At 68.0% G+C, this 57,671-nt stretch carries 47 protein-coding genes (1 of these 47 running past the window's edge); 34 read left to right on the forward strand and 13 right to left on the reverse strand.

Features of this window, described 5'->3' with window-relative positions; translation table 11 throughout:
- The coding region (locus G1H10_RS29365) for an HNH endonuclease signature motif containing protein (protein ID WP_163744694.1) at positions 1-1,301 on the forward strand (1,301 nt) is incomplete at its 5' end.
- Positions 1,302-1,473: 172 nt separating this feature from the next.
- Here G1H10_RS29365 and G1H10_RS29370 read toward each other — a convergent pair.
- A complete protein-coding gene (locus G1H10_RS29370) occupies positions 1,474-2,565 on the reverse strand; it encodes a LacI family DNA-binding transcriptional regulator (RefSeq protein WP_216853788.1) in 1,092 nt (363 codons plus the stop codon).
- Between the two features lie 224 nt (positions 2,566-2,789).
- On the opposite strand from G1H10_RS29370, the gene G1H10_RS29375 reads away from it, so the two are divergent.
- The 9 genes from G1H10_RS29375 (at position 2,790) to G1H10_RS29415 (ending at position 12,712) form a co-directional block, all read left to right on the forward strand.
- Positions 2,790-3,719, forward strand: a complete 930-nt coding sequence (locus G1H10_RS29375) for a carbohydrate ABC transporter permease (protein WP_163744696.1) — start codon at positions 2,790-2,792, stop codon at positions 3,717-3,719.
- A 4-nt stretch (positions 3,720-3,723) separates the two neighbouring features.
- Entirely contained in the window at positions 3,724-4,668 is a 945-nt protein-coding gene (locus tag G1H10_RS29380; protein WP_163744698.1) for a carbohydrate ABC transporter permease, read from the forward strand.
- A 52-nt stretch (positions 4,669-4,720) separates the two neighbouring features.
- Positions 4,721-6,100: an ABC transporter substrate-binding protein gene (locus G1H10_RS29385; protein ID WP_163744700.1), complete on the forward strand. Its 1,380-nt coding sequence runs from the start codon at positions 4,721-4,723 to the stop codon at positions 6,098-6,100.
- Between the two features lie 116 nt (positions 6,101-6,216).
- A complete protein-coding gene (locus G1H10_RS29390; protein WP_163744702.1) occupies positions 6,217-8,298 on the forward strand; it encodes a beta-galactosidase in 2,082 nt (693 codons plus the stop codon).
- A 105-nt stretch (positions 8,299-8,403) separates the two neighbouring features.
- Positions 8,404-9,162 carry a histidine phosphatase family protein gene (locus G1H10_RS29395; RefSeq protein ID WP_163744704.1) on the forward strand — a complete coding sequence of 253 codons (759 nt, stop codon included), beginning with the start codon at positions 8,404-8,406 and terminating at the stop codon, positions 9,160-9,162.
- Entirely contained in the window at positions 9,159-9,941 is a 783-nt protein-coding gene (locus tag G1H10_RS29400; protein ID WP_163744706.1) for an endonuclease/exonuclease/phosphatase family protein, read from the forward strand. Before G1H10_RS29395 ends, G1H10_RS29400 begins: the two co-directional genes overlap by 4 nt.
- A gap of 186 nt (positions 9,942-10,127) precedes the next feature.
- Positions 10,128-11,645, forward strand: a complete 1,518-nt coding sequence (locus G1H10_RS29405; RefSeq protein WP_163744708.1) for an ABC transporter substrate-binding protein — start codon at positions 10,128-10,130, stop codon at positions 11,643-11,645.
- A 414-nt stretch (positions 11,646-12,059) separates the two neighbouring features.
- Positions 12,060-12,449 carry a hypothetical protein gene (locus tag G1H10_RS29410; protein WP_163744710.1) on the forward strand — a complete coding sequence of 130 codons (390 nt, stop codon included), beginning with the start codon at positions 12,060-12,062 and terminating at the stop codon, positions 12,447-12,449.
- Positions 12,446-12,712, forward strand: a complete 267-nt coding sequence (locus tag G1H10_RS29415; RefSeq protein WP_163744712.1) for a hypothetical protein — start codon at positions 12,446-12,448, stop codon at positions 12,710-12,712. Before G1H10_RS29410 ends, G1H10_RS29415 begins: the two co-directional genes overlap by 4 nt.
- 9 nt (positions 12,713-12,721) lie before the next feature.
- On the opposite strand, the gene G1H10_RS29420 is transcribed toward G1H10_RS29415, so the two are convergent.
- The 3 genes from G1H10_RS29420 to G1H10_RS29430 all read right to left on the reverse strand — a co-directional run bounded on the left by G1H10_RS29420 (position 12,722) and on the right by G1H10_RS29430 (position 15,160).
- A complete protein-coding gene (locus G1H10_RS29420; protein ID WP_163744713.1) occupies positions 12,722-13,819 on the reverse strand; it encodes a LacI family DNA-binding transcriptional regulator in 1,098 nt (365 codons plus the stop codon).
- 88 nt (positions 13,820-13,907) lie between these two features.
- Entirely contained in the window at positions 13,908-14,240 is a 333-nt protein-coding gene (locus G1H10_RS29425; RefSeq protein WP_163744715.1) for a hypothetical protein, read from the reverse strand.
- 5 nt (positions 14,241-14,245) lie between these two features.
- Positions 14,246-15,160: a DUF6772 family protein gene (locus G1H10_RS29430; protein WP_163744717.1), complete on the reverse strand. Its 915-nt coding sequence runs from the start codon at positions 15,158-15,160 to the stop codon at positions 14,246-14,248.
- A 323-nt stretch (positions 15,161-15,483) separates the two neighbouring features.
- On the opposite strand from G1H10_RS29430, the gene G1H10_RS29435 reads away from it, so the two are divergent.
- The 7 genes from G1H10_RS29435 to G1H10_RS29465 all read left to right on the forward strand — a co-directional run bounded on the left by G1H10_RS29435 (position 15,484) and on the right by G1H10_RS29465 (position 21,530).
- Complete coding sequence (locus G1H10_RS29435; protein WP_163744719.1) at positions 15,484-15,648, forward strand: hypothetical protein; 165 nt, start codon at positions 15,484-15,486, stop codon at positions 15,646-15,648.
- Positions 15,649-15,694: 46 nt separating this feature from the next.
- Positions 15,695-16,519, forward strand: a complete 825-nt coding sequence (locus G1H10_RS29440; RefSeq protein WP_163744720.1) for an IclR family transcriptional regulator — start codon at positions 15,695-15,697, stop codon at positions 16,517-16,519.
- Positions 16,519-17,442 (forward strand): nickel ABC transporter permease, encoded by a 924-nt coding sequence (nikB, locus tag G1H10_RS29445; protein ID WP_163744722.1) that lies wholly within the window; start codon positions 16,519-16,521, stop codon positions 17,440-17,442. The genes G1H10_RS29440 and nikB overlap by 1 nt, the downstream gene beginning before the upstream one ends.
- Positions 17,443-17,445: 3 nt before the next feature.
- A complete protein-coding gene (locus G1H10_RS29450; RefSeq protein WP_163744724.1) occupies positions 17,446-18,396 on the forward strand; it encodes an ABC transporter permease in 951 nt (316 codons plus the stop codon).
- A 27-nt stretch (positions 18,397-18,423) separates the two neighbouring features.
- Complete coding sequence (locus tag G1H10_RS29455) at positions 18,424-19,494, forward strand: ABC transporter ATP-binding protein (RefSeq protein ID WP_163744726.1); 1,071 nt, start codon at positions 18,424-18,426, stop codon at positions 19,492-19,494.
- Positions 19,475-20,518, forward strand: coding sequence for an ABC transporter ATP-binding protein (locus G1H10_RS29460; protein WP_163744728.1), 1,044 nt, complete (start codon positions 19,475-19,477; stop codon positions 20,516-20,518). The genes G1H10_RS29455 and G1H10_RS29460 overlap by 20 nt, the downstream gene beginning before the upstream one ends.
- Before the next feature lie 295 nt (positions 20,519-20,813).
- On the forward strand, positions 20,814-21,530 hold the full coding sequence (locus G1H10_RS29465; protein ID WP_163744730.1) for a hypothetical protein: 717 nt from the start codon (positions 20,814-20,816) through the stop codon (positions 21,528-21,530).
- Here G1H10_RS29465 and G1H10_RS29470 read toward each other — a convergent pair.
- Entirely contained in the window at positions 21,437-23,107 is a 1,671-nt protein-coding gene (locus tag G1H10_RS29470; protein ID WP_163744732.1) for an MFS transporter, read from the reverse strand. The two genes, G1H10_RS29465 and G1H10_RS29470, sit on opposite strands and share 94 nt — an antisense overlap.
- An 89-nt stretch (positions 23,108-23,196) precedes the next feature.
- Here G1H10_RS29470 and G1H10_RS29475 point away from each other — a divergent pair, with 89 nt between their 5' ends.
- A complete protein-coding gene (locus G1H10_RS29475; protein WP_163744733.1) occupies positions 23,197-23,604 on the forward strand; it encodes a winged helix-turn-helix transcriptional regulator in 408 nt (135 codons plus the stop codon).
- Positions 23,605-23,723: 119 nt separating this feature from the next.
- On the opposite strand, the gene G1H10_RS29480 is transcribed toward G1H10_RS29475, so the two are convergent.
- On the reverse strand, positions 23,724-24,341 hold the full coding sequence (locus G1H10_RS29480) for a TetR/AcrR family transcriptional regulator (RefSeq protein ID WP_163744735.1): 618 nt from the start codon (positions 24,339-24,341) through the stop codon (positions 23,724-23,726).
- 300 nt (positions 24,342-24,641) lie between these two features.
- The gene (locus G1H10_RS29485; RefSeq protein ID WP_163744737.1) at positions 24,642-25,196 is read right to left on the reverse strand and encodes a TetR/AcrR family transcriptional regulator; all 555 of its coding nucleotides are present in this window, start codon (positions 25,194-25,196) and stop codon (positions 24,642-24,644) included.
- Positions 25,197-25,307: 111 nt separating this feature from the next.
- On the opposite strand from G1H10_RS29485, the gene G1H10_RS29490 reads away from it, so the two are divergent.
- Together G1H10_RS29490 and G1H10_RS29495 are read left to right on the forward strand one after the other, a co-directional pair.
- On the forward strand, positions 25,308-25,682 hold the full coding sequence (locus G1H10_RS29490) for an FAD-dependent oxidoreductase (protein WP_163744739.1): 375 nt from the start codon (positions 25,308-25,310) through the stop codon (positions 25,680-25,682).
- Positions 25,683-25,715: 33 nt separating this feature from the next.
- The gene (locus G1H10_RS29495) at positions 25,716-26,468 is read left to right on the forward strand and encodes a hypothetical protein (RefSeq protein ID WP_163744741.1); all 753 of its coding nucleotides are present in this window, start codon (positions 25,716-25,718) and stop codon (positions 26,466-26,468) included.
- A gap of 130 nt (positions 26,469-26,598) precedes the next feature.
- Here the strand turns inward: G1H10_RS29495 and G1H10_RS29500 are convergent, their stop codons facing one another.
- Both G1H10_RS29500 and G1H10_RS29505 read right to left on the reverse strand, forming a co-directional pair.
- A complete protein-coding gene (locus tag G1H10_RS29500) occupies positions 26,599-27,933 on the reverse strand; it encodes a 6-phospho-beta-glucosidase (RefSeq protein ID WP_174264777.1) in 1,335 nt (444 codons plus the stop codon).
- The gene (locus G1H10_RS29505; RefSeq protein WP_163744743.1) at positions 27,930-28,682 is read right to left on the reverse strand and encodes a DeoR/GlpR family DNA-binding transcription regulator; all 753 of its coding nucleotides are present in this window, start codon (positions 28,680-28,682) and stop codon (positions 27,930-27,932) included. The genes G1H10_RS29500 and G1H10_RS29505 overlap by 4 nt, the downstream gene beginning before the upstream one ends.
- 306 nt (positions 28,683-28,988) lie before the next feature.
- On the opposite strand from G1H10_RS29505, the gene G1H10_RS29510 reads away from it, so the two are divergent.
- The 5 genes from G1H10_RS29510 to G1H10_RS29530 all read left to right on the forward strand — a co-directional run bounded on the left by G1H10_RS29510 (position 28,989) and on the right by G1H10_RS29530 (position 36,537).
- Positions 28,989-30,113: a PfkB family carbohydrate kinase gene (locus G1H10_RS29510; protein WP_216853789.1), complete on the forward strand. Its 1,125-nt coding sequence runs from the start codon at positions 28,989-28,991 to the stop codon at positions 30,111-30,113.
- Positions 30,114-30,164: 51 nt separating this feature from the next.
- Positions 30,165-31,613, forward strand: a complete 1,449-nt coding sequence (locus G1H10_RS29515; protein ID WP_163744745.1) for an extracellular solute-binding protein — start codon at positions 30,165-30,167, stop codon at positions 31,611-31,613.
- Positions 31,614-31,691: 78 nt separating this feature from the next.
- Positions 31,692-32,711 (forward strand): carbohydrate ABC transporter permease, encoded by a 1,020-nt coding sequence (locus tag G1H10_RS29520; protein WP_246220113.1) that lies wholly within the window; start codon positions 31,692-31,694, stop codon positions 32,709-32,711.
- Positions 32,708-33,511: a carbohydrate ABC transporter permease gene (locus tag G1H10_RS29525; RefSeq protein ID WP_163744749.1), complete on the forward strand. Its 804-nt coding sequence runs from the start codon at positions 32,708-32,710 to the stop codon at positions 33,509-33,511. Before G1H10_RS29520 ends, G1H10_RS29525 begins: the two co-directional genes overlap by 4 nt.
- Positions 33,512-33,711: 200 nt before the next feature.
- On the forward strand, positions 33,712-36,537 hold the full coding sequence (locus G1H10_RS29530) for a sugar-binding protein (RefSeq protein ID WP_163744751.1): 2,826 nt from the start codon (positions 33,712-33,714) through the stop codon (positions 36,535-36,537).
- A gap of 135 nt (positions 36,538-36,672) precedes the next feature.
- Here G1H10_RS29530 and G1H10_RS29535 read toward each other — a convergent pair whose 3' ends face one another.
- Complete coding sequence (locus G1H10_RS29535; protein ID WP_163744753.1) at positions 36,673-39,024, reverse strand: PQQ-binding-like beta-propeller repeat protein; 2,352 nt, start codon at positions 39,022-39,024, stop codon at positions 36,673-36,675.
- Positions 39,025-39,483: 459 nt separating this feature from the next.
- On the opposite strand from G1H10_RS29535, the gene G1H10_RS29540 reads away from it, so the two are divergent.
- Positions 39,484-40,749, forward strand: coding sequence for a DegT/DnrJ/EryC1/StrS family aminotransferase (locus tag G1H10_RS29540; protein WP_163744754.1), 1,266 nt, complete (start codon positions 39,484-39,486; stop codon positions 40,747-40,749).
- Positions 40,750-40,779: 30 nt separating this feature from the next.
- Here G1H10_RS29540 and G1H10_RS29545 read toward each other — a convergent pair whose 3' ends face one another.
- Positions 40,780-42,477, reverse strand: coding sequence for a hypothetical protein (locus G1H10_RS29545; protein ID WP_163744756.1), 1,698 nt, complete (start codon positions 42,475-42,477; stop codon positions 40,780-40,782).
- A gap of 260 nt (positions 42,478-42,737) precedes the next feature.
- On the opposite strand from G1H10_RS29545, the gene G1H10_RS29550 reads away from it, so the two are divergent.
- Both G1H10_RS29550 and G1H10_RS34830 read left to right on the forward strand, forming a co-directional pair.
- A complete protein-coding gene (locus G1H10_RS29550; RefSeq protein ID WP_163744758.1) occupies positions 42,738-44,003 on the forward strand; it encodes an AGE family epimerase/isomerase in 1,266 nt (421 codons plus the stop codon).
- A gap of 212 nt (positions 44,004-44,215) precedes the next feature.
- Positions 44,216-45,634, forward strand: coding sequence for an ATP-binding protein (locus G1H10_RS34830; RefSeq protein WP_163744760.1), 1,419 nt, complete (start codon positions 44,216-44,218; stop codon positions 45,632-45,634).
- Between the two features lie 17 nt (positions 45,635-45,651).
- On the opposite strand, the gene G1H10_RS29560 is transcribed toward G1H10_RS34830, so the two are convergent.
- Positions 45,652-49,320 (reverse strand): heparinase II/III domain-containing protein, encoded by a 3,669-nt coding sequence (locus G1H10_RS29560; protein ID WP_216853791.1) that lies wholly within the window; start codon positions 49,318-49,320, stop codon positions 45,652-45,654.
- Positions 49,321-49,886: 566 nt separating this feature from the next.
- Between G1H10_RS29560 and G1H10_RS29565 the strand changes: the two genes are divergently transcribed.
- From G1H10_RS29565 to G1H10_RS29590, 6 genes are all read left to right on the forward strand, one after another.
- A complete protein-coding gene (locus G1H10_RS29565; RefSeq protein ID WP_163744762.1) occupies positions 49,887-51,719 on the forward strand; it encodes a peptide ABC transporter substrate-binding protein in 1,833 nt (610 codons plus the stop codon).
- An 18-nt stretch (positions 51,720-51,737) separates the two neighbouring features.
- Complete coding sequence (locus tag G1H10_RS29570; RefSeq protein ID WP_163744764.1) at positions 51,738-52,739, forward strand: ABC transporter permease; 1,002 nt, start codon at positions 51,738-51,740, stop codon at positions 52,737-52,739.
- Positions 52,694-53,644: an ABC transporter permease gene (locus G1H10_RS29575; RefSeq protein ID WP_216853792.1), complete on the forward strand. Its 951-nt coding sequence runs from the start codon at positions 52,694-52,696 to the stop codon at positions 53,642-53,644. The genes G1H10_RS29570 and G1H10_RS29575 overlap by 46 nt, the downstream gene beginning before the upstream one ends.
- Complete coding sequence (locus G1H10_RS29580) at positions 53,641-54,660, forward strand: ABC transporter ATP-binding protein (RefSeq protein WP_216853793.1); 1,020 nt, start codon at positions 53,641-53,643, stop codon at positions 54,658-54,660. Before G1H10_RS29575 ends, G1H10_RS29580 begins: the two co-directional genes overlap by 4 nt.
- Entirely contained in the window at positions 54,653-55,465 is an 813-nt protein-coding gene (locus G1H10_RS29585; RefSeq protein ID WP_163744767.1) for an ATP-binding cassette domain-containing protein, read from the forward strand. Before G1H10_RS29580 ends, G1H10_RS29585 begins: the two co-directional genes overlap by 8 nt.
- A 117-nt stretch (positions 55,466-55,582) precedes the next feature.
- Complete coding sequence (locus tag G1H10_RS29590) at positions 55,583-56,911, forward strand: transcriptional regulator (protein ID WP_163744769.1); 1,329 nt, start codon at positions 55,583-55,585, stop codon at positions 56,909-56,911.
- Between the two features lie 126 nt (positions 56,912-57,037).
- Here the strand turns inward: G1H10_RS29590 and G1H10_RS29595 are convergent, their stop codons facing one another.
- Positions 57,038-57,671, reverse strand: partial view of an SMP-30/gluconolactonase/LRE family protein gene (locus G1H10_RS29595; RefSeq protein ID WP_163744771.1) — the 3' end only. It continues 1,892 nt past the right edge of the window; the window shows 634 of its 2,526 coding nt (coding positions 1,893-2,526); the start codon falls outside the window, past its right edge; it ends in the stop codon at positions 57,038-57,040.

Below are 57,671 nucleotides of genomic sequence, written 5' to 3' on the forward strand. Positions count from 1 at the left end.
AAAACGGGCGGACGATGCCGGCCACCCTGGCCGGCATGGTCGAGGGGGCGATCTCGTATGAGCATGCCGTGGTGATCGCCAAGACCATGGCGAAGATCCCCACCGACATCCCCGCCGACGACGCCGCGCGGGCGGAGGACGACCTGGCCGCGTTCGCCCGCGAGTACGACCCGGCCACGCTGCAGCGCCTGGCCGATCACCTGCTGCACGTGCTCACCAGTGACAGTCTGGAAGACCGCGACGAACGCGCCCAGCGCAAACGATCGCTACGCATCTGTGATCGGGGGGACGGCACCGTACGCATCACCGGCCTGCTCGGCACCGAGGCCGCGGCGATCGTGCGCAGCGCACTGGACCCGCTCGCCGCGCCCGAACCGGGCGAAGACGGCGAGAAAGACCAGCGCACCGCGGACCAGCGCCTGGCCGATGCGCTGACCGAACTCGCCCGCCGCGCCCTGGCCACCGACACCCTGCCCACCCGCCACGGCCACCCCACCCAACTCCTCCTGCTCGCCAACCTGAACACCCTGCTCGACCACACCACCAGCCAGAACAACCACGGCAGCGACGGCGACGGCTGCGGCGACAGCGCCCACGCCGATCCCGACTCCACCGCTGGCGCTGGCGCTCACACCGACGCCGCCGGTGACGACGCCCACGGTGACGGTAACGGCGTCCACGTCGACAACGCTGACACGGACGCCGCCGCCGCCGGCGACGGCGCTGGCGGCGCTGTCGGCGCTGTCGGCGCTGGCGTTGGTAGGGAGGGTGGGGTGTTCACCGCGGGTGGCTGCCCGCACCCCGACACACCCCCGCGATGGCTCCAGGACACCTGGGCCCGACGCTTCGGCGTCGCCCCGGCCGAACTCACCCACGGCGGACCCATCTCCTCGGAATCACTACGCCGCCTGGCCTGCGACGCCGACATCACCACCGTCCTGGTCGACCAGCACGGCGTCCCCCTGCGCGTCGGACGCACCGAACGTCTGGTCACCCCCGGCATCTACACCGCCCTCATCGCCCGCGACCGCGGCTGCGCCTTCCCCGGCTGCACCCGACCCCCGGCCTGGACCCAAGCGCATCACATCGTCCATTGGGCCGACGGTGGCCCCACCGACCTGGAGAACCTCGTCCTGGTCTGCACGCACCACCACCGCGTCATCCACCACGGCGGCTGGCAAGTCCGCCTGGGCACCGACGGCCACCCCGAATTCCTCCCACCCCCGTGGGTGGACCCGGACCGCACACCCAGACGCAACACCCGACCCCGACACGACCACCAACCCCCACCCGACACATAGCACCCACGCCACCCACCGACACCCAAACCTGACATCTGACACCTGACACGCACAACTGTCGGCGCCAGGTATCGGTGAGCAGCCAAAACCGGGCACCTCGCCAGCCCACACCACCACGATCCCCCGGTGCATCTCACGCCTGCGCCGGGGCCTCGTGCTGCCCTGCCGCTGCTCAGCTGCCTCGCAGCGGATCATCCGAGGGCGGTGCTGTGCTGTTACGAACGACGAGCCACGTCGGCACAAGCGTCGTTCCGCGCTCGTGCGAATCGGTCTGCACCTGACGGAGTGCACTCGCCACGCAACGTCGCCCGACCTCATCGAAATCCTGGTGCACCGTGGTGAGCGGCGGCATGTATGAGCCCGCCTCCGGGATATCGTCGAAACCGACGATGCTGACGTCGCGCGGCACGGCCCTGCCCTGCTCGTGCAAGGCGCGCTGCACCCCTAGCGCCATCTGGTCGTTCGCGACGAAGACAGCAGTACAGTCGCGTTCGGCCGCGACCCTGAGCCCCATCTCGTAGCCAGACTCCGCGGACCAGTCACCGTGCAGAACAGGCGGAACCTCCCGCCCGCTGCCCTTGAGCGTCGTCCGCCAACCATCCGCGCGCCCCTGTGCGGCGAACGAATCCTCGGGGCCGGCCACATGCCAGACTGTTCGATGCCCCAGATCAAGGAGGTGCTGCACCGCTTGCCGCGCGCCCTCGGCTTGATCGGTGTCGACCACGCTGTACCGGTCACCGGCTTTGGAGTCGACCACCACAACCGGCGCGCCCGGCGGTAACGAGACGGTGGCCGCGTCCAGCAGGTGCACCTCCATGATGGCCACCACGGCGTCCACCGCCAGTTCGCCGAGCCTGGTGAACGCGCCACGCACACTGTCCTGGGTGGGGACCGCGACAGGAATCAGGGTAATCGCGTAGCCCTCCCGGGCCGCCGACGTGGCGATCGCATCAAGTGTCCGCATGTTGCCCGTCGTCGAGAGAGTGAACAGGATGACGCCGATCATGCGGAATCGGCCGCTCTTCAACGCCCGCGCCGCGCTGTTCGGCCGGTATCCCAGCTCGCGCATCGCCGTCAGCACCCGATCGCGGGTCGATTCGACGACGCCCGGGTAGCCGTTGGAGACCCGCGAAACCGTCTGCGGTGACACCCCGGCCACACGAGCGACGTCGGCCATCGACACCCGCCGCGGGCGCCCGCCGCTGCCGACCGCCCTGGTGTCCGGCGCGCCGTCAGCGTGCGTGTCCTCGGCCTCTGCACCCATCCACTTCATCTCCTCGTCGGTGCGCTGTCCCGCCTGGGAATGTAACGATTGTCGTCTTCCGGAAACCGACGGGTTGACGGGAAACACAGCTGGTGACAGCATCATCGTAATCCATGGTTACGTAAACATCCGGCGTTTGGCCACCTCGATGTTTACGTAACCATCGCTCGTCGCCCAGCCGCACGCACTGCCGTCGGCCGCACCGCAAGGAGCAGAGAAGCTCAATGACGACGCTGTCCTATACCTCTGGCACGCGGGACACTCCTGCAGTCCCGGCGGGTCGGAGAGCGCGCCGGCGCCAATGGACCGGCTGGGGCTTCATGGGGCCGTTCATGGCGGTCTTCACCCTCGTCTTCCTGGCGCCGATCGCCTACTCCATCTACCTGAGCCTGTTCCGTGACCAGATGGTCGGCGGAACCACGTTCGTCGGCCTGGAGAACTACGAGCGAGCCTTCAGCGACTCCCAGTTCTGGTCCGCCCTCGGCCGGGTCTCGCTCTTTCTCGCCGTCCAGGTTCCGATCATGCTGTTCATCGCGTTGCTGGTCGCGCTGGCGATCGACAGCGGCCGGCTGTACGGAAAGAGCTTCTTCCGGATCACGATCTTCCTGCCCTATGCCGTGCCGGCCGTGGTCGCGACGCTCATGTGGGGCTTCATGTACGGGACCCGTTTCGGACTCGTCGGCAATATCAACGACGCCCTCGGCGTCGCGCTGCCCAACCCACTCTCCCCCGACCTCATCCTCGCGTCGATCGGCAACATCGTCACCTGGGAGTTCGTCGGCTACAACATGCTGATCTTCTACGCCGCCCTGCGGGTGATCCCGCATGAGCTCTACGAGGCGGCCGAGATCGACGGCGCCAGCCAGTTCCGCGTCATCACCGCGATCAAACTGCCCGCCATCCGCGGAGCGCTCGTCATCGCCACGATCTTCTCGATCATCGGCAGCTTCCAGTTGTTCAACGAGCCCAGCATTCTTCAGAGCCTCGCACCCAACGCGATCACCACCTACTTCACGCCGAATTTGTACGCCTTCTCGTTGTCCTTCTCCGGTCAGCAGCACAACTACGCCGCCACCGTGGCGATCATCATGGGGCTGATCACGATGGTGATCGCCTACCTCGTCCAGATCCGCGGCATGCGGAAGGCGGTGTGAGACCGTGACGACTCCAGCACCGAACCCCGCACCGGCGACGTCGCGACGCCCACAGGTCACCCTCTCGTCTGCTCGGCGACGCCCGCGCAAGCTCCACACCGTCGAACGTCCGCGCCGCAGCCCGCTGCTGACCGGCCTCACCGGCCTGGTCCTCGTCTACAGCTTGGTGCCGCTGCTCTGGCTGTTCATCAACGCCACCAAAACCCAGGAAGGGCTCTTCGACTCGTTCGGCCTGTGGTTCCACGGCGACGTCGCGATCTGGGACAACATCGTCGACACGCTCACCTACGACGACGGCATCTTCACGCGCTGGCTGGTCAACACGCTGATCTACGTGCTGCTCGGCGCCGGCGGAGCCACATTCCTCGCCGTGCTCGGAGGATACGCGCTGGCCACGTTCGATTTCCCCGGCAAGCGCGCCGTCTTCGCGATCGTCATCGGAGCGGTCGCGGTGCCCGGTACGGCGTTGGCCGTACCCACGTTCCTGATGTTCAGCGAGGTCGGACTCACCAACACCCCGTGGGCAGTGATCATCCCGTCGTTGATCTCACCGTTCGGTCTCTACCTGATGTGGGTGTTCTCGTCGGAGGCCATCCCGTCCGAGCTGCTGGAAGCGGCCCGGGTGGACGGGTCCGGGGAGTTCAGCACGTTCTTCCGGGTCAGCCTGCCGTTGCTGGCACCCGGCATCGTCACAGTACTGCTGTTCACCATGGTCGCCACCTGGAACAACTACTTCCTGCCGCTGATCATGCTGCGGAACCCGGACTGGTACCCGCTGACGCTGGGCCTGAACGCGTGGAACTCGCAGGCCTCGACCGCCGGCGGTGAAGCGATCTTCAACCTCGTCATCACCGGCTCGCTGCTGACGATCGTGCCGTTGATCGTGGCGTTCCTGCTGCTCCAGCGGTACTGGCAATCGGGTCTGGCCGCCGGCAGCGTCAAACAATGACCCACACGTCCCACACTCCCCGCACGTCGACAACGATGTAGGAGGAATACCCATGTCCATATCGCTCGATCACACCCGCACATCCAGGGATGCGCGGCCGTCCCGCCGCAACAAGCTGGGCGGTGCACTTGCGCTCACCGGCGCGCTGACGCTCGTCCTCGCCGCGTGTGGCTCGGACGACGATTCCGATTCCGGCGAAGGCTCGGACGCCGTGGACCTGGAGTCCGTGCTGGAGGAGGGCGGCAGCCTAACGGTCTGGGCCTGGGAGCCCACCCTTGAACAGGTCGTCGAGGATTTCGAAGCCGAGTATCCCGAGGTCGACGTCGACCTGGCCAACGTCGGAACGGGCGACGAGCACTACACCGCGCTGAACAACGCCATCTCGGCAGGCTCCGGGGTCCCGGACGTCGCACAGATCGAGTACTTCGCCCTGCCCGAGTACGCGCTGCAAGAGTCCGTCACGGACCTCCGTGAGTTCGGCGCCGAAGAGCTCGACGGCACCTACACGCCCGGTCCCTGGGGCTCGGTCCACCAGGGCGAGGCGATCTACGGTCTGCCGATGGACTCCGGTCCGATGGCGCTGTTCTACAACCAAGAAGTGTTCGACACCCACGGCGTCGACGTGCCCACCACCTGGGATGAGTTCGTCGACGCGGCGCGCGCCCTGCAGGCCGCCGACCCCGACGTCTACATCGCCAGCGACACCGGCGACGCCGGGTTCACCACCAGCATTCTCTGGCAGGCCGGTGCCCAGCCCTACCAGGTCGACGGCACCGATCTCACCATCGACTTCGGTAGCGCGGAGGTCACCCGGTATGCCGAGACATGGCAGCAGCTGATCGACGAGGGCCTGGTCGCCGAGATCAGCGGCTGGACCGATGAGTGGTACCAGGGTCTGGCCGACGGCACCATCGCGACCCTGGCCACCGGCGCCTGGATGCCGGCGAACTTCGAATCCGGCGTCTCGGCCGCGTCCGGTGACTGGCGAGTCGCCCCGTTGCCACAGTGGGACGAAGGAGCATCGGCGAGCGCCGAGAACGGCGGCAGCTCGCTCGCCGTCCCCGAGGCGAGCGGAAACAAGGAGCTGGCCTACGCGTTCATCGAGTACGCCAACGCGGGCGACGGCGTGCAGACCCGGATCGACCAAGGCGCGTTCCCAGCCACGTCGGAGCACCTGGAGTCCGAGGAGTTCCTGAACACCGAGTTCGAGTACTTCGGCGGTCAGCAGGCCAATCAGATCTTCGCCGAGTCGGCGGCGAACGTGGTCGAGGGCTGGTCTTATCTGCCGTTCCAGGTCTACGCGAACTCGATCTTCAACGACACGGTCGGGCAGGCCTATGTCTCCGGCACATCCCTGCTCGAAGGACTGCAGGCTTGGCAGGACGCCACCGTCACCTACGGCACGGACCAGGGATTCACGGTCAACCAATAGCCGACGACGGTAAGGGCCAGGCCCCGAGCCGAGGGCAGCACCAGCCGACGGGCAGCACCAGCCGACGGGCAATACGAGCCGACGGCCGGCACGAGAGCACAGAGGAGCACACATCGATGACCGAGACGAGCACGCCACGCTGGCTGAGGTGGCCGGACGGGCCGTCCCATCCACGGATCGGCTTCGGCGCGGACTACAACCCCGATCAGTGGTCACGCGAGGTCTGGGACGAGGACGTCCGGCTGATGCGGCAGGCAGGGGTCAACATCGTCTCGCTTGCGATCTTCTCCTGGGCGCGGATTCAGCCCACCGAAGACAGTTGGGACTTCGCCTGGCTGGATGAGGTGATCGATCTGTTGCACGCGAACGGCATCGCGGTGGACCTGGCCACCGCCACCGCGTCGCCGCCGCCGTGGCTGTCCCGGCGGCATCCCGAGATCCTGCCGGTCACGCACCGCGGCGAGACGCTGTGGCCGGGCGGCCGGCAGCACTGGCGCCCGACGTCGCCGGTCTTCCGGGAGTATGCCCTGCGCCTGGTGACCGCGCTCGCCGAGCGGTATGCCGAGCACCCGGCGATCGCCGCCTGGCACGTCAACAACGAACTGGGCTGCCACAACGTCTACGACTACTCCGACGACGCAGCGCGCGCCTTCCGCGGCTGGCTGCGCGACCGCTACCGGAGCCTGGACGCGCTGAACCACGCGTGGGGTACGGCGTTCTGGTCGCAGCGGTACTCCGACTGGGAGGAGATCCTACCGCCTCGCCAGGGCGCCGCCCAGTCGAACCCCACGCAGCAGCTGGACTTCACCCGGTTCTCCTCCGATGCGCTCAAAGACTACCTGCGCGCCGAGCGGGAGATCCTGCGACGCATCACGCCGGGCATCCCGGTGACCACCAATTTCATGGTGATGTCCGGCACCAAGCCGATGGACTACGCGAGCTGGGCGGACGAGGTGGACTTCGTCTCCAACGACCACTACATCGTTCCGCGCGAGCAGAGCTTCGACGAGCTATCCTTCTCCGCCAACCTGACCAGCAACATCGCGGGTGGCCGGCCATGGTTCCTGATGGAGCACTCCACCAGCGCCGTGAACTGGCAACCGGTGAACCTGCCGAAGAAGCCAGGCCAGATGATCCGGGACTCGCTCACCCACGTCGCGCACGGCGCCGACGCCGTCTGCTTCTTCCAGTGGCGACAGTCCGCGGCCGGCGCGGAGAAGTACCACTCGGCGATGGTCCCGCACGCCGGCGAGGACTCCGCCGTCTACCGCTCGGTCACCGAGCTCGGACGCACGTTGGAGGCTCTCGCGCCCGTCGTCGGCTCCGAACGCAAGGCGTCCCCGGTGGCCATCCTGTTCGACTGGGACTCCTGGTGGGCCAGCGAACAAGACTCACACCCCACCGAGCAGCTGCGTTATCACCAGGAAGCGCTGGACTGGTACTCCGCGCTGCTCGCCCTCGGTGTGCGGGCCGACGTCGTGCCCACCGGCCGGGACCTCTCCGGCTACGACCTGGTCGTCGCCCCGATCCTGCACGTCATGCCGGAGTCGCTGGCGCAGCGGCTGATCCGCTACGTCGACGGCGGCGGGCATCTGGTCACCACCTACTTCTCCGGCATCGTGGACGAGAACGACCACGCCTGGCTGGGCGGCTATCCCGGCCCGCTCCGCGATCTGCTGGGGGTACGGATCGAGGAGTTCGCGCCACTGCTGCCGGACGAGACCGTGGCCCTAGGCACCGGCGCGAGCGGGTCGACGTGGACGGAGCGGGTGGAGGTGCGCGATCCGGCGACGAAGGTCCTCGCGTCGTATGCGTCGGGCGACCACGCCGGGTGGCCCGCGCTCACCCGACGCGCCGTCGGACCCGGTTCCGCGACCTACGTCTCGACCAGGCTCGGCGCCGCCGGCATCCGGCCCCTCCTCTCCGAGCTGCTTGCTTCCGCGGGCGTCAGCAGCGAACTCACCCGCGACGTGGCCGGGCGAGTCGAGTTGGTCATCCGCACGGACGGCGCCGAGGAGTTCTGGTTCCTGATCAACCGCACCACCGAGACAGTGCGCGTCACCGGCGTGGCCGGCGGCGTCGTCGCCAGCCCGAACGCGGCCGCGGACGACGGCTCGGACACGGTCACACTCGAACCGCACGGCGTCGTCGTCATCAGGCGCCCGGTGTCCGATACGCGCGGGGAGAGTACCGGCTGAACGCATCAGTGCCTTGCGCAAGACGAAACGGCGTTGCCAGACCGTCACCGGAGCATGCGAGGCTGACAGCACAACCACGCAAACGGATGGCGGTGCGAAGAAGACGTGAACGAACAGGCGAGTGGACGCTGGTCGGCTGACGAGTCCGGCGGTGACGACTGCCGGGTGGCCCGGCTGATCCTGGTCAGGCATGGCGAATCCGAATGGAACGCCGAAGGGCGCATCCAGGGTCAGGGTGGCACCGGGTTATCCGCGCGCGGCGAGGCGCAAGCCGTCGAGGTCGCGGAGCACTTGGCCGTGACCTACCCGGACCCGCATCTGGTCGTCAGCAGTGACCAGGAGCGCGTCGTCCAGACGTCCCAGCCGTATCTGTCCAGGACGGGTCGGACTGCCGAGTTCGACAAGCGGCTGCGCGAGATCGACAGCGGCGTCTGGACCGGACTGCTGACCACAGAGGTCGCCGAGCGCTACCCGGATCAGATCGCCGCTGTCCGCCGGGGCGAGGACATCGCCCGCGGTGGAGGAGAGAATTTCGCCGCGATGCGCAGCCGTGTGGCGGAGGCCCTGCACGATCTGGCGCGGCTCGCCCGCACGCACGTCGGCCCCGGCGAGACGATGACGGCGATCGTGTTCACCCATGGCGGGCCGATCCGCGTCGCCGTCGCCGACGCGCTCGGGCTCCCGCCGAACGGCCACCGCCTGCTCGACCCGCCGCGGAATTGCTCGGTCACGATCCTCAACGCCGATGTCGGGAACCTCGACGACGAGACCGGCCGGTTCCGGCTGGAGGGCTACAACAGCACCGGGTTCATCGTGACCCCCTCGGGCAAGACCAGTTACGACGCCGTCGGGGAACGGCGATGAGCCCGTTCACCTTCGTCGCCATGACGTACAACCTCTGGGGCGGCCACCGGCTCGCCGAACGTACACCGGCGCTGCGCTCGCTGTTCGAGGTGCGCTCCCCCGACGTCGTCGGCGTTCAGGAGCTGCACCCGGAGTCACGGGCACTGATCGATGCGGCACTGCCGGATCACGATCGGGTCCATGACGACTTTCCGGGCTGGGCGACCCAGGGCAACATCTGGTGGCGCCGGGGTCTGTTCGAGCTCGACGAGTACGGCGCCGACGACGTCGGCATCCGCTCGGAGAACGCCCGGCTGTTCTGGGCCCGGCTCCGCCCTATCGGGCGCGACGGCTTGCCCGCTCTCGTCTTCAGCACGGCGCACCTGACCTGGCCGGGTCATCCGCAAGAACGCGCCGACGACGTCAACCCGCGGGTCAAGCAGGCCCGTAACGTGGTCGCCGCCCTCGACCGGATCGCATCCGACGGGCCGTGTGTCTTCGGCGTGGACATCAACGACTACGCCCGTCCGGTGTGGGCCATGCGCGAGGGTGGATTCCGGGACTCGTTCGCCGCGCTGGGCGCCAGTTCGCCGGTGACGCATCCGGTTCTCCCACTGATCGAGCCCGGCGACGGATGGACGGCACCGCCGGCCACCCAGAAGGCGATCGACTGGTTGTACCACCGTGGCCCGATACGGGCCCGTTGCAGCGAAGTGATCGACTTCTTCTACGAGGGGCGAGCACCCTCCGATCACAAGCCGGTCACCGCGGCGTACACGCTGGAGGTCACGGCGCCGTAGGCGCTGCACTCACCGCGGCGCATTGCACAGCGCGCAACCTCATTGTCTCCCTTCCGGCCCCGCCTCTAGCGTGATGATCCGGGCGCTCCGCGCACGTCAGCGGGCACGCGGACCGGTGGTACCCGGGGCCGCTCGCCGTCGCGAGCCCACCGGCCCACGTCGGGCTTACGAAGAGTGGAGGGTGTTGTGTTCCGTTTGCCGAACCACCGAACTGGCGTCTATCTGACGGTCTCACTGGTCACCGTGTTCGCCGCCTCATGCGGCGGCTCCGACACCTCCGGCGAGAGCGCAGAGCAGGTCTTCCGGTACTCGCCGGGCTTGTTCCCGGTCTCCCTCGATACGCACCAGTATCCCGCCGAGGAAGGTGTTCAGACCGCGGTGCAGCAGGTTCTCGAGCCACTGGTGGCGCTGGACGACGGCGAGCCGGTTCCGGTGCTGGCCGAGTCCTGGGACAACCCGGACGAATCCACATGGGTCTTCACTCTCCGGGACGGTGTCGAGTTCTCCGACGGCACCCCGTTGACCGCCGAGGACGTCAAGGCGTCGGCGGAACGGTTGATCGAGATGGAAGGTCCGTTGGCTCCGTTGTGGGAGCCGGTCGAGGCGATCGAGGCGACCGACGATGCCACGGTGATCTTCCATACCTCGGAGCCGCTCGGCACTCTGCCGAGCACGCTGTCGCTGCTGTTCGTCGGTCAGGCGGAGGCGATGGAGGACGACGCGTACTGGCAACGCCCGGTGGGCACAGGGCCGTTCGTCGTCGACGAGTTCGTCCCAGACGAGCGCGTCGCGCTCTCTAGGAACGACGCCTACTGGGGCGAGAAGGCGCTGCTCGACCGCGTCGAGATCGTCTCCATCCCGGAGGAGTCCAGCCGCATCACCGCTCTGCACAACGGCGAGATCGACGCGATGTCGACCATCCCGCCGGACCAGGTCGGCGAGGTGGACGGTGCGGACGGAATCGTCTACGAGACCGGCCCGAGCTTCACGTACTACTTCATCTGGTTCAACGAGTACGCCGAGCCTTTCGACGACGTGCGCGTCCGGCAGGCGATGTGGCATGCGGTCAACGTGGAGGGCACCATCGGCGACCTGTTCGGCGAGATGGCGACGCCGGCGCGGGCGCCGGTGACGCAGGCGGTGTTCGGCGCGCCGGAGCTGGAGCCGTACTCCTACGACCCAGAGCTGGCGAAGCGGTTGCTGGCGGAGGCCGGTTACCCGGACGGATTCCAGACCACCATTCACTGGCCGCGCGAGGGCGGGCCGAACATCCTGGCGCTCGCGCAGTCGTTCATCTCGGACTGGGCGGACGTAGGCATCCAGGTGGAGCCGCTGGAAAAGGAACGGGCGCAGTGGCTTGAGGACTTCGGGAACATGAACTGGGATATGAACCTGCAGACCAACGCCACCGGAACCGGGGACGCCGACTTCACGCTCGGCCGGCTGTACGTGTGCGCCGCCGACCGGATGGGATACTGCAACGAGGAGCTGGACAGCCTGCTCGCGCAGGCACGCGCCAGCCTGGATCCGGCCGAGCGGGAACGACTGTACCGGGAGGCGTCCGAGATCATGTGGGAAGACGCCGTCGGCATCTTCCCTGCTGATCTGGCGAACAACACCGCGTACCGGGAGAACGTGCAGGGTTACGAGTTCCCGCCGAACGGCCGGCCGTCGTTCGCCACCGTCTCCATCACTTCCGGCTGACGACGCCGCACACCGAGCCACCTCGGGGTGGACGCCCTGCGGCACACGGACGCGGAAAATGCGCTTGCTCCGCTGCGATCCGCTGGCCACACTCGGTGAGGTGAGCCGAAGCCAGCCCACGACGGCGGTACGCCAAGCCGAACCGAGTTCTCCGCCGGAGCGTGCGCTGAACCGGATCGTGTCCAAGAGCGGCGTGCCAGACCTGGTGGATGTACTCGCACATCGGCTCAGCGGGAGTGATCTCACCACGCTGTTGCTGGAGGTGATGCGTCGGCGGGCCGGCGCGGTGACCCCTGCGCACCTGCTGCGACAGTATGAGCGCGACCGCTTCGTGCAGCCCGGCGACGCGGCACCCGCGGACATCCGTCGCTGCTTCGATCTTCTCGCCGACGCGTTGGCCCCAGCGTCGAGCTCATGGAACTCGCGCCGGTTGCTCCGCTGGGTACGCACTCCGCGGTCGGGACCGTGGACCAGCACAAGGTGGTCTCGACCGTGCGCGGCACCGAGGTGGCGGCCGACCCCACGAACGCGCTCGCGCTTGAGGCTGCCGTGTGCCGCCGATCCGTCCTCGCGGCGGATTCGCGGTCCACGGAGCTGGTGCGGCTCGGCGGCCTGCAGCGGGTGGTCCGTGCGCAAGGGTTCTCAGGGCCCCGACAGTTCGCCCATTTCGCCTTGTTCGGTCTGGTGACAGCCGGCCGGGACGCCGGCGGCCGACGGTTCGAGGCGGCGTCGCTGACCGAGCACTGTCAGTTCCACATCGACTGCATCCGTGCGCCGGCGCCGACGATGTCGAGGTCCGCTTGACGGACTTCACCGGCCGGTTCACCCGTGTGCTCGATGAGCTGCGGCGCACTCTCGAGGGGGCGTGCGTCGTCGAAGACCCGGAACGACGCGGCGGGCGGGGCTACTATGCAGGGCTCTGCTTCAAGGTGTACGGCAGCAGGGACGGCCGACGGTACGAACTCTCCGACGGCGGCGTCGTCGATTGGACCCAGCAACTGCTGCAGAATCGCAAGGAGCGGCTGACCATCAGCGGCATCGGGGTCGAACGCCTGCTGGCCCTCTGATGACGCCGCTCAGCCGGCGCGTACCGCGCGCGTCGTCGATTCGCGGACGATCAGCTCGGGCGCAAGCATGAGCTTCTCCGGCCGATCACCCTCGTCCCTGCCGGTGGTGTCGCCTGCGCCCCGTGCGTTCCGCCGTTGTCGCATCCGCGAGAGCAGCAGGTCCACGGACGCCGCACCGACCTGCTGAGCGGGTAGATGGACCGAGGTCAACGGCGGGCTGAGGAATCCCGAGTAGGGGTGGTCACCGTAGCCGACGATCAGCATGTCGTCAGGTACGCGCAGCCCTTGTTCCGCCAGCGCCCGGTACAAACCCAGGGCGAAGAAGTCGTTTCCGGCGATGATCGCGTCCGGCCGGTCTGGTCGCCGCACCAGGTCCTGGGCCACGCGGTACGCCTCCTCCGGCTGCCACGGCAGCACCGCAGACTCGTATCTCCGGGTCGGCACCGAGATCACGCTGTCCGCGCTGAGAGGCAATCCGGCGTCCTGCATGGCTCGGCGGAAGCCGGTGATCCGTTCGGAGATGGTGGTGATCGGGAGATCCTCCTCAAGCGCCCACACCTGACGTGCGCCCCGCTCGATGACGTGCTTCGTCGCCTGGTACGCCCCGTGCCCGTGGTCGATACCGACGAAGTCATGCTGCCGCCCGGGGACCTCCCGGTTGACGAAGACGAGCGGAATGCCGGAACCCTCCAGACGCTTCCAGTGGTCCGACTCGGACTGAACCGGGACCGCGATCGCGCCGTCCACCGCGGATTGCAGCAACGACTCTGTGGCCTGCCGCTCGTTGTCCGCGCTCTCGTCGGTGACCAGCAGAAGCAGCGTGTACCCCTGGGCGCGACCGCGCAGTTCGATGCCGCTGATCAGTTGTGCGTAGAACGGGTTGGACGGGTTGGTGATGACCAGGCCCAAGGTCATCGCGGACCCCAGCACCAATGAACGCGCCAGCGTGTTCGGAACGTAGCCGAGCCGCTCGGCCTCGGCCTTGACCTGCGCACGTGTGTGTTCGCTGACACTGTCTTTGTCTGCCAGAGCGCGAGACACGGTGTTCACCGAGACGCCCAACGACGCGGCGATGTCACGCAACGTGGCCCTGCGTGTCCCGCTCACAACTCTCCTTCGTGCCCGTCACCATGACCGTCAACCGCCATTTGCGGCGACGATGCCGCTCACGGTCGATGCTCATGGGTGGTTCGCTTCAGCTCTTCACCGCCAGGTAGATCCGCGCCGTCACGGTACCCTCTCCGGGATCGACCGAGCCACGGACTCGCAGCCAATGCCCGAATTCGCGGACCGGCCAGCTCGTCACGCCGACGCCGGCGGCCACGTGCTCGGCGTCGTCGTAATCGCACCACGTGATGCCGTCGGGCGATATCTGTGTTCGAAGCCGGAGACCCACCGCATGGTCGAGCGCCAGGATCTGCACGAACCAGCGCGCCTCCGTCGCCCATGCCACCTCGTAGGGCTCCGTGGCGAACTCCCCGTCGAACGTGGTGTCCCGCTCCAGCACCGCCGTCATCGATTGCCGCATCAGCCCTACCAATCCACCGAGATCAATACTGAATCCAGAAACAGGAAATTCCGCACCGGCGCATGCGTACGCACACTGAAATAGAAGTTCAAGAGATTCTCCAGTGACCCGTAGCTCTCCGCGTACGGCGGCACCGGAACCTCTGACATGTCCATTACCCGGTCATTGACCTGCAATTCGACATTCCGGCGCTTCGCGGTGTCGATCCGCCAGCGCAGATAGTGCCAGTTCACTTTGGTGGGCACCTCGTTGTAGCACAATTCCTGGGGAGCGCCGAAAACGTGCCAGTCGTCCGGATCCGGCGCGGTGAAATCAGCACCATACTCCAGCTTCACCTTGCCCTGAACATGCTCGCGCGGCGTCGGTTCGGGGACCGCCGGATACATCCAGCGTCGGCTCAGCCGGTTGTCGAGGTCCGTGTTCTGGTAGCGGGCCACGGTGTGGTATCGCAAGCCTTGGTCGCCGCAGATATCGGTGGCGACGGTGAACGCACCGAACTGCGCCTCAGACGGGTGCAGGTTGCCGTCCCATTCCACCCCGCCGAACGAGTCGACGCCGTGGTCGCCCGTCGTGGCCTCGGCTTTGAAGGTGAAGTAGGCCTCGATCTGGACCAGGCCGCGGCCGCTCATGGTCAGCCGCCGAATTCCGACGGCCGTGTGCCCGGCGATCGGGCGCGTCGCCAGCTTCAGCGCGTATGTGCCAGACATCGCACCATGGGTGCCGATGTCGAAGAAGTTGCAGCCGGACAATTGAGGCGGCCGGAAATCACGCATGTGATCGTCGACGGTGGCGAGGTCGCCCTTGCCGTTGTAGTTCCCGATCAACTCGCACCATCCGTGCGTTCCGCTGTCGAATTGATCGTGCGCGAGGATGCGTTTCAGCGGTCGGAATCTCGACAAACGCGGATCGGCCGCGACCATCGCCTCTCGCAGATCATCTTGGATGGAATTGCGTGTACCAGCGGCCAATCTGTCCTCCTTGTTGCAGCACCGGCGAATTGATGTTCACGTGGGTTCACGTGAAATCGGCTTCAGACGCGCCAGCGAATGCCGCCGGATGAGCGTGCCGTGAACATTAACGTTCACTCCAGCTGACGTCAAGGAGTTGTTGCAGCATAGGAAACGAGCACTATGGCGCATCCCTCGCGCCTCGTCCACGACAACGGGGGCCCATTCAATCGCCAGCCTTGACATGGATTGTCCCGTTACTCTAGCGTCATCGATGAACGATCACGTTAACGTTAATGCCCACACGCGCCGCCAGCATCGACCCGGGCTCGGAGCGGAAGTGCGCCCGGGTCGGACCACCACCAGCACGGATCGCCGACATGCCGCAGGGATCGGCCACCCTGGCCGATGCCCGGTCGCCAGGTCTCGACGACGAGTCGCCAGACCCGGGCGAAGAGTGACCCGACCAGACGCAACCGGCCACAGCACCGTCGAAGTGAGGATCCGATGAAGTCGTTGAGCCGAGCCCTGATGGTGCTGAACGAACTCAGCCGATGCGGACGGCCGCTGACGTTGTCCGACATCGCCGGGGCGGTCGATCTGCACAAGAGCACGGTCCACCGCATGCTGGCGACGTTCGTCGAACATGGGCTGGTCCGCCGGGACGAGGCGAATCGATACGTCGTCGGGCTGGGTGCGCTCGAGCTTGCCCGGGCCGCGCAGGGCCAGGCCGGCCCGGGCCCACTGGTCGAGGCCACCCTGTCCAAGCTGCGCGACAGCACCGGGCTCGCCGCGGTGTACGCCCAGCCTCGCGGCGGCCAGCTGATCTGCACCGCGCTGGCGGAGCGACGCCGCGGCATCGACCCGTCCGTGGTGCGGCCGGGCGCGATGCCGGCCAGGCCTCCCGCGCCCACGACCCTCTCGATGCACATCGCCTTCCCCATGCACGCAACCGCTGTGGGCAAGGCGTACCTGGCGCATCGTCCCCGGGCGGAGGTCGACCGCTTCACCTCCCGCGCGCCGTTCCCCGGATACACGCCACGCACCATCACCGACGCCTATGCCCTGCTGCGCAGTCTCGCCCGCACCCGCGATCGCGGTTTCGCCGTCGACGACCGCGAATACGCCGTCGATCTGCGCTCGATCTCAGCGCCCGTACTCGACCATGACGGGCTCGCGATCGCCGCCGTCGGGGTCGCCGCACCGGCACGGCTCAGCCGCCCCGATGACCTCCGCCGATTCGCGGCCGCGGTCACCGCCGGCGCGGACGAGCTGGGCGAGGGATTGTTGCACGGCGCCCGCACCGATGCCCTCGCGGGCAGGAGCGCCTGATGGGTGCGTACGTCGCACGGCGGCTGTTCTTCGCACTCTTTGTGCTGTGGGGCGCCGTCTCAGTCATCTTCCTGGTACTTCGGCTGGTTCCGGGCGACCCTGCCGTGGTCCTGCTGGGCCCGGATGCGAACCCGGACCAGATCGCCGCGCTGCGTGCGCGGATGGGGCTGGACCAGCCGATCATCGTCCAGTACGGCATCTACATGCGCGATGTCGTGCAACTCGACTTCGGCGACTCCTTCCGGTTCCACACAGACGCGATGGATCACGTCCTCGCCCACCTGCCCAATTCGGCACAGCTCGCCGTGACCTCGGTGTGTCTGGCGTTGCTGGTCGGCTTCCCTCTCGGGATCATCGCCGCACTCAAGGCGAACACGGTCGTCGACCGCGTCATCTCCGTGTTCTCGCTGGCGACCCAGTCGTTGCCGAACTTCTGGGTCGGTATCGTGCTGATCCTGGTGTTCGCCCGCGGATTGCAGGTCCTGCCTAGCTACGGCCAGGGCAGCTGGCAGCATCTGGTCCTTCCCTCGGTGACGCTGGCGCTCCCCTTCTTGGCGATTCTGGTCCGGTTGACCCGAAGTGGTCTGCTCGAAGTCATCCACGAGGGCTACGTGCAAACGGCCCGCGCCAAGGGGTTGCGGGAGCGGGCGGTGATCTTCCCGCACGCACTGCGCAACGCCCTGATCCCGGTGATCACCGTGGTCGGTCTGCAGTTCGGCGCGCTGCTGGGCGGCACCGTCATCGTCGAGACCGTCTTCGCCTGGCCGGGAGTCGGCCGGGTTCTGATCGAGTCGATCTCGCACCGCGACTACGGCGTCGTGCAGGCAGCGATCCTACTGATCGCCGCTGCCTTCGTCGTCACCAACCTCGTCGTCGATCTCCTCTACGGCTATCTCGATCCACGCGTACGGCTGGCAGGGTGACTCATGACCGATCTCGTCAGCGATCCGACCACGTCGGCCGATGCCGGCCGATCGAACCGTCCGCCACGGTGGCCACTGCCGAACCGGTTCCGGCCCGGCCGAGCGTCCACTCCGCCGCGATCGCGTCCCGGTGCCGGGCGAATCCGGTTCGCCTCAGCCGTCGTCGCCGTATACGTCCTCGCCGCCGTCTTCGGGCCGCGGCTGGTGCAATACGACCCAGTCGCCACCAGCACGACGGATCGTCTGCTCCCGCCGGGATCGCGGCTCAGCGACGGCTCATTGGCCGTCTTCGGGACCGACGACGTCGGGCGTGACCTGCTGGCGCAGATCATGCAAGGCGCACGCATCTCGATCGCCGTCGGGGTGGCGACGTTGGTGTTGGCCGGGCTCATCGGGATCACCATCGGGGTGCTCCCTGGATACTTCGGCGGGTGGCTCGACGGTGCGCTGATGCGGCTGGCCGATATCCAGCTCACCTTCCCGTCGATCTTGCTCGCGATCTTCATCGCCGCGCTCCTCGGGCCGAGCGTCGTCAACGTCGTCATCGTGCTGGCGATCTCGAACTGGGTGACCTTCGCCCGGGTGACCCGCGCCCAAGTCCTGACCACCAAGGGCCGCGACTTCGTCGACGCGACGCGCACGCTGGGCGCACGGACGTGGCACCTGCTCCGTCGCTGTATCCTGCCCGCGTGCACGGCGCCGATCCTGGTGGTCGCCACGGTGGAGATCGGGAGCGTGATCCTGGCCGAGGCGTCGCTGAGCTTCCTCGGACTGGGCACCCCGACCAGCACGCCGAGCTGGGGCATCACCATCTCCAACGGCCGGAACTACCTCTCCGACGCGTGGTGGATCTCCACCATCCCCGGCATAGCGCTGGCCGTGCTCGTGGTCTCGTTCGGGATCCTCGGCGACGCACTGCGCGACCGGTTCGATCCGAAGCTGAAGAACCTCTGACACGTCAGGCCGAGGAGGCTGCCACAGATGACCGGGCCAACGCCGCACACTCAGGCACACGAGCGGTCTGCCGGCGCACCGCTACGGGCTGCCGGCGCACCGCTCTTGAGCGTGCACGACCTGCGGGTCGAGTTCGGCACCCGGGCCGGCATCATCCGCGCCGTCGACGGCGTCTCATTCGACGTCCGCCCGGGCGAGACACTTGCGATCCTCGGCGAGTCCGGCAGCGGGAAGAGCGTCACGTCGCAGGCGATCATGGGGATCGTGCCGAAACCCGCCGGCCGGGTGACCGGTGGCCAGATCCGCTACCGCGGCGCCGACCTGCTCTCGCGCCCGCCGGGCGAGGTCCGCAAGCTCCGCGGCACCGAGATCAGCATGGTCTTCCAGGATCCGCTGAGCTCGCTGAATCCGGTCTTCCGGATCGGCTACCAGATCGGTGAGATGTTCCGGCGGCACCGCGGCTACTCCCGCAGGGACGCGCGCGACGCCGCGGTCGAGCTGATGGAGCGGGTCGGCATCCCGGCGGCGCGCGAGCGGGTGGACGACTTCCCGCACCAATTCTCCGGCGGGATGCGGCAGCGGATCATGATCGCGATCGCGCTGGCGCTCGATCCGGCGCTCCTGATCGCCGACGAGCCGACGACGGCACTGGACGTGACCGTGCAGGCGCAGATCATGCGGCTGCTCGCCCGGCTGCAGCGCGAGGAGGGCATGTCGATGATCCTCATCACTCATGACCTCGGCGTAGTCGCCGACGTCGCCGACCGGGTGCTGATGATGTACGCGGGGCGAGTCGTCGAGACCGGCGACATCCGCGAGGTCTACGACCACTCGGCCCATCCGTACACAAACGGCCTGATGGCGTCGATCCCGGACCTGGACCATCCGTCCGACCGGCTGACACCCATCAGCGGCTCCCCACCGAACCTGTTGGACCTGCCGAGCGGTTGCTCGTTCCGGCCGCGGTGCCCGCACGCGCGACAGTTGTGCGCCGACGACGATCCCGGCCTGTACCACGTCGGACAGCGACCGGTATCGCACCTCGCCGCCTGCCACTTTGCCGAGGAGGTGACCGCAGATGTCCGCGAGCGCATCTGAGCGGGACCGCGCGGTCACGGCGAGTCCGCTGCTGTCGGTTCGTGATCTGCACACGACGTTCCCGGTGCGGTCCCGCTTGCTGCGGCGGACCGTCGCACACGTACAGGCGGTGTCCGGCGTCTCGTTCGACCTGTATCCCGGCGAGACACTCGGCCTGGTCGGCGAGTCCGGATCGGGCAAGTCGACCGTGGCGCGGACCATCCTGGGTCTGGAGAAGGCGACGGCCGGAACCGTCACGTTCGACGGGCGCGACCTCACCTCCCTTTCAGCGTCCGAGATGCGCCCGGTGCGACGAGACGTCCAGATGATCTTTCAGGATCCCTACTCGTCACTCAACCCGCGCCGCACGGTGGAGGAGATCGTCCGCGAGGCATGGGAGATCCATCCCGGCGTCGTACCCAAGAGCCGATGGAAGGACGAGGCCAGGGAGCTCCTCGAACGGGTCGGGCTGAATCCGGACCATGCGGACCGCTACCCACACCAGTTCTCCGGCGGGCAACGGCAGCGGATCGGCATCGCTCGCGCGCTGGCGCTGCATCCGAAGCTGATCATCTGCGACGAGGCGGTCTCCGCGCTGGACGTCTCCATCCAGGCACAGGTGCTGAACCTGCTGCAGGACCTGCAGCGCGATCTGGGCCTGACGTACCTGTTCATCGCACACGACCTGTCCGTTGTGCGGCACGTCTCGACCAGGGTGGCGGTGATGTATCTCGGAAAGATCGTCGAGATGGCCGGGCGGCGAGAGATCTTCGAGCAGCCCACGCATCCCTACACGCAGGCTCTACTGTCCGCGGTGCCCGTCCCCCGACCGTGGGACGCACCGCGACGTGCGGAGATCGTCGTCGCCGGCGACATCCCGTCGCCCGCCAACCCACCGTCGGGCTGCCGTTTCCGGACGAGGTGCTGGAAGGCGCAGCCGCGGTGCGCCGACGACGAGCCCGCCCTGCAGCCGCGCCTCGGCCTGCACCCCAGCGCCTGCCACTTCGCCGAGCCTCTGCAGACCGCCGATACCGCACCGATGTGAACCCGGAGCACACTCACCACCCCGCGGGCGGCGAGCAGACCCGCACGCGGCGGCGCCTGTCCCGAACCCACACCCCTGCCCTAAATGATCATGTGAAGTGGGTCTTCTCGTGCCGTAACAGGTCTGCAGACATGGTAGAGCACGAGAAAACCCACTTCACATGATCATTTAGGTCCCGCATGGCGGTGGTGAGGCTCGTGACCGGTCCGGTCTGGTGGGTAAAGGACTAGCACGTACGCGGGTAACAGACCAGACTAGGACCAAGAGCCTGTTGAGCCTGTGGGGGTGCACCTACATGTCCGGCCTCACCGAATCGCCCGCCGTGCTTCCCGTCCTGTCGCGCGGCAAGCACCGCCGCCCACGCAAGGGCGCCTGTTTCATGGAGTTCGCCTCCTTCCTCGCCGGCGAACGCTGGAGCGACCACCCTGACTGCACGCATCCGCTGCTGGCGTCGATGGCCAGGCAGGTCAACGACGTGGTCGCCGACAGCTACCGCCCCCGGCTCGCGGAGCTGGTGCCGGCGGTGATCGGGGTGAACGGCGACGACCCGCACCTGGACGCGATCATCGCCCGCCGGGCGGCGGCCACGGCGCTCCCGGTGGCGGCGGCGTGGAGACAGCGCGTGCTCTCGGTCGCTCTGCTGTCCGCAGAGCGGGTTCTGGCCGAACTCGACGGCCGCCCGGCGGACAGCATCAGCGACATGAGCCAGCGGGCGCTCGCCCACGCGCCGGACGCGACGAAGTGGGCCCGCTCGTTCAGCGTCGGTGCGGCAACCACGCCACGCGGGTTCCGCCGGCACGCGGGCCCCACCGCCGTGCGTTGTTCAGTCGAGGGAATCGCGCAAGCATGCGCTCCGGATACGGACCGCATGCTGCACGATCTCCTCGCTCGCACGATCGAGGACTGCCGTCAGTGGAGTCAGCTGCGCACGCCCGCCACACCGGACGCCGGCCGCTGGGAGGACGCCTGCAAGCTGACCGGCGTGTCGGCGGGCGGCGTCACCGTGAGCTGAGCGACCACACCGTCACGGGGCGTGCGGTCGGCGGGTGCGCGCCCGACGATCGGCTCTACCTGGGTAGGCACCGGTTCGGCAGGGGTCGATGCTGAACCGGGCGCCGACGAGCTCGTGCCCGTCTTCCGGACGGCCAGCGCGACGACGGCGCCGACGACGGTGACCAGCGCGGCCACCCAGCCGGAAGCCCGGAGGCCGTCGATGGTGGCGATGCCTGCGCCGGACCCGTCGCCGTGCCCCGCGTTGGCGACGGCGATCAGAACGGCCAGCCCCATCGCGCCGCCGATCTGCTGAGCGGTCGAGGTCATCGCCGACGCGACCCCCTGTTCCTGATCGCGGACGTCGGACCCGGCCGCCGCGAACACCGCGGGATAGGCCGTCCCGGCGAACAGGCCGAACAGCGCCAGCCCTGGCAGCAGCGCCCAATAACTCCCCTGCGGTGCCATCGCCAGCACGATGGCGACGATCGATCCGGCGATTCCCAGCAGCCCGACGAACAGCGCCCGCCGCATGCCCCACCGGCTCAGCAACCTCGGCAGCAGCAGCCACGAGCCCGCCATCGCCAGCGCGCTCTGCGGGAGGAAACCCAGGCCGGCCGTCAGCGCATCGTAGCCGAGCATGTCCTGCAGGTAGGTCGTGTACAGGTAGTGCATCCCGGTCACCGGTCCCATCAGGACGAAGATGAGTCCGACCGCCGCCACCAGGTTCCGGTTGCGCAGCATCTTCAACGGCATGAGCGGCGCCGCGGTCCTGCTTTCGATCAGCAAGAAGACGCCGAGCATGGCCACCCCGGTCACCACGGTGACGAGCGTCGTCGGCGAGCTCCAGCCCGCCTCGGACCCGTTGACCAGTGCAAAGACCACGAGCAGCGAGCCGACCGTCGCCGCCGTCGCCCCAGGCACATCGAAGCCCCGGCGAGCACCGCCGGTTCGGGCGTCCGCGGCCAGCACTTTGGGTGCTGCCGCGGCGGCGACCGCCGTCAGCGGGATCATCACGGTGAAGACGGATGCCCAGCCGAACGCGCTGGTCAGCACGCCGCCCGCGGCGCCGCCTGCCAGTGCCCCGGTGGCGCCGGCCAGGCCCCAGACCGCGAGCGCCCGGGTACGCTCGGCACCCGCGGCGAATCGGGTGTTGACCAGCGCCAGCGTCGCCGGGAAGAGCAACGCCGCGGCTACCCCCTGGCCCGCCCGCGCGGCGATCAGGATGCTCGGGTCGGTCGCGAGCGCACCCACGACGGATGCCACACCGAACGAGACCGCGCCGGCGACGAAGACCCGGCGAGCCCCGATGCGGTCCACCAGTCTCCCGCCGAGCAGCAGAAAGCCACCGAAACCCAGGGCATACGCGCTGACCACCCATTGCAGTGACGACGCGGTGAAGCCGAGCTGCCGGCCGATCTCCGGCAGCGCGATGTAGACGATGTTGAAGTCGACAGAGACGATGAAGTGCGCCAGCGCCAGCAGCGCCAGCGCCAGGCCGGAACGCCGGGTCCGGTCGTCCTGGCGAGACGGCGTGTTCCGCCGACCTAACCCGATGTCCGATGCCTGCGCGCCGTCCTCGTTCGTGGAGGAGGTCATGTCTTGGTCTCCATTCATGTCCTTGGGTGATGTTTTGTTACTGAGAACATGATGTGTGACTATGAGCATCGGCGGAAGGAGGCACTTTCATGTCCCAGCGGAACACCGATGTGACCGCCCAGGTCATCCAGGATCAGGCGTGCCCGATTGTCGAGGTGCTCGACCACGTGGCGGGCAAGTGGAGCATCGGCGTCATCGTCGCCGCGGCCGACGGCCCCATCCGCTTCACCGAGCTCGAGCGTGCGGTGAACGGCATCAGCCGCCGGATGCTCACGCTGACGCTACGCAAGCTCGAGCGTGACGGCCTCCTCGTGCGCACGGTCTACCCGACGGTGCCCCCCAGGGTCGAGTACTCGTTGACCGACATGGCCCGAGAGCTGCACGCTTCGCTCCTGACGCTCACGTCGTGGGCCGAACGTCATCGTGCCGACATCATCGCCGCCCGCGCCGAGTACGACGAGCGCGAGGACGCCGAGCTGTCCACCGCCACCGCATGAGCGCCGCCACCGCATGAGCGCCGCCCTCAGGTGAACACGACCCCTCAGGTGAACACGACCCTCAGGTGAGCATGGCCTTCAGATGAGCAACGCCGCCCGCAAGCGCCGCGGCCCGTGCCCTACTCGTCGAGATATCGCTGGATAACGGGCGCCACCAGGGAGATCAGCTCACCTACGGGAGCCGACGCCATCGGCTCGATCTTGACGAGATAACGAGCCACGCTGATCCCGAACAGATGCGAGATCGCCGCCTCCACCCGCAACTCCGAGTTCGGACCACGCAGCGCCGGCGCAACGCGGGACAACATGACCACGTCCGCGAATTGGCGAAACAGCTCCGCCGCGCTCTGCTGCGTCATGGCCGATCGGACCATCGCCAGGATCGACTCTCGCTTCGCCGGGTCTTCCCAGACCCCGAAGTAGAGCGCCGCCATCCGCCGGGCCCGTTCAGACGGCGCCGCCGCCGCGATCGCCGAGGCGATTCCCTCCGGATCGAACGGCGGCTCGATCGACGCGACCAGCAGCCGCTCCTTGGCACCGAAATAGTGATACATGAGCGCGGGATCCACTCCGGCACGGCTCGCGATCCTCCGCATCGACGTGCCCTCGTAACCGTGTTCCGCGAACTCGAGTCGCGCCGCGGCGATGATCTGGTTACGAGTGTCCGGACGCCCGGGGCGGCGTCCCGGGCGGCGTCCACCGACGGCTCCCTCCATGGCCTTTGTTCGCCGTGACATCAACCGCACACCGCCGGCGGCACAGCAGGGACCTGCCCGTCGAGGGCGATGGCGACGGCGCCCCCGACGACTCGACGCACCGATGAACCCGCGACGAACTGCTGCGATCGGCAGACGTCCGCCCGGGGCTCAGCGCCGACGCAGGCGCGGACACTCCCGAGCCGGGGCGGACGTCTCGCATCGATGCGGCCGGCGCCAGTCGCGCCGTCGCGCACGTGACTTAGGTCCGTTCCGTCCACGACGCCTCGCTGCGGTCAATAAAACGAATCCTCATTTTCCAACTAGCGTACCACCAGCCGATCACGGCTCCGGCTCGTCCAGATAGCGCTGGAGCGTCGGACCGAGCCAGGCGACCACATCTTCCCGGCTCATCTCGACTACCGGCGGGAACCGCAGAATGTACCTGCACAGCGCGAACCCGAGAATCTGACTCGCGGCCAGACCCGCACGCCGGCCCGCCTCCTCCGGCGAGACCCAGAACTCCGTCATGACGGGCAGAAGCTGTCCGGCGAAGATGGCACGCATGCGCTCGGCGGCATCGTCGTTGGTCACACCGGAGCGCAGCAACACCATCAATGCCTCGTCATCCTCCCACCGATCGAGGAAGTGCCGGACCAGAGCGCCACCCACCTGCTCTCGCGGCAGCTCGACGAGGCGCGGCACTTTGAGGTCGAAATCCGAGGCGGCCGCGAAAAGCTGCTCCTTGCTGCCGAAGTACCGCATCACCATCGACGGATCGATCCCGGCGTCGTTGGCGATGGACCGGATGGTGCCGCGCTCATAGCCGTCCTTCGCGAAGCGCTCACGTGCCGCGGCCAGGATGATCGCTTTGGTCTCAGTTGACGTTCTGCGCATGCGCACAGGCTATACCAACAACCGTTGGCCAACAAGTGTTGACATCGCGCCGGGCGACTCCTATATTTGTGCCAACAGTTGTTGACCAACAGTTGTTGGCAAGGAGGAATCATGCTCCCCACCACTACGGACGTCCTCGTCATAGGCGCTGGCCCCACGGGCTTGACATTGGCGCTCTGGCTGGCCGGAAGCGGCCACAGCGTGACCGTTGTCGACGACCAAGCCGCCGGAGACAACACGTCGCGGGCCGCGGTCGTCCACGCGCACACGCTGGAAACCCTGGACCCCTCCGGCGTCTCCGATTACACCGCCTCGCGGCGACCGGTCGCCGTCCACGTGGTCAACCTCGCCGACCGGCTCACCCGGCTCGCCACCACCGGCCACGCACTGCGACCGCTGCGCAACGGCATCCTCCGGCTGCTCGGCCGGATCCCGGCATTCCGCCGGCGACTCGCGATGCAGCTGTCCGGGCTCGTCTACCGCTGATCGACACCGTCCACACCACACGATTGGAGCGTCATGCGCATCGTCAACAAGCACCTCAATCCGGCTCCGGCCAGCCTGCGCGAGCCGAGTAGCACCGGATACCTCCTGCTCGCCGCCGAGGTCGACCGCCGGCCGATGTTCCTTCCGCCCAAAGCTGCCAAGCGCAGGCTCATCGGTGAAGCGAAACAGCTGGCGCACGAACTGATGGCGGACGACGCGGTCGTGCGCGCCACGGTGTTCCGTGGCTTCGCCAACCTGGTCTTCGGCCAGAACCACGGCTTACTGCGGCGGGCCACGACGTCGGGCCGGCTGCAACGCGCCCGCTACGACGTCGTCGTACTCATCGAGACGACGGATCCCGCCGCCGCTCGCTCCCTCCGGCATAACACCGTCTACCAGCGGCTGGCCGCCCGGATTCAGCACAGCGCCCGCCGCACGTACGAGGTGGCCGCCGAGAACCCACGCAACATGGGCGACGTGGATGCCACCCGGCAGGGCGTGTTCTTGTTCAACTTCTTCTACGCCGACGACGAGCGCGAGTTGATTCCCGTATGGGAATACACGGCGGGCTGGTGGAACGTGAAGACCCAGTTGGACAACTCGCGGGTGCTGCGACCCATCGAGGATGAACGGCGCGACTACGGCATCATCAACCACTGCCGCTGGGACAGCCTGCGCGTGGTCGCACCGAACATGATCTTCCGGCCGTCGTTCCGCCGCTTCGTGCTGGCCAACTTCGCGGCGAACGGCATCTCCGCGCAGCCGATCCTCTACCGGCGTGCATGAGCGCTACGCACTCGCGCCGGCTCCTTCAGACGCGGATCAGCTCAGCAGGAGCCGTCGGCGGCGACGAGGAGGTGATCACGTCAGCACCGAGGAGCAGGCGATCATCAGCGAGGATCAGAGGATCAGGCAATCAGTCGGCGGGCAGGGCGGCGCGGAGCTCCGCCAACTCGTCGAGCTCCCGCGCCAGGATCCGCTCCGCCGCGCGCACCGAGCCCACGAGCGGATGGATGGCCAGCGCCTTCACCGCGTGCGACCGCGAACCGCTGATCGCGGCCTCGATGGTCGTCCGCTCCACCGCCTTGACACTGGAGACCAGCGCCGCCTCCGGCGCGCCCAGCGAACCGGCGGCCACCGGATGGGCACCGTTCCGTCCCACCAGGCAGGGCACCTCCACCACCGCGTCCGCATCGAGATTCGGTATCGCGGAACGGTTGCGCACGTTCAGCACCAGGGTCGTCTTCTCGTCGGCGGCGATCGCACGCATCAGCGCCAGCGCCACCTTGTCGTAGCCTCCGCCGTCCAGATCGTCGGTGTGCCGGTGGCCGGCGCCCGACGCCTCCCGGCTCTCGGCCATGTAGGTCGCCTCCCGCTCCCGGCGGACCTGGTCCCAGCGCGCGGCTGCCCCCGGCTCGTCGGCGCCGCGGTAGAACGCCGCCTGCTGGTCGAGGAGGAACTCGCCGCGCGTCGCCGGAGCCTCGGTGATCGAAGCGATCGCGTCCTGCGTGAAGTAGTAGTAGTAGAGGTACTCGTTCGGGATCGCGCCGAGCGCGCGCAGCCACGGACCGCCGAACAGCTGCCCCTCCTCGAACGTCGCCAAGGCGTCGTCGTCGGCCAGCAGGTCGGGCAGCACGTCGCGGCCATCCACCAGGACGCGGCGCAGCCAGCCCAGATGGTTCAGCCCGGCGTAGTCGAACCAGGCGCTGGCCGGTTCCACTCCGAGCGCCCGCGCCACCCGCCGGAACAGCCCGACCGGGGAATCGCAGATCCCGATGACCCGGTCCCCGAGCACCCGGCTCATCGCCTCGGTCACCATACCGGCCGGGTTCGTGAAGTTGATCACCCAGGCCGACGGAGCGTGCTCGCGCACCGCCTCGGCGATCCGCAACGCCACCGGCACCGTACGCAGGCCGTAGCAGACCCCGCCGGCACCCGTGGTCTCCTGGCCGAGCACGCCTTCGGCGAGCGCCGAACGCTCGTCCAGGGTGCGTCCGCGCAGGCCGCCGACCCGGATCGCCGAGAAGATGAAGTCCGTGCCTTTCAGGGCGGTGGCCAGATCGTCCTCGACGATGATCTCCGGACCACCACCTCCGGACGACGCCTCGTCGAGCACGGCCCGCACCGCCCGCACCCGGGCCGGATCCGTGTCATGCAGGACGACCGTCTCGACGCCGGAGTCCTCCGACGCCAGCGCCGAGTGGACGAGCGGCACGCGGAACCCGCCGCCGCCCAGGATCGTCAGCCTCATGCGGTGATCACCTCTACTCCAGATTCACGCAATGTATCGAGGGTGTCCGGCGACGCCCCGTCGTTCGTCACGACGACGTCGAGGGCGTCCGGGCCACACACGGTCGCGTAGCCGTTGCCGGGAAACTTGGACTCGTCGGCCAGCAGGATGACCTGGTCCGATGATGCGATCATGGCGCGCCGCCCGGGCACCTCGACGGCCGTGGTGTCCACGACGGTCCCGTCCGGACGCACACCGCTGGTGCCCATGAACAGCCGCCCAGCTCGGACCTGTCGCACGCAGTCCTCGGTGAGGAACCCCACCAGTGACCGGTAGTTCCGCCGCACGACGCCGCCGAGCAGGATGAGTTCGATCTCGGGGTCGGGCACCAGTTCCTCATAGACGGCCAGGTTGGAGGTCATCACCGTCACCGATCGCCCGTGCAGGTAGGTGGAGAACTGATGGACCGTGGTACCGATGTCGAGCATCAGGACGTCGCCTTCGCGGACCAGGTCGGCGGCGCGGCGCGCCACCGCGTCCCGGGTCTCCTTGCCGACCGTGGCCACCTCGGCGAACGGTTCCTCCAGCGTGTTGGTGGCGGACGCGCCGCCGCGGACACGGGTCAGCAGGTCGAGCCGCTCCAGCCGGTTCAGGTCACGACGGATCGTGGCCTGGCTGACGTTGAGACGCTCAGCCAGCGTGCCGACCGCCACCGGGCCCTCGGCACGCAGGATCTGCATGATCATCTCGTAGCGTCGCTGTGCAAGCACGAATGCACAATATCAATCAACCGTGCGCATCTGTCCACTGGAGATTTGTAATATTGCGCGAAACTGCACACAAACGCCGATGAGACGGGACCGTTACAATCAGGTCTTGTCAACTTTGCGCAGGACCGCTATGTTCTTACAACACAACATGCTCGACGGACCCCGGACGTCGCGCACCGACGGACCCGCGCATGGGCCGGTGGCCGGATCACACCCGGATCGTCGGCCTTTCGCGATCGACGGTCGGCACACCATGCACATCACGGACCACGGCCAAGCACCACGACCAAGCACATCGAGGTATACGTGCCCAGCAGCAGCGACCATCCCATCTCCGGCCAGACGGTCGGGCCGCAGCCTGACCTCAGGTCGCCGTACGATCCGTTGGCTGCCATCCGCCGGGACGACGATCCGGAGTTCGACGTCTTCCTCACCGGAACCGTCTTCTTCGACATCATCTTCATCGGTTTGGAGGCACCGCCGCAGACCGGCACCGAGGTGTGGGCGTCCGGCATGGGGTCCTCCCCCGGCGGCGTGGCCAACATGGCCGTGGCATGTTCCCGGCTCGGCCTGCGCACCAGCCTGGCGGCGACGTTCGGGGAGGATCTGTACGGCGACTACTGCCGCCAGACCCTCGGCATCCAGGAAGGTGTCGACCTGTCCTACTCCCGCTACGTCACCGGGTGGCACTCCCCGGTCACGGTCTCGGTGGTGTACGAGCGGGACCGCACCATGGTCACGCACGGCCACATCCCCGATGTGCAGGCCCGGCTGGTACGGCAGCCCCCGCAGGCACGGGTGTCGTTCGTCGACCTCGGCTCGGACCGGCAGCCGTGGGTCGACGCGTTCGCCGCCGACGGCGGGCGCATCTTCGCCGACCTGGGCTGGGACCCGGAGGACCGGTGGGACATCGGGAGGCTGCGGGAGGGCCTGCAGGATTGCTATGCCTTCTCCCCGAACGCGATGGAGGCGATGGCCTACACCCGCACCGACACGCCCCAGAAGGCGCTGGAGGTGCTCGCCGAGCTCGTCCCGCTGGCCGTCATCACCTGCGGCCCCGACGGCGCCATCGCCCACGACCGGGAGAGCGGGGTCACCGTGCACGCGCCGGCCATACCGGTGGAGGCGATGGACCCGACCGGTGCCGGCGATGTCTTCGCGGCGGGCCTGATGGTGGGCACCGTCGCCGGCTGGCCGTTGGAGCACCGTCTGCGGCTGGCCAACCTCGGTGCCGCGCTCTCCGTCCGGCATTTCGGCGGGGCGCTGGCGGCACCGGGCTGGGGCGACATCGCCACCTGGTGGCGGGAGACCGGCTCGAAGGACCCGGTCCTGGCCGATGATTACACCTTTCTCTCCAAGACCCTCCCCGACTACGACCTTCCGGAGGTCTCCAGGGCGATCGCCACCCTAGGCTTCCGGTCGAGGCGTTGAGCAACCACGGCCAGTGGTAGCAGGGAGCACCTACACCAGAAGGGCAGTTAGATGAAGAGCAGTCTCACCAGGATCGGCAACGCAGAGCCGGGCGGCCCCGGCAGGGTCCGTGCGTGGGCGCGGTTCGCCGCCGCGGCGTCGGCGATCGCGATTCTCGCCGCGTGTGCGCCCGGCGACGACGAGGACGACGACAGCGGCGACGGCGGCGACGGCGGCGACACGAGCGAGACCGACTCCGGCGAGTCGGACGAGTCGGGCGGCAGCGACGTCCAGACCGATCCGTCGCAGCTCGGCGAGATCACCTTGACCGTCTGGGACCAGGAGGTCCGGGGCGGGCAAGCCGAGCAGATCGAACAGCTCAATGCGGCGTTCGAGGAGGCCTACCCGAACATCACGATCGACCGGGTGTCTCGCTCCACCGAGGATCTGAGCACCACCTTGCGGCTCGCCCTGACCGACGCCGAGCCGCCGGACGTCGTCCAGGCGAACAACAGCCGTGCGGAGATGGGGCAGTACGTCGGATCCGACCTGCTGCTGCCGCTCGACGACTACGCCGAGGCCTACGGCTGGTTCGACCGGTTCCCGGAGTCGGTGCGGTCGCTGGCGATGTACAGCGACGACGGCAGCGTCTACGGCGACGGCGAGCTCTACGGCCTGCCCCAGATGGGGGAGATCGTCGGCCTGTTCTACAACAAGACGAAGCTCGACGAACTGGGCCTGGAGCCACCGGCGACCACGGAGGACTTCGACGCGGCCGTGCAGGCGGCGCAGGACGCCGGTGAGATCCCGATCCACTTCGGCAACTCGGAGCCGTGGGCCGGCATCCACGAGTACGGATTCGTCCAGAACCAGTTCGTCGACGCCGAGACCATCCGTGACCTCGGCTTCGGCCGGCCGGGCTCGTCGTGGACGTCGGAGGACAACGTCGCCGCGGCGGAGGAGATCGTCTCCTGGGTCGATGAGGGGTACTTCGTCGACGGATTCGGCGGCATCGACTACGACACGTCCTGGCAGGCGTTCGCCCAGGGTGACGGCGTCTTCTTCGTCGGCGGCACGTGGCTCGTCGCCGACCTGCAAGAGGCGATGGGCGAGGAGGTCGGCTTCGTGTTGACGCCGGCCGGCGCCAGCGGACAGAACCTGGTGACCGGTGGCATCAGCATCCCGTGGTCGATCCCGGCCAACAGCGACGCGCAGGATGCGGCGGCCGCCTACATCGACTTCATCACCAACGCCGAGGCCATGAGCACGGTCACCGAGACCGGCAACCTGCCGGTGGTGGACGCGGGGTCGCAGCAGGTGGAGGGTCTGCAGGCGGAGGTGTTCGACGCGTGGGCCCGGGCCGGCGAGGAAGACCTGCTGGTGCCGTACCTGGACTACGCGACCGAGACCTTCTACGACACCATCACCGCGGCCATCCAGGATCTCCTGGCCGGGCAGCAGAGCCCGCAAGAGTTCCTGGACACCCTCGAAGCGGAGTACACCGCCCAGGTCGGCGGCTGACGCTCATGATCTTCAACCGTTGCCCCGGCGATGGCCGGGGCAACGGTTGAAGATCACCGGAAGAAAGAGAGAGTGACGTTGCCGCAGGAGATACGGAGCGGCGAGACCACGACGCGGCGGGCGGGACGCGCCGGCCAAGCCCCCGCCCGCCGCCGTCGGCAAGGCCCACCTGGTGAGCCACGAAACCTGGCATACCTGTACATCTTGCCGGCGGTGGTGGTCTTCGCCCTCTTCATCGGCATGCCGCTGGTGCGCACGGCCACCTTCTCCCTCTACGAGTGGAACGGCCTGGGCGCCAGCACGTGGGTCGGGCTGGACAATTTCCAGCAGGTCTTCACCGATCCCCAGCTGCGAGGCGCGCTCACGCACGCGCTGGTGCTGATCATCTTCTACTCCGCCATCCCGGTCACGCTCGGGCTGCTGATCGCGGCGACCATGATGCGCGCCCGGCGGATGCGGGGTCTGGCGGTGTTCCGGGTCTTGATCTTCCTGCCCCAGGTGATCCCGATGGTCGTCGTCGGTATCGCCTGGCGGCAGATCTACCAGCCGGACGGGCCGCTCAACGACCTGCTGCGCGCCGTCGGGCTGGACGGTTTCGCCCGGCCGTGGCTCGGCGACTACACGTGGGCGCTGCCGTCGGTCGGGCTGGTGGGCACCTGGGTCGGCACCGGGCTGTGTTTCGTGCTGTTCCTCGCCGGGATGGCGAAGATCCCGCGGGAGCTGTACGAGGCGGCCAGGCTGGACGGCTCCGGCCCGCTGCGGGAGTTCTTCGCCATCACGCTTCCGGCGGTCCGTGGTGAGTTCGCCGTCGCACTCACCCTCACCATCATCGCCGCTCTGAAGACGTTCGACCTGGTCTACGTGATGACCAGCGGCGGCCCGGGCCGCGAGACCACGGTTCCGTCGTTCGAGGTCTACCAGCGCGCGTTCCAGTTCGGCCAGGTCGGTTCCGCCGCCGCGCTCGCCCTCGTCCTCACCGCCACGATCTTCGTCGTCACGGTCCTGGTCAACCGGATCGGAGCCGGCGACGACGACACCACGCCGAACCCGCGCCGCCGTCTCTCCCGGCGCGCGGCGGCGCGCCAGGAGGCCCGATGATCTCCCGCACCGAACGCCTGCTCAACTACGCGATCCTGGTGCTGTTCGCGACCGTCGCGCTCTACCCGGTGCTGCTCATCGTCTCCACCGCGCTCTCTCCCGACCGGATCGGCGATACCGGCGGGCTGCACTTCGGCAACTTCGCCGACGCGTGGGACCAGGGACGGTTCGGCTCCTACATGGGCACCAGCGTCACGGTCGCGGTGCTCGTCGTCGGCATGGCGTCGCTGTTCTCGGTGATGGCCGGATACGCGTTCGGCACGATGCGCTTCCGCGGCTCCGAGGTGGTCTTCTACATCATCCTGCTCGGCATCATGGTGCCGGCGGAGGCGCTGGTCATCGCGCTCTACTTCGACCTGCGCGAGGTCGGGCTGACCAACACGCTGGTGGCGATCGTGATGCCCCAGGTGGCCCAGTCGGTCGCCTTCGGCACGTTCTGGATGCGGGCGTACTTCCGGACCAGCTCACGCGAGGTGGTGGAGGCGGCCCGGCTGGACGGCGCCGGTCACTGGCGGACGCTGTGGCGGGTGCTGGTGCCGATGGGCCGCCCGGCGATCACCACCATGCTGGTGCTGATGTTCATGTGGACCTGGAACGAGTTCCTCATTCCGCTGGTGATGGCCACCAGCGAGGATCTGCGGACGGCGCCGCTGGGGCTGGCGTTCTTCCAGGGCCAGTACACCTCCGGCACCGCGCTGCTGGCCGCTGGCGCCACCCTCGTCGCGCTGCCCGTCGTCGTGGTCTACCTCTTCCTCCAACGCCACTTCATCCGCGGCATGGTCGAGGGAGTGGCTAAATGATCATGTCAAGTAGGTCTTCTCCAGCACCCCCATGTCTGCAGACCTGTTACGGCACGAGAAAACCTACTTCACATGATCATTTAGGACCGGGGGCGCGGGGGCCGCCGGGACGCGTGGGTGTCCGTATCCGCACAACCCCGTCCCGCAAGAGATCGAGTATCACGCCTGTCTCACATCGCCAGAGAAAGGACGGAACTTCCATGCGATTATCGAAGCGCCTGGCGGCGATCCCCGCAGCAGCGCTGCTGGTCTCGCCCCTGGCCGCCGCGTCCGTCGCCGCGGCCGGGCCGAACGGCGACTCGGCCGGCAAGGCTGCCGACGGCACCGTCGACCTCGACGTGCTCTACGTCGGCGCCCATCCCGACGACGAGGCCGGTCTGCTGGCCACGTTCGGACAGTGGAAGGAGTTCGACGACCTGAAGGCCGGGGTGATCACGGTCACCCGCGGCGAGGGCGGCGGCAACGCCGTCGGCCTGGAGGAGGGCCCTGAGCTCGGTATCCTCCGCGAAGCCGAAGAACGACGCGCCGTCGGCTACGCCGGCATCGAGAACATCTACAACCTCGACAAGGTCGACCTCTTCTACACCCTGAGCGCGCCGCTGCACCGTGACGCGTGGGACGCGGAGGCCGCCGACGACACACTCGCGCGCGTCGTCCGCACCGTCCGGGCCACCAAGCCCGAAGTAATCGTCACCATGAACCCCTCCCCCACGCCGGGCAACCACGGCGGACACCAGGAGGCGGCCCGGCTGGCGGTCGAGGCGTACCAGGCCGCGGCCGATCCCGACGCCTTCCCGGAGCAGATCGACGACGAAGGCCTCGAACCGTGGGCGGTCGGCCGCATCCTGCAGGGCGGCGCATCGGGATCCGGCATCACAGGGTCCGCATGTGAGACCACGCCCTATGAGCCCCGCGACCCCTCCGCCCGCGTGTTCGGCACCTGGCAGGGCCGGACGTCCGAGGAGGCGGGTGAGACCTGGGCGTTGCTCGAGCGGCGCGCACAATGGGAGTACGCGAGCCAAGGCTGGGCCGGCTTCCCTCCGCCACCCGACGACCCCGAGCAGATCGGCTGTGACTGGCTGACCCTGATCGACAGCCGCACTCCGCATCCGGACCCGGCCAGCGGGCCGACCGCCGCCGTGCAGGGTGCGGCGCTCCCGATCGACGGCGGGCTTCCGCTGGGTACGGAGCTGGCCATCGAGCCGTCGTCGTTCACCTTCCTGCCCGGCGTCTCCTTCGAGGCGACCGTGGAGGTCAAGGCCGCCGACCGCCCGCTGCTCCGCCCCCGGGTGGAACTCGACGTGCCGGACGGCTGGACCGTCGACGAGGTGGGCGCGCTGCCCACGGCGATCAGGCCCGGCGACGAGGTGACCGTCGACGCGGTGATCACACCCGCCGACGACGCCGAGATCGGCGGACGGTTCAACATCGGAGCGACCGTGACGACCCGGGACGGCGCCAGCGGCCGCAACGCCGCCGCCGTCGAGGCGGTCAACGAGGTGCACGGGCGGCTCTCCGCTCGGGAAGAGATCGCGGACTTCAACAGCTGGACGCACGAGCAGAACCTGCCGAAGCTGGAGACGCTGATCGCCCAGACCACGTCGGTCGGCACCGGGCGTTCCCAGGAGGTCACGGTCGACGTCACCAACGACGGCGACGACGTGGCCAGCGGTGCCGTGGCGCTCGACCTTGCCGATGGCTTCGCGGCGGAACCCGCCGAGCAGCCGTTCGACGACCTGGCCCCCGGCGAGTCGACGTCGGTGACGTTCGAGGTCACCAACACCGATACGTCACTGCCGACGTCGAGCAATGCCGATGGGGGCGGCTACCCGTTCCAGATCCTGACGACGGTCGGCTCTACCACCGATGTACAGGACGCACTGCTGGAGTTGGTGCCGACCAGCGAGGTGCCGCAGCTGGAGGAGGCGCCGACACTGGACGGCGTCGCCGACGACGGCGAGTACCCGGGCGAGGTGCTGGACGCCTCCACGCACTGGGAGGGGCAGCGCACGAGCGCGGACGACGTGTCGGCCACGGCCCAGGTCAGCTTCACCGACGATGCGCTCTACGTCTTTGTCGACGTCACCGACGACGTGCTGGGCACGAAGCTCACCCCGGAGGACTGCAAGCGGCACTGGCGGACCGATTCGGTCGAGCTGACCATCGATCCGCGCGGGACGTCGGAGAACGCCTCCACCGCGTTCAAGACCGGCATCTTCCCGATCACCGACGACCCGGACAATGGCGACGCGCCATGCTACGAGCGGGACGCCGACAACCACCAGGGTCCCGGCGACATCACCGCTCCGGGCATGGAGGTGGCCTCTGTGGTGCGCGGGGTCCGCGGCACCGCACACACCGCCGGCTGCGGTTCTTGTGGATGCGCGGCCTGCACGGGTGCGGCGGTCGAGGTCGATCCGGCGGACGAGTACACCGGCTACACCTTGGAGGTGAAGATCCCGTTCGAGGATCTGCCGGATAACGTCGATCCGGATCGGATGGGCTTCGACGTCCTGATCTACGACTCCGACACCCAGGACAAGACCGGCCAGACGCGGCTCGGCTGGTCCACGTTCGGCGGCGTGCAGGCGAACCCGAACGCATGGGGCCTGCTGACGCTCCCGGGGCTGGCGGATGCGGGACCGGATCCGCAGGAACCGATCCTGCCGTCGGAGGCGGCGTTGAGCGTCAACTCTCCGCAGAGCATCGCCCAGTCCGCGATGGACGGGGTTCCGCTCGGCAGCGGTCCCGGACTCGGGTCCAAGGCGCTGTCGGTGACGTCGGCCTCGCTGAGTGGTGACGCGGCGACCGTGCAGCTGCGTACCCGGGCCGCGGGTCAGGCCAACGTGTTCATCTGGGACGGCGAGAACGTGGTCGGCTCGGTGAACGGCGCCGACGTCGGCAAGGGCAAGACGACGCTCGACGTCCCGGTCGAACTGGGCGACGACGTCGGCGACGAGTTGCAGGCGCTGATCGCGTTCATGAACGACGACGGCACCGCCGCCGCAGCCGAACCCCTCGGCTGACCCAAGCACCGGGGAGGAACACAGTCGACCCCTCTGGCCCTGCACATGGTGGCCCACAAGGCGCACCGGGCAGGACCAGAGGGGTCGTTCATGTCGCGGCCACGGAGCGTGCGCGGCACACGCTCGCGCTGGTTCTCATCCCACGTCCGACCGCCCGGCCGCGGCGATCATCTGATCAGCTTCGGCAGCGTCGAGTATGCCCCGCTCGACCAGGTCCTCGGCCAGCGACGACACGTGCCTGACGAACGATCCATGGTTCGGCCACTCGCGATCATCGTGGATCAGGTCGTTGATCGTGCACCCATCGCCCGCGTACCGGTTCGGCACCTCGCTGTCGATGTCTCCCGCGTACACATGGTCACGCACATCAGAATCGGCGCACGTGTCGTGCGGCGGCCGGTAGCGCAACAGCCGGTTCGTGTTGGTTCCGTCACCGGTATGCAGCAAATAGAAGTCACCCCGCGGATCCAGCGTCAGACGGCGGGTGCCACCCTGCCGGAGGACGCTGACGGTCTTGGCGAGCGGATCCACGCGGAACAGGCGCGCGGCGGAGTGACCGTAGATGTGCTCGTCGGGGTGGAGTATGAGGTCACCGTCGGTCTCACCGGCGTTGCCCGTGAAGATGGTCGTCTCGTATAGGACGTCGTGCGTTTCCGGGTCCAGGATGAACAGCGTGCCGTCGGCCAGCCCCCACAGATTTCCGTCAGGTCCGGCGAGCAGCGCGTTGATACTGTACGCGCCTGGGATCGGCGCGAACTCGCCGGTCTTGTGACCGGTGGCGATATCCCAGGTGAAGATCTTCGCCTCAGTGGCGATGGGATCGGTTCCTCCACCTCCGGCGACGCTCGACCCACCGAAGAGCGTGCCGTCGATGGCCTCCAGAGACGAGATCGTCTGGTCCTGGACGATGTGGCGATGGACCTGGTGGGCGCCTGTGGTGAAGTCGTATACCGTCAACGCTCCCCCGTGTTCCCCATAGCCGGGAGTCGTCCCGACGTACAGCTTGCCGGCGGTGTCGAGAAGCGCGGTCGGACGGTTCTGCTCGTCGCCCTCGAGAGCGAACAGGACGCGGGGATTGGTACCGGCCTCCCACGGCCGGGCCGGGTCGTACTCCAGTAACCGGCCGGCAGGATAGGTGCCGATGTAGAGCTTGCCGCCGTGCCAGGCCCACCCCTCGGCCTGGCCGAGCCTCGGGTACTGAGTCGTCCGTCCGGTCGCCGGATCGTATACGCCGACGTCGCCATTGATGTACGCGCTGGTATAGACCTTCCCGTCACCGTCCGTTCCGGCGTGCAGGTGTGACAGGTCGGTCGGCACGCGATCGAAGGGCAGCGTATACCGGTCGAGCGTGCCCGCCACCGGGTCGTAGGTGAACGCCCGCCCCGCGTAGTTGCCCGCCAAGGCGTAGAGCACCTCACGTGACGGGTCGTCCGGAGACGGCAGCCACCCGAACCCGATCCCCGCACCGTCGACCGCCGCCGGCTCGCCGTCCACCAGCACCTCATGGACCGTGCTGGTCGGGAGGTCGTAGCGCATCAGCGCCGATCCCCCGGCCGTGTAGTAGACCGAGCGTCCGTCCGGGGCGAGTGGTGCCGTTCCGCGCGAGACGATGGGCACCGTCTGCGCGGTCTCGCCGGTGGCAGCCACCGTGATGTCCTGCATCTCACCGGTCACCGGGTCGAGCACCGCGAGAGCGGGACCAGGGTGCAGCTTCACGAAGAGCTTGCCACCCACGTAGTCGAGGTCGTACACCTCGGCGTAGTCGGACAGCGCAGCGGGCAAGAAGTCTTGACGCTCACCGGTGCCGAGGTCGACCCGCACCAGGTTGGCCCGCGCTCCGATGCCGGCGAACACGTAGTCGTGGTCGGCGTCGTACGCCACCGAGCGGACGTAGTTCTGCTCCGGGTCCATCCGTCCGTAGTCGGTGAAACCGTCCGCCGGTGAGTAGGAGAACAGGTGGGCGCCGGAGTATGTCCCTCCGAAGACGCTCCCGTCCGGACCGGGAACGAGCGAGTAGAGGTATCTCTCGCCGGAGACCGCTTGACCGAGATCGGTGAGGCGGTCGGCTTCAGGCTCGTACCGGTAGAGGTGTCCGTTGTAGTACGTGCCGATGTAGACGTTGCCGTCACTGGCGACGGTGACGCCCCATGCGCCGGAAGCGCCGGGTAACGGGATCGTCTTGATCAGCTCGCGGGTGCGGGGGTCGACGACGTTCAGCTTGGCCTGCTCGCTCGCCACCACAGCGTAGACGGCGTCACCACCGTGCGGACCTGGGCCGTAGGCACCTTCCATGATGGTGAGCGCTGTGACCGTGTGCCCCAGGTCGGTGAAGGTCCCGGCAGCACTCGGGTCGGGCGATGCCGGCTCGGATGGGTGCGGCGCGGCTCCGACCCCCGGGGCCGATATCGCCAGGACAAGGCATAGCGTGGCCCCAACCGCGGCGGCCAGGGCGCCGTTCAGCAGGGGTCGAGGACGAAAGAGAGCCATGACCGTTCCACCTCCGTGTCCACGGCGCCTGCACACCGCGAACATGCCGGGCCGCGTGGCGCGCGGGCGGAGCCCCGGTGCAGGGGCGTCCGGGTGCGGTACGCGACCGATGTGTGGATGCCATCGGAAATGACATCGGGAGATTACGGTCCGGCCGGATCGTCATATCGTTACGGTCGTAACGTAAGAGGAGACCTGCCTACTGTCAACCCTTCGACTGCCGCCGCTTCGCGCGATCACGGTGCCGAGCCACGCCTTCTCACCTGCGACGCTCGACGCAAACACGGGCACACCGGAGGTCTTGGCGCCTGCCCGCCGCCGCGCTCTCCACGCCGCGGGCACGCGTTGGCGTCAAAGCAATTCAAGACAGGCGGCAATAGATAATAGAGTCTAGAAAAAATGGCGTCCGGTGACTATTGTGTTCTGCACTGACCGTGCGTCTGTCCTAGGAGGCCGCTCGTGCCATACGAACCGCCGCTCGCCCTGCATGGCGGGACGCCGACCCGCACAGCCGCGTTCCCGTCGGTGTCGGACGCCGCTGGCCGGCGGCTCGGGGACGAGGAAGTCGCCGCGCTGGAACGCGTCGTCCGCAGTGGACAATTGAACTCGACCGTAGGCGCCGAGACGCGCGCATTCGAGCGGGAGTTCGCCGAGTACTACGGCGTGCCGCATGCGGTGGCGTCGAGCACCGGGACATCGGCCATTCACCTGGCCGTCGCCGCCGTGAACCCCGAGCCCGGCGACGAGATCATCACGACGGGTCTCTCCGATGCCGGTACCGTGCTCCCGATCCTGTTCCAGAACGCCGTGCCGGTCTTCGCCGACGTCGATGCGGCGACCGGCAACCTCGACGTCGCCCATGTCCGGGAGAAGATCACGCCTCGTACGCGGGCGATCATCGCCGTCCATCTGTTCGGGCAACCCGCTCCGGTCGCCGAGCTGCGCTCCCTTGCCGACGAGCGGGGCCTGGTGCTGATCGAGGACTGCGCTCAGGCCTACCTGACCCGATGTGCGCCGGATGGTGCCCTCGCGGGCACCGTGGGTCATCTGGGATGCTTCAGCCTGCAGCAGTCGAAGCACATCACCGCGGGCGACGGCGGCATCACGATCGGAACCGACGACGCGCTCACCCGCCGGGCGCGGCTGTTCGCGGACAAGGCGTGGCCGCGCGACACGGACGAACGCACACACCTGTTCCTCGGGCTGAACTATCGCATGACGGAGTTGCAGGCGGCCGTCGCTCGTGAGCAGCTGAAGAAGCTCGCCGGTGCGGTCGACAGCCGGTGCAAGGCGGCCGAGCCGCTGAACGCCGCGATCGAGGCCCTGCCCGGCCTGGCGACCGGCGCGACAGATGGGGCCACCTACTGGCTGTACCCGGTGTTCGTCGACCCGGCGGCGGCCGGTGCGGACGCGCATCGGTACGCCGAGGCGCTGCGGGCCGAAGGCGTTCCGGCCGTCGGCGGGTACATCCCGCGGCCGCTCTACCTCACGCCCGCCCTGGCGGAACGTCGTACGTACGGCGAGTCGGGCTATCCGCTGTCCGCGCCGCCGGCCGACGTCGCGCCGCGCTACGAGGCCGGCCTGTGCCCTGCGACCGAGGCACTGATCGGCGAGCGGATGCTCGTGATCCCCTGGAACGAGAACTACAGCGGCGACGATGTCGCCGACGTCATCGCCGCGCTGGAAAAGGTCCACCACGCCTTCACCGACGCGCCGCCCCCATGATCATGAACAGTAACCGTGCACATAGAACGGTTACTGTTCATGATCATCGGGTTGTGCCGCGTGGTTGAGTCGCGCGACGTCGTAGGCCGTCGACGGGAACACGGCGTAATCGTGGCCGTTGAACATGTCGCGAAGGTGGGTGAGGATCGAGCCGTCCCACGGCGTCAGGCCGGCCCAGGCACCGGCTTGACGTTCGTACGCCTCGAGGCCGATCGGTCCCCGGCCGTCGATGAATCTGTTCACGGTGAGGGTTCCGTCGTCGGCGACGACGGCGATGTTCTGGGTGAAGGTGGCGGCGAAGCGTTCCATGTCCGCTCCGGTGAAGACCGGCTCTCCCGCGCCCGCGAACACCGGGATGTCGCGGAACATCTCCAACGCGAAGTTCATGTCGATCTGGCCGTGGCTGACATCCTCCGCACTCTGGTTCCCCGGCAACCATGGCCGGTACTGCGAGGCCGGGTCGTCGATGTCCCAGCCGCTGTAGACCCGACCCTTGGACCACCAGTACGTCCATACGTAGGCGCCGCTCTCGGTGATCGTCAGATCATCGTGGAGGGTCCGTGCCATGGCGCGCGTCCGGTCAACGTAGCGCGCATCGCCCGTGACCGCGGCCAACTGCAGGGTGGCTCGACCGAGTGCGAGGAACTGGTTGATCGGTAGATCGATCCCCGCCCACCAGACAGGAGCATCAGGCGATGCGACGTAGTATCCCTCGCCGAGTTCGGTCTCGCGCCATTCCGGATCATGAACCGCGACGGCTTCCTCCGCGGCGGTCAGATACGTGTCCGCACGCTTGCGGTACCGGGCGTTTGCTCGCAGGTTCGGGTCCGACCTGACGATCCGGGCGAACATGACGAGAGGGAGCGCGATCTGGCCGGTGTGTACACCGAAGACGTACGGTGGCGAGGTCATCTGGTAATCGCCGATGGCGACGGTGTCCTGGGCGGAGCCACCTGGGCGCAGGTCCTTCAGCGTGACCTGCACCCGGTCCGGCGACTCCGTCCGGAACCCTCGCAGGACTCGGTCCACGGCGTAGTCGGCGCTCGACGTATCCAGGACGAGGTTGTCGTAACTCGTCGTCCGGTCATAGAAGCGGTGCCGGACATCGAGGCGGAACGTTCCGTCCCTCGACCCCGGCGACACTGTGGCGACGGCGTCGTCGGCGTAGGCGAGCGCCGTGCGCACCTGGAGAACGGGGCGCCCCTGGGTGTCCGGGACGACGGTTGTGCCAACCGTGTAGTGGTGGTCCGCACGCCACGCGGGGTGAGAGGCGCCCCGGTAGTCGCGGACTCCGCGCTCACTGTCGCGGTTCGCCAGGACATGATCGATGTGGTCGACCATCTTGTCCAGGTAATACGTGTCCCGGTACGTCTGGTACATGAGCGCATACCCCTGCAAGAGGTATGCCTCTCCCCAGGCGAGCTTCCCGCTGAGCCCCGAGCTGTCTTTGTCGTTCGTCTCGTCCTTCCAGCCGTGCCCGTCGTTGAAGGACTGGTCGAGGCGGTCGAACGCCTCGCGGGTCACGGAGTCGTATTCGCCGCCTCCAGCCGCCGAGGCGGCCTGCGGGCGCGTTCCGGGCAGGCTGAGCGCGCCGAGAGCTGGGGCAACGGTCGCGCCCAGGGAGGCTGCGCCGACGCCCAGCGCACGCCCCAGGAATGTCCGTCGCGTTGTGCCGCCCTGGCGTTTCGCTGGTGTGTCGTGCGATGTGTGCCGGCTTCGGTCGTTCATGAGCGTCACCGCTTCCCGATCGTTTCGGCCCGACTGAGCGACATCATCGGGCACCGTTTCGAGCGCGTCAATCTTTTGGACGCATTATTTTGCGATTAGCATGTGCTCATAATTGTCTCTGGATGGCCGACGTGGTCCGGCGACACGAGTGGCCGTGGCGCCCGGTACCGGATCATGACCACTGTGTCGTGCCGTGGCGCAGCGGGCCGGTCGTCGTCGGATGAGGTACACCAGCATCGAAGGCAGATCGGAAGCGTGACGTGGACCTACGGAAGCATCTCTTCGACGACGTCCTGGCGTGGTGGCTCACGCGGGGACCCGACGACCAGTACGGCGGGGTCTTCACCTGCTGGGACAACCACGGCTCCCGGCTCCTGTCCACCGACAAGTACACCTGGTCACAAGGACGGTGGGTCTGGCTGCTCGCCGCGACGGCGGATGCCATGCGACGCGAGCCGGCGCCGGATGGATCGGCGGTGACGGTCGAACGATGTCTGACCGAAGCCCGGTCCACGGCCCGGCTCCTGCGTGCGGGCGCCGTGCAGCCAGACCATTCGACCGTGTACGTCACTGACCGTACCGGCGCGGCGTTCGAACCGTCGCCGGGATCGGGGCTGTCGACAAGCGTGTTCGCCGACTGCTTCGTCGCGCTCGGGTTCGCCCGGTTGGCGCAGGTCGACCGCGACGAGGAACTCGGCGCGCTCGCAGAACTGATCCTGCTTTCCGCCGCCGGAAGAATCGACGACGGCACCGCACGTACCGACCCGTACCCCGTGCACCCGGCGTTCGCCTCGTTCGCGCTCCCGATGATCCAGCTCGGCACCGCCACCGAGGTCTATCAGGCGACGGGTTCCGACGCCTCCGCACAGATGACGGCCGACGCCGTACGGACGCTCGTCGGCCGGTTCCGGAACGCGGACGACAGAGCCGACTTGTGCGAACAGCCGCCCCGGCAGGACGGGTTCGCTGACACGCTGCTGGCGCGCCACCGGGCGCCCGGGCATGCGCTGGAGTGTCTGTGGTTCCTGGTACACGCGATCAACGCCGTCCCGGCCGCCGCACAGGCGTTGACGGACGCGGAGCTGGGGCCGGAGTGGATATGCGAATCGGCTCGCCGGTCGCTCGCACTCGGCTGGGACGACGAGCATGGCGGGCTGTTGCGATACGCCGACGCCGACGGCGGTCCCCCACGTGGTCGGCTGCTGGACGACCCGTACGAACGACTGGTGACCGAGACGTGGGACACCAAACTGTGGTGGCCGCATGCGGAGGCTTTGTACACCACGGCGCTGCTCTCCACCACTTACGGAGACGCCGACCTGAGTCGGTGGCATGAACGCCTGGCGCGCTACACGTTCTCGGTCTTCCCGGCGGGCCCAGGCCAGGAATGGATCCAGATCCGGGACCGGGCGGGGGCGCCACTGGACCGCACGGTGGCGCTCCCCGTGAAGGATCCCTTCCACATCGCCCGAGCTCTGTTGCTACTCATCGATCTCGAATCTCCTCACCGCCGGCCGGCCGCCTAGGGCAGCCAGGCTTGACGGACAGGGCCAGCACGAGGAGGAGCGCCTCACCTCTGACCCAACGGCGATCCGGTGACCGCACAGGATGTCGAGCGCACACACCGACGGCTGCTCGCCAAGGACGCGTCCGCAGGCTCACCCCACGTCACATCAAGTTACTAACGTTGATGATAGTATCTTAAACGTTAGTCTCTGACCCTTCGAACGGAGGCGGTGTGATCGACTTCGTCGGCCGCGATGACGAGCTGAGTCAGCTTTCCTGGCTTTTCGACCAGGTGCGAGATGCTGTCGGCGGCCGCGAACCCGGACAGTGTGTCCAGATGCGCGGCCGCCGACGGATTGGCAAGTCGAGCCTGGTGGAGGAGTTTCTCCGTCGAGCCGATGTTCCCGCGGTCTTCTTCACAGCCGAGCGGCGATCCGCCGAGGACGAGCTCGGGTCATTCTGGCGCACGGTTGTTGACTCCGGCGTCGACCAACGCGGCCTTGCCAGCGCCATCGCCCCTCACGACTGGAGCGGAGCCTTCCAAACCCTGGCTCTGGTTCTTCCCGACGACCAACCGACCGTGGTCGTCATCGACGAACTCCCCTACCTGATCGACCAGGTAGATGCGTTCGAAGGCATACTTCAGAAGGCCTGGGACAGGGAGCTCAGCCGCAAGCCCGTTCTGCTGATTCTGGTCGGCTCCGACCTGGGAATGATGGAGGCTCTGAACCAGTACGATCGCCCGTTCCACCAACGGGGCCGCGAAATGGTCGTCGGGCCGCTGAATCCCGCGGATGTTGCTCGAATGCTGGAACTCGACGCGGCGGACGCCTTCGATGCGACGCTCGTCACCGGAGGGCTCCCCCTGATCTGCGCAGAGTGGGAGCGAGGAGCGACGCCCTGGGACTATCTCGAGAGCGCCCTGAGCAACCCGCTGTCCGCGCTGCTTGTCTCGGCCGAGCGAGTCCTCGCCGCGGAGTTCCCACCCTCACTGCAAGCCCGACACGTACTAGGAGCGATCGGCAGCGGCGAACGCACATTCACCAATATCGCGCGTGCTGCCGGCGACATCCCACAGATGTCACTCAACCGCGCCCTTGACCTTCTTCGCAGCAAACGCATCGTCGATGCTGATCTCCCACTATCCAACCGGCCATCCAAGGAGCGTCGTTATCGCGTATCGGATCCCTACCTCCAGTTCTGGTTCACCTTCATCGAGCCGAACCTGAGCCTGATCGAGCGGCGCCGTCCGGATCTGGCACTGGAACGCGTCCGCCGGCATTGGACGACGTGGCGCGGTCGCGCTGTCGAGCCCCTCGTCCGGAAGTCGCTGGCACGGCTCCTGCCCGCCCAGGGCATACCGGCAGCAGCCGAGGTCGGAGCCTATTGGACACGTTCCAACGACGTCGAGATCGACATCGTGGGCGCGGACCGTGGCCCCGTCGCCACGCACATATACTTCGTCGGCTCGATCAAGTGGCTCGACCAACGCCCGTTCGATCTTCACGACCTGGGCGAGCTAGCCCTGCACCGGGGTCGCTTGCCGGGAGCCGAGGAGCACACGCCCCTCCTCGCTGTCTCACGCAGCGGCGTGACAGTCGACGGACTCGCGTCGTTCGACCCCGAAGATCTCGTCGCAGCGTGGACGTGACGCTTCCTCGCTTCGTTTCAGGCCGCCGACCACTCGCGGGTCAGCGGTATGGACACCCGGGCACCGCGTTCGACGTCGTAACGGAATCCCTGCTCGAAGTCCTCGGGATCGACATAGCCGCGGATCAGGGTGACGTCGCCGATGTCGAGTACCACGCGGTTTCCCTTCCTCGGGCGCACGCCGCGGATGCGGTAGACGGCGTTGCGCTCGCCGTCGTTCTCGACGTAGACGTCCGCACCGGCAAGCACGCCCGGGTAACCGCCGCGCAGATCGGAGAGGTTGTCCAGCTCGACCGTGAGCAGGTTCGTGTGGCTCAGCTCGGTGGTGAAGTCCTCCAGCGTGCCGGTCAGCGCCGCCGGCCGGTCCGACAGCGCCGGGATCCCGGCCAGCTCGTCGGCGCCGTGCGTGAAGCCGTACTCGACGGCGCCATCGCGCCAGGAGCATACACCGAACGCGCCGCGGAAGGTGAACCGGCCGTCCACGCGGAGCTTGACATCCGGCCGGGCACAGCTGATCACGTAGTCGGTGCGGCCGTCGGCCAGGTCGACCTTGACGGCCGCGACCTCGTGGTCGGCCACGGCGCCGTCGATCGCGGTCACCTCCACGCGCTCGACCGCCGCGATGCTCGCGGTGCCGACGTACGGCTCCAGCACGGAGATGAACTGGCTCACCAGCTCCTCCTCTGAGTGCCGGTGCGAGATCACGTAGCGCAGTGACTCCGGGTTTCCGGGCTTGTTGCGTGGTGGGACACCGTCGGCCAGCGCGACATCGTCCGCATCGTGCAGCGCGTGCATGCGCAGATGCAGGTCCTCCGGCGCGCCGACGTCATAGGTGTCGACGACGGACCAGTCGACGCTGAACGCCGACGGCGGGGCCTCGTCCCGCTCGACATTGCCCAACCAATCGAATCCGTTGACGCCCGGGCGTTGCGGCGCCTCCGGCGGTGGCGGTGCGATGCCCGGCCCCGCGTAGCTCCCCTCGACCCGGGCGTCGACGGCGAAGTGGTCCGAATTCGAATCGACCTGCCAGGCGGTGGAGTCCGGGTCCTCGAAGCCACCGTTCTCGACGGTGGCCCCGGTGAGGGAGACATCGTCGAAGAGGACCATCACGCCGAAGTTGCCGACACCGCGCTTCTCGTAGACGCGAAGCGTCAGGGTGGCCGTCGTCTTGCCGGCGAGCTGCTCCGTGACATCGGCGGTGAGCTCCGCCCACTCGCCACCGCCGGCGACGTCTCGCTCGGCGACGACGGCGTCGTCGATGAGCACCTGGATGACGTGGTACCCGGCTGTGCCGCCGGTGTAGTCGTCGCGCACCCGGACCGCCAATTGATGCGATTCGGCGGCCTCGACCGTGATCTCCTGCGTCAACGCACCGTAATCGCCCGCGCGGGACGGTGTGCGCCACGGATAGGTGATCCGCCCTGCCGCACCGGCCTGCGGCACCAGTGCCAGCCCGTCGGCGGTGGCGGCGCCCTCCGCCGCGTGGAAGCTGAACCGGTGGTCACGCCCGCCGACGACGCGGAACACGTCCACCGTGTAGGAGTTCGCCGCGTTCACCGCGACCTGCGCCGTCACCCGCCGATAGACGCTGGTCTGCGGGTACACGCGAGGCGCCGCGATGTCGACCATCTGGACGCGATCCGTGGCGCCGAACCCACGCGGGATCGACACCCATTGGAGGCCCTGTGGTGCGGCATCGACCACCACCGTGTTGTGCGCGATGGTGTTAGCGGTCCACTCGTGCCGCCGGGCACCGTTGTCCGCGTACTCGGGGTATCCGAGGTCCGGCGCCAGGTCCACGCCGTATCCGTAGAGCCCGAGGTTGAGGGTGCCCCGGTGCCCGTGGCCGCCGCTGCGGCCGTAGTAGATCCAGGCAGCCCGGGCGTGTTCGGGGTCTCCCGCCCGGAGCGCCGCGAAGCCGAATCCGGTGAGGTTCTCACTGGGGAGGTCGAGCGTACCGTGCTCGGCGATGGCGTCGGCGATGCGCTCCTGGGTGCCGGAGACATCGAGAGCGAAGACGTCGCTGTAGAGCTGGTCCACGTCGCCGTCGCCGACGATGTAGGCGAGCTGCGCATGCTCGATGTCGCCGTAGCGCTCGAACGCGGCGACGTGGTCGTTCGTCGAGCCGAACAGGCCCGGCTTGCCGGTCTGCCCGGAGTCGCCAATCGACGGGGTGTAAGCCCCGAGCATCGGCAGCCGGTAGCGCATCTGGAACATCTTGCTGTACTTGGGATGCTCGTAGAGGTCGGCTTGCGGATAACGGGTGTAGCCGGCCAGCACGTCGGCGACGCTCTGGACGTGGCCGATCCACAGCCGGTTGTAGCCTGGGGCACCCTCGTCTCCGGATCCGTCCCGGTCGACCTTGTCCACCAGGGTCTGGTAGAAGGCGCCGCCGGTGACGTGGTACTCCGGATCCCTGACCCGGCCGCCGCTGGCGAAGACGAAGTCGATCCACGCCGGGGAGGCGTCCGGATCATCGAGGACGACGGCGGCCGCGGCGAGGGTGTGCTGGTGCATGCCGAAGTTGCCGAAGATCTTCGCGCTGAGTACGCCTTTACAGGTCTCGCGCAGCACGCCGTTCTCCACATTCAGCCGGATGTCATCCACCGACTCCTTGGGCGGCAGCCCGTGCTCCTGCGCCTTGTCCCGGAGGAACGGGACGACGTCGGCCGTGTCGGCGTCGGCGATGGCCGGGAAGAACGCGTCGTAGGCGTAGATGTAGTCGCGGATCAGCCCGGTCTCCCAGATGCAGCCGACCACCCGGCCGTTGCCGCTGAGCCCATCGGAGTGGAAGTAGCCGTCCTCGCGTTTGTACGGCTCGGTGTCCATGGACGGGTACAGGTCGGCGACCCGGTCCAGCAGGATCAACCCGGCCCTGGCGTACCGGGGTTCGCCGGTGTAGAGGTACGCATCGCGCAGTGCCCTGATGCCGCTGGTCAGCCCTCCGCCGTCGAGCACGTTGTACCAGAGCGCCCAGTGGACGTAGTAGGCGATGAACGTCCAATTGTCACCGTTGTCGTCGATCCAGCCGAAGCCGTCGTCGACGCCCCACGTCTCGCCTCGCTCCGGGTAGAGCTCGTTGACCAGCAGGCTCTCGTCGGCGAGCGAACGGTCGAACTCGCCGCGCTCGTTCAGTCCGCTGCGGTAGAAGGCGCCGAAGTCGTTGGTGGGGAAGACGTAGTCGCTGGACGGGTCGGTCAGCTTCCACGGCTGCTCGAAGACGTCCATCCGCCACGGGTAATTGCCGTACTGGTAGATGTCCTGCCCGGTGATCGGCGAACCCAGGTCTTGGTTGACGGCGTAGCTGCGGGGCAGCCCCTGGCCCGTGGGTAATGCCCACAGCCAGTCGTCACCGGCGTCGAGGTAGGGCTGGGCGGTGGCGACCGCGTCGTCGCGGAGTTTCGCCGCCCAGGCGTGGTCGGCGACGTTGCGCCGCGCGGCGTCTACCTTGTCGGGCGTATAGAACGTCGCGGCCGTCTTGGTCGGACGGTCCGCGGGGTCGTGGGGAAGATCGGCGGCGGTGTCGCGGACGGCGGGCATGGAGCGGCCGAACGCGGCGTGGGGCGTGATGCCGGCGAGGATGCCGGTGGCGCCGGCCAGTCCGGCGGTTCGCAGCACGGATCGGCGGGTCCACAGGGATCGGCGGGGTCCACGGGTCCAGGCAGGTCTGATTCCAGGTTCGTCCATGACGAGGCTCCCAGGGGCTGTGGAGTGGAGCGTGCTATCGGGCGGGGCTCATGGTCGGCATGTCGTCTGCCACTGGTCCGGCATTCCGTCGGCGACGTCGTCGAGCCGTCTCGATCTGGCCACGATCACGTCCTCCCTCCGGAACGCCGCGGCGCCACTCGGCCGCTACGTGAGCTGGAGTGATAATTTCGGCCTGTAAGAAACGATGTTGAAGCATGACCGTATAGGCGGGTCATGCCGATGTCAATGTCCGAGCGACTCGCTTCTCTGCGCGGGCCGGCCCCCTGGCGCGGCATACGCCGCATGGCTGGCCTCGGTTGACGTTGTTCTCGGCGTATGGAGTCCGGGTGTAGCCCAGTCGAGCGGCCGCCGTCGCCCAGCAGAATCAGTCATACGGAGCCGCCGAGACCATTTTGTTTCCCGGAGGGCGTTGACATCGTTCCAGGTACAGAAATAAAGTCCAGCTACAAATTTAGCCATCGGGCAGCCGAAAATATTGCAACAAGGTTGCCGCCCAGTGTCGTACCTTGCAGCGGTGCGACACCCGTGAAGGAAGAGGTGCACCGATGGGAGCAGGCGAGAACTCGAGCCTCAAGCCATGGCCCGGCGCAACCCGACGAGAGTTTCTGCGCGTCTCCGGCCTGGTCGGACTCGCCGTCGGCGGCGGATGGACACTGTCCGGTTGCGGCCTCACAGGTGAGGACGACGGATCGCCCGCCGCGGACACGGACGGCGACGGAGGAGGAGGTGATGGCGGCGGTGCCAAGGTATTGCGGATGACCTTCGTCCCGGTTGAGGTGCTCGACCCGCAGATCATCACCAATGGCATGTGGATCCTGACCCGGGGCATCCTAGAAGGCTTGGTGGTCCAGAACGAGGAAGGCACCGACGTCGTTCCCGCCACCGCGGAGAGCTGGGACGTCTCCGACGACGCGCTGACCTACACCTTCCATATCCGGCAAGACGCGAAGTGGTCCAACGGCGATCCTGTCACCGCGCAGGACTTCGAGCGCACCTACCAGCGGCTGCTCACGCCCAGCAGCGGCGGCGCCGGCGGCACCACGCTCGGGCAGAACTCGTACCAGGCCACCACCGGCATCAAGGGCGCACTCGCCTATCTCGGTGGTGCGACGGAAGACTGGTCCGACGTCGGGGTCCAAGCCACCGGCGACCACGAACTCGTCCTGACTCTGGAGAGCCCGAACCCGGACTTCCTGCTGGCCATGACCCACCCCGCGCTGTTGCCGCTACATATGGACAGTGTCGACGAGATGCCGGACGAGTGGCAGGTGCCGCCCAACTTCATCTCCAACGGCCCCTACGCGGTGGACAGCTTCGTCGCCAACTCCAGCATCGGACTGTCGCCGAACGAGGAGTATTGGGATCGGGAAGCCGTGACGCTCGATGCGATCGACATCCAACAGGTGGACCCCGGTGCCAGCGCGGGAACTCTGACCGTGCCGTACGAGAACAACGAGACCGACATCCTGCCGATCGAGGCGGCGGATGTGCTCCGCTTCCAGCAGGACCCGGAGCTGTCCGACCACCTGCAAGAGATCGACACGTACAGCGTGGGATATCTGGCGAAGCTGCGCAGCGAGCACCCGGCCCTCGAAGACGTGCGCGTGCGCAGAGCCCTGTCCCTCTCCCTGGACCGGGCCACCCTCGCCAGCGTGCTGCCCGGCGGCCGGCCCGGCCTGTCGCTGCCGCACGATCAGGTTGCGGGTTGGGACGAGAGCCTGGCGGTCGAGGAGAACCTGGACGAGGCGAAACAGTTGCTCGCCGACGCCGGGTATCCCGACGGCGATGGACTTCCCCAGGTGCGCATCCTGCACGGAGCGGATTCACCAGTGGTGGACGCGGTGATCGACCAGTGGAAGAACCGGCTCGGCATCGACGCACTCAATGACCGGGTCGAGGCCGGCGTCTACGTCGAACGACGCTGGGCCGTCCAAGAAGGCGACTACATCGGCTACTACTGGGGAACCTTCGCCGGGCTACCGACGCTGCCCACTTACGTCGGCGCGCTGTGGTCTCCGGCGGATATCCAGAAGTTCAGCCTGCCGGGAGAGGTCTGGCGCGAATACCAACAGATCGAAGCGGACGAGGACCTCGGCGGGGAAGAAAAGGCACAGCAGCTGACCGCCCTGATCGACGAGCACGCGTCCGAGGGCTCCAAGCAGATGGCGGACCTGGTGGCGCAGGCCACCGAAGAACTCGACGACGAGGCCAGACGGCAGCTGTACCTGGAGGCTGCCCGGGTCCGAGAGGAGGAGTTCCTCTATTTCGCCGTGGTGTGGCTGTCCTCCTTCTTCGCGGTGCGGCCCACCGTCACCGGGATGCAATTGCGCAGGTACCCGGACTTCTTCTACCTCAAGCCGCTCGGGCTCGAAGCCTGATCGGCGGGAGGTGCGCGCATGGGCTTGTTGCGGTATCTCGGGAGTCGTGCCGGGCGCCTGGCACTGTCGCTGATAGCGGTCTCCATCATCACCTTCGGCCTGCTCCAGCTGGCGCCCGGCAACTTCGCCGACATCCAGCGCGTGACCAGCGGCGCCACCAGCATCGCCGGTACCGGCACGGAATCCATGCTGGCCGAGACACAGGCGCGCTATGGCGAGGGCACACCGGTGGTCGAGCAGTACCTCACCTTCATGCAGGGTGTGGTCACCTGGGACATGGGCCCCTCGTACCGGTACGCGGGGCGTGCCGTCGAGGACATCATCGAATCCGCGTTCCCGGTCTCGGCGACGCTGGCGGTGCTCGCGGTGCTGCTGGCGTTGCTCATCGCGATCCCGGCCGGTGTGTACGCCGCGCTGCGGCAGAACTCCAAGTCCGACCACACCACCATGTTCCTGGTGACGCTCGGCCACGCACTGCCGAATTACCTCATCGCAGCCTTTCTGATCATCGTCTTCACCGCGTACCTGGGGTGGTTCCCGTCGAGCGGGTGGAGCACGCTGGACCACGTCGTTCTTCCGGTTGTGGCGCTCTCCCTCGGTCCCGCCGCCGTCCTGGCCCGGTACGTGCGGTCCAGCATGCTGGAGACGCTCCGGGAGGAATACGTGACGGCCGCCCTGGCCAAGGGTGGCCCGTACCGGACCGTCATCCTCCGGCATGCGCTGCGGAACTCACTGATCCCGCTGGTGACGGTGGTGGGTCCGCTGCTCGCGGCGCTGATGACCGGCACCGTCTTCGTCGAGGCGCTGTTCCGGATCCCCGGGCTCGGCTACTACGCGGCCACCGCCGCCGCCAGCCGGGACATGCCGCTGCTGATGGGGACCGTGCTGTTCTTCGCGCTGATCATCATGGTGATGAACCTGCTGGTCGACCTCACCTACGGCTTCCTCGACCCACGCATCCGAGCTGAAGGGGGGTGGGGACGATCGCGACCGCGGAAAGTCTCGACCCAACCGGCCTGACCACCGACGACGACGGTCACCGCGACGGCGCCGCAGACCAGCTAGGGACTCTGCGGGCCCGAGGTCCCTGGGCCAAGGCCTGGGACCGGTTCCGGCGGAACCGGCTGGCTCTGATCAGCCTGGTCTTCTGCGGGGTGCTCGTCGTCGTGGCCGCCGCGGCGCCGTGGATCGCGCCGTACCATTACTCGGCCACCGACTACGGCAGTCAACTGGTCGGGGTCGGCGCGGACGGTCACCTGCTCGGCACCGACCAACTCGGCCGTGACATCCTCAGCCGCACCATCTACGGCCTGCGCACGGCGTTGATCGTGGCGTTCGGCGCCGAGCTGCTGGCGCTGGTGTGCGCGCTGGCGGTCGGCCTCGCCGCGGGCTACCGCGGTGGCCGGATGGAGCAGGGGCTGATGGCGTTCACCGACGTGATGTACGCCTTTCCCAGTTATCTGTTCGCCATCGTCATGGTCGCTGTGCTCGGACGGAGCATCTTCGCGCTGATCGTCGCGATCGGCATCGCCGGATGGGTGACCCAGGCCCGGCTGGTCCGCGCCCAGGTACTGGCCATCAAACAACGGGAGTATGTCGAGGCGGCGCGCGCGATGGGCGCGTCCGGTCCGACCATCGCGGTGCGGTACATCCTGCCGAACGCGATCGGCCCGATGCTGGTGACCACCAGTTTCGCCATCCCGGCCGCGATCGCGGCGGAGGCGGGGCTCGGCCTGCTGGGCCTCGGGGTCCAGCCGCCCACTCCGTCGTGGGGAGGCATGATCTCCGAGGGCACCCGCTACCTGCTCTCCGCACCGCATATGCTTCTCGCCCCGGCCGCCGTGTTCGCGCTGGCGTTGCTCGCGTTCACCTGGGTCGGTGACGGAGTGCGCGACGCGTTCGACCCGCGTGGAGATCAACGATGACGATGACCGAACCACGAGACGGCGCCACGGCACCGACGGCGACGGAACCGTTGCTGCACGTGGCCGACCTGCACACGGAGTTCCGGCGGGAACAGGGTGAGCCGCTGCGCGCCGTCGACGGCGTCAGCTTCGACATCGCACCCGGGCGCGCACTGGCGATCGTCGGCGAGAGCGGGAGCGGCAAGAGCGTGACGATGCGCACGGTGCTCCGGCTCCTCCCGCGCACCGCTCGCACCACCGCCGGCACCGCCCGGTTCCAGGGGCGAGACCTGCTGACGCTATCCGCGCGGGACATGCGCCGGGTGCGGGGACGGGACATCGGCATGGTGTTCCAGAACGCCATGGAGGCGATGAACCCCACGCTCACCCTGGAACGCCAGCTCACCGAGCACCTGCTCTGGCACGGCATCTGCGGCAAGGCGGAAGCGAAGAAGCGCGCGGTGCAGGCGCTGGCCGACGTCGGCATACCGGAGCCGGAACGCCGGATCCGCGTCTACCCGTTCCAGCTCTCCGGCGGGATGCGGCAGCGGGCGATGATCGCCATGGCCATGATCACGCAACCGGCGCTGCTGATCGCGGACGAACCGACCACCGCCGTCGACGTCACCGTGCAGCGGCAGATCCTCGATCTGCTGGCGGGCCTGAAGGAACGCGGCACCGGGATCATCATGATCACGCACGACCTGGGCGTCGCCCGCTATTTCTGCGACGACGCCGTCGTCATGTACGCGGGCCGGGTCGTGGAACGGGCGCCGACGCGCGACCTGCTCGACACCCCGCGGCACCCGTACACCCGCGGGCTGCTCGGCTCCAGCGTCGAGGTCGGCGGCCGGGACCGGCCGCTCGCGCCGATCCCCGGCAGCCCTCCCGACCTGGCCCGGCGGCCGGTGGGATGCGCGTTCCATCCGCGGTGCGCCGAGGCTCAGCTACCGCGCTGCCGCGAGGATCAGGAGCTCATCGAGATCAGCACGACGCGCGCAGCGGCATGCTGGCGGGCAGGAGACGACGATGACTGAGACGACCCCGGCCGTGACCCCAGGTGAGGAGACGGTGGACGCGATCGTCCGGGCGGAGAACGTCACGAAGGTCTTCTCCACTCGAGCAGGAGACGTGCGCGCGGTGGACGACGTGTCGCTCTGGGTGGCCCGAGGCGAGACCGTCGGCGTCGTCGGTGAGAGCGGCAGCGGCAAATCCACGGTGGCCAGACTGCTGATGGGACTGCAACCGTGCACGTCCGGCCGGGTGGTCTTCGACGGGCGTGACCTGGCCTCCGTGCAGGGCCGCGAGTTGCGGGTACTGCGTCGGCGCATGCAGATGGTGTTCCAGAATCCGTTCGGGTCACTGCTGCCGCACTACAGCGCGGCCGCGAACGTCATGGAACCCATGCGGCTACATGGCCGCGGAACCAAGGAGTCCCGGCGAGACCGCGCCGTCGAGTTGCTCGACCTGGTAGGGGTCAACCCGCGGTTCGCGGACCTGTATCCGACCCAGTTCTCCGGCGGCCAGCAGCAGCGCATCGCCATTGCGCGGGCGCTGGCCCTGGAACCGGAACTGCTGGTGTGCGACGAGCCGACGTCGTCGCTCGACGTATCGATCCAGGCGCAGATCCTGTCCCTCATCGGCGACCTGCAAGACCGGCTCGGCCTGTCCTGCCTGTTCATCTCGCACAACCTCGCCGTCGTGGAGCGGCTGGCCGACCGCGTCGCCGTGATGTCCGAGGGTCGGATCGTCGAGGAGGGACCGGCGGAGCAGCTGTTCGAGTCGCCGCAGCACCCGTACACGCAGCGGTTGCTCGGTGCCGTGCTACCGGTCACCAGCTGAGGCACCCGCGGTCATCACACGGTCCGCGGTCGGGCGGCCATCACACGGTCGGGCGGCGAGGTACGCTCGTCGTCGTCGGGAGGAGCGCTGAGCGCTGGGGTGGCTGGGGAGAGAGCGATGCACGGATCGAACGGCGCCCGGGAAGAGGTGACCATCGGCGTCGTGGGGGCGGCGGAAGCCATCGAGCGGATCATGTCGGTGGCGCGTGACACCGGCTCGTCTTGGTGGCGGCTCGTCGCTGCCGCGTACACGGATGAGGCGGACGCGCATGCGCAGTTCGTCAAGATCGCGTCGCGGATCGATGTCTGCCTGTTCTCCGGCCCGTTGCCGTACGACATGGTCACCGGCACCGGCGGCCTGTCGGTCCCGGCCGCCTACGTGCCGGTGGACGGCGCCGCGATACACGGCACGTTGCTGCGCGGGATCCTCGGCGGGGTCTTCGATCCGACGCGGATCAGCATCGACTCGGTCGCCAAGCGCGATGTGATGCGCACGTACGCGGAGATCGGCCTGAGCTCGCAGCACGTCCGGGTACTCCCCTACTCGCGGCCCGGTTCGGCAGACGAGTTCCTCGGCTTTCACCAGACCCGCTACGAACTCGGTGAGACGACCGGTGCCGTGACCACGGTGCCCACGGTGGCCGCCGCGCTCGCCAGCGCCGGGGTGCCGGTGTTGACCATGGCCCCGGCGGAGACCACGGTTCGACACGCTCTGCAGACGGCCGGCCTGATCGGGAGTCAGGCGAAGCTGGAGGGGGCGCGCATCGTCACCGTGATCGTGCGGGTGCCGACGTCGATGCTTCCGCCGCACCCCGGCCCCAGCAGCTACTCCTACCAGGAGTCCAAGCTGTCCCTCTACCGCGAGCTGCTGCGCGAGGCGCGGCCCATGGACGCGGCTGTGCTCGCCCGGGATGAGCGCAGTTACCTGGTGGTGACGACCATGGGATCGTTGCGGATCGGCACCGACGACCTGACCGTGGCCCCGTTCGTGCAGCGCATCTCGAGCGAGCTCGGCATCGACGTCGAGGTGGGCATCGGGCTCGGCCACTCCACCCGGGAAGCGGAGCTGAACGCGCAGACCGCCGTGGACAAGGCGGCGGCCGCCGGCGATCACACCGCGTTCCTGCTCGGCCCGGCCGGCGCGGTCCTGCAGCTTCCGGTCGAGCGGCGGCCCGAGCCGCACGTCGTCCATCCGGGCGGCGGGGCGTCGTCGAAGGCCGCCGAGACGCTCGCCCGGCTCGCCGGCGGGCTGGAGACGGAAGAGAACCATGTGGTCGACGCGGAGAAGGTCGCGGAGATCCTCGACGTGCGGCTGCAGACCGCACGCCGTGCGCTGCGGATGCTGGTGGACGAGGGACTGGCCTGGCCGATGCCGCCGGCGCGCGCTCGCAAGGTCGGCCGCCCTCCCCAGCTGTTTCAACTGCTGTTCGAGAAGCTCCACACCTGACCCCGCCCCCGTCCTAAATGATCATGTGAAGTGGGTTTTCGCCAGCACTACCATGCCTGCAGACCTGGTACGGCACGAGAAAACCCACTTCACATGATCATTTAGGCGGTGCGAGTGGGCCGTCCGTCAGCGCGGGCGGCGGTGCGCCCAGTGCTGTGGGTGCAGGTCGAACCGCGCCAGCCGGCGGTCGCTCACGCCCCACGCGTGCCAGTCGTCGTCGAACTCCAGCTGCGGCACGGTGTACCAGCTGGTGGGGATGGGGCCGAGGATCAGCTCGTCGTCGTCGGCGCCAGGGCCGATACGGGAGATGTCGTCGGAGAAGTTCGTCGCCGCGAAGACCTGACCGCGGTGGGTGACGATCTCGCCGTAACCGCTGAGCGTGCCCTGATGCAGGATCTCCTGGGACTCCAGATCCATCGCGAACCAGGTGCCGCTGGTGCGCTTGTACACCCCGTACAGGATGCCGTCATGCACCTCCACATGCTGCAGGCTGGGGCAATCGGGCAACGGTTCGATCCGCCACAGCACCGTCCTGGAGTCGAGGTCGAACGCGGCGAGCTGTGCCGTGGTCCAGATCGGCGTCGAGTCGTAGCCGCCTCGAGCGTCGCCGGCGACGTACGCGATCCCATCCGCGACGCAGACCGACAGGTAACTCTGCCCAGGGATGATGTCGGTATAGACGGTCATCTCACCGGACTCGGGTTCGAGAATGGTGAGTCCGCCGTCGAGCATCCCATAGCGGGCAGCGGTGGCGATGAGC

Source organism: Phytoactinopolyspora halotolerans (genome assembly GCF_010550675.1).
In the GTDB taxonomy this organism is placed as follows: Bacteria; Actinomycetota; Actinomycetes; order Jiangellales; family Jiangellaceae; genus Phytoactinopolyspora; species Phytoactinopolyspora halotolerans.

Coding starts and splice junctions, on each gene's coding strand:
- G1H10_RS29370 (WP_216853788.1), bottom strand. CDS start 2,565: ATGGGTGCAGAGGCCGAGGACACGCACGCTGACGGCGCGCCGGACACC.
- G1H10_RS29375 (WP_163744696.1), top strand. CDS start 2,790: ATGACGACGCTGTCCTATACCTCTGGCACGCGGGACACTCCTGCAGTC.
- G1H10_RS29385 (WP_163744700.1), top strand. CDS start 4,721: ATGTCCATATCGCTCGATCACACCCGCACATCCAGGGATGCGCGGCCG.
- G1H10_RS29390 (WP_163744702.1), top strand. CDS start 6,217: ATGACCGAGACGAGCACGCCACGCTGGCTGAGGTGGCCGGACGGGCCG.
- G1H10_RS29400 (WP_163744706.1), top strand. CDS start 9,159: ATGAGCCCGTTCACCTTCGTCGCCATGACGTACAACCTCTGGGGCGGC.
- G1H10_RS29410 (WP_163744710.1), top strand. CDS start 12,060: ATGGAACTCGCGCCGGTTGCTCCGCTGGGTACGCACTCCGCGGTCGGG.
- G1H10_RS29425 (WP_163744715.1), bottom strand. CDS start 14,240: ATGCGGCAATCGATGACGGCGGTGCTGGAGCGGGACACCACGTTCGAC.
- G1H10_RS29430 (WP_163744717.1), bottom strand. CDS start 15,160: ATGGTCGCGGCCGATCCGCGTTTGTCGAGATTCCGACCGCTGAAACGC.
- G1H10_RS29435 (WP_163744719.1), top strand. CDS start 15,484: ATGCCCACACGCGCCGCCAGCATCGACCCGGGCTCGGAGCGGAAGTGC.
- G1H10_RS29440 (WP_163744720.1), top strand. CDS start 15,695: ATGAAGTCGTTGAGCCGAGCCCTGATGGTGCTGAACGAACTCAGCCGA.
- nikB (WP_163744722.1), top strand. CDS start 16,519: ATGGGTGCGTACGTCGCACGGCGGCTGTTCTTCGCACTCTTTGTGCTG.
- G1H10_RS29450 (WP_163744724.1), top strand. CDS start 17,446: ATGACCGATCTCGTCAGCGATCCGACCACGTCGGCCGATGCCGGCCGA.
- G1H10_RS29455 (WP_163744726.1), top strand. CDS start 18,424: ATGACCGGGCCAACGCCGCACACTCAGGCACACGAGCGGTCTGCCGGC.
- G1H10_RS29460 (WP_163744728.1), top strand. CDS start 19,475: ATGTCCGCGAGCGCATCTGAGCGGGACCGCGCGGTCACGGCGAGTCCG.
- G1H10_RS29465 (WP_163744730.1), top strand. CDS start 20,814: ATGTCCGGCCTCACCGAATCGCCCGCCGTGCTTCCCGTCCTGTCGCGC.
- G1H10_RS29470 (WP_163744732.1), bottom strand. CDS start 23,107: ATGACCTCCTCCACGAACGAGGACGGCGCGCAGGCATCGGACATCGGG.
- G1H10_RS29475 (WP_163744733.1), top strand. CDS start 23,197: ATGTCCCAGCGGAACACCGATGTGACCGCCCAGGTCATCCAGGATCAG.
- G1H10_RS29480 (WP_163744735.1), bottom strand. CDS start 24,341: ATGTCACGGCGAACAAAGGCCATGGAGGGAGCCGTCGGTGGACGCCGC.
- G1H10_RS29485 (WP_163744737.1), bottom strand. CDS start 25,196: ATGCGCAGAACGTCAACTGAGACCAAAGCGATCATCCTGGCCGCGGCA.
- G1H10_RS29490 (WP_163744739.1), top strand. CDS start 25,308: ATGCTCCCCACCACTACGGACGTCCTCGTCATAGGCGCTGGCCCCACG.
- G1H10_RS29495 (WP_163744741.1), top strand. CDS start 25,716: ATGCGCATCGTCAACAAGCACCTCAATCCGGCTCCGGCCAGCCTGCGC.
- G1H10_RS29500 (WP_174264777.1), bottom strand. CDS start 27,933: ATGAGGCTGACGATCCTGGGCGGCGGCGGGTTCCGCGTGCCGCTCGTC.
- G1H10_RS29515 (WP_163744745.1), top strand. CDS start 30,165: ATGAAGAGCAGTCTCACCAGGATCGGCAACGCAGAGCCGGGCGGCCCC.
- G1H10_RS29525 (WP_163744749.1), top strand. CDS start 32,708: ATGATCTCCCGCACCGAACGCCTGCTCAACTACGCGATCCTGGTGCTG.
- G1H10_RS29530 (WP_163744751.1), top strand. CDS start 33,712: ATGCGATTATCGAAGCGCCTGGCGGCGATCCCCGCAGCAGCGCTGCTG.
- G1H10_RS29535 (WP_163744753.1), bottom strand. CDS start 39,024: ATGGCTCTCTTTCGTCCTCGACCCCTGCTGAACGGCGCCCTGGCCGCC.
- G1H10_RS29545 (WP_163744756.1), bottom strand. CDS start 42,477: ATGAACGACCGAAGCCGGCACACATCGCACGACACACCAGCGAAACGC.
- G1H10_RS29560 (WP_216853791.1), bottom strand. CDS start 49,320: ATGGACGAACCTGGAATCAGACCTGCCTGGACCCGTGGACCCCGCCGA.
- G1H10_RS29565 (WP_163744762.1), top strand. CDS start 49,887: ATGGGAGCAGGCGAGAACTCGAGCCTCAAGCCATGGCCCGGCGCAACC.
- G1H10_RS29570 (WP_163744764.1), top strand. CDS start 51,738: ATGGGCTTGTTGCGGTATCTCGGGAGTCGTGCCGGGCGCCTGGCACTG.
- G1H10_RS29580 (WP_216853793.1), top strand. CDS start 53,641: ATGACGATGACCGAACCACGAGACGGCGCCACGGCACCGACGGCGACG.
- G1H10_RS29585 (WP_163744767.1), top strand. CDS start 54,653: ATGACTGAGACGACCCCGGCCGTGACCCCAGGTGAGGAGACGGTGGAC.
- G1H10_RS29590 (WP_163744769.1), top strand. CDS start 55,583: ATGCACGGATCGAACGGCGCCCGGGAAGAGGTGACCATCGGCGTCGTG.